This window comes from Streptomyces sp. NPDC006335 (assembly GCF_040612795.1).
GTDB lineage: Bacteria > Actinomycetota > Actinomycetes > Streptomycetales > Streptomycetaceae > Streptomyces.
In genome coordinates, this window is the sequence record NZ_JBEXQX010000003.1 from 515,218 (window position 1) to 572,509 (window position 57,292).

At 71.5% G+C, this 57,292-nt stretch carries 49 protein-coding genes (2 of these 49 running past the window's edge); 29 read left to right on the forward strand and 20 right to left on the reverse strand.

The genetic code is table 11. The features are described 5' to 3' along the window. On the reverse strand, positions 1-418 hold the 5' portion of the coding sequence (gene map / locus ABZ098_RS13045) for a type I methionyl aminopeptidase (protein WP_356590212.1). Its footprint begins 350 nt before the window's first position; 418 of the gene's 768 nt are visible here — the first part of the coding sequence; the start codon lies at positions 416-418; its stop codon lies beyond the left edge, outside the window. A gap of 32 nt (positions 419-450) precedes the next feature. Between map and ABZ098_RS13050 the strand changes: the two genes are divergently transcribed. The 9 genes from ABZ098_RS13050 (at position 451) to ABZ098_RS13090 (ending at position 12,142) form a co-directional block, all read left to right on the forward strand. After that, positions 451-702, forward strand: coding sequence for a helix-turn-helix transcriptional regulator (locus ABZ098_RS13050; protein WP_356590214.1), 252 nt, complete (start codon positions 451-453; stop codon positions 700-702). A 134-nt stretch (positions 703-836) separates the two neighbouring features. Beyond that, a complete protein-coding gene (locus tag ABZ098_RS13055; RefSeq protein ID WP_356590216.1) occupies positions 837-3,002 on the forward strand; it encodes a hypothetical protein in 2,166 nt (721 codons plus the stop codon). A gap of 181 nt (positions 3,003-3,183) precedes the next feature. Beyond that, entirely contained in the window at positions 3,184-4,026 is an 843-nt protein-coding gene (locus ABZ098_RS13060) for a nitrilase-related carbon-nitrogen hydrolase (RefSeq protein WP_356590218.1), read from the forward strand. Then, positions 4,023-5,312, forward strand: a complete 1,290-nt coding sequence (locus ABZ098_RS13065) for an aspartate aminotransferase family protein (protein WP_356590220.1) — start codon at positions 4,023-4,025, stop codon at positions 5,310-5,312. Before ABZ098_RS13060 ends, ABZ098_RS13065 begins: the two co-directional genes overlap by 4 nt. Before the next feature lie 23 nt (positions 5,313-5,335). Next, positions 5,336-6,892 carry a PucR family transcriptional regulator gene (locus tag ABZ098_RS13070; RefSeq protein ID WP_356590222.1) on the forward strand — a complete coding sequence of 519 codons (1,557 nt, stop codon included), beginning with the start codon at positions 5,336-5,338 and terminating at the stop codon, positions 6,890-6,892. A 155-nt stretch (positions 6,893-7,047) separates the two neighbouring features. After that, the gene (locus ABZ098_RS13075; RefSeq protein WP_356590224.1) at positions 7,048-7,890 is read left to right on the forward strand and encodes a nitrilase-related carbon-nitrogen hydrolase; all 843 of its coding nucleotides are present in this window, start codon (positions 7,048-7,050) and stop codon (positions 7,888-7,890) included. A gap of 100 nt (positions 7,891-7,990) precedes the next feature. Further along, a complete protein-coding gene (gene hydA, locus ABZ098_RS13080; RefSeq protein WP_356590226.1) occupies positions 7,991-9,391 on the forward strand; it encodes a dihydropyrimidinase in 1,401 nt (466 codons plus the stop codon). Between the two features lie 11 nt (positions 9,392-9,402). Next, positions 9,403-10,422, forward strand: a complete 1,020-nt coding sequence (locus ABZ098_RS13085; RefSeq protein ID WP_356590228.1) for a TIGR03842 family LLM class F420-dependent oxidoreductase — start codon at positions 9,403-9,405, stop codon at positions 10,420-10,422. Positions 10,423-10,585: 163 nt separating this feature from the next. Further along, on the forward strand, positions 10,586-12,142 hold the full coding sequence (locus ABZ098_RS13090) for an NCS1 family nucleobase:cation symporter-1 (RefSeq protein WP_356590230.1): 1,557 nt from the start codon (positions 10,586-10,588) through the stop codon (positions 12,140-12,142). Positions 12,143-12,197: 55 nt separating this feature from the next. Here ABZ098_RS13090 and ABZ098_RS13095 read toward each other — a convergent pair whose 3' ends face one another. Both ABZ098_RS13095 and ABZ098_RS13100 read right to left on the reverse strand, forming a co-directional pair. Further along, positions 12,198-12,869 carry a hypothetical protein gene (locus tag ABZ098_RS13095; protein ID WP_356590232.1) on the reverse strand — a complete coding sequence of 224 codons (672 nt, stop codon included), beginning with the start codon at positions 12,867-12,869 and terminating at the stop codon, positions 12,198-12,200. A 151-nt stretch (positions 12,870-13,020) separates the two neighbouring features. Beyond that, positions 13,021-14,025, reverse strand: coding sequence for a carboxymuconolactone decarboxylase family protein (locus tag ABZ098_RS13100; protein WP_356590234.1), 1,005 nt, complete (start codon positions 14,023-14,025; stop codon positions 13,021-13,023). A gap of 167 nt (positions 14,026-14,192) precedes the next feature. Between ABZ098_RS13100 and ABZ098_RS13105 the strand changes: the two genes are divergently transcribed. The 9 genes from ABZ098_RS13105 (at position 14,193) to ABZ098_RS13145 (ending at position 27,346) form a co-directional block, all read left to right on the forward strand. Continuing rightward, positions 14,193-15,311 (forward strand): sensor histidine kinase, encoded by a 1,119-nt coding sequence (locus ABZ098_RS13105; RefSeq protein WP_356590236.1) that lies wholly within the window; start codon positions 14,193-14,195, stop codon positions 15,309-15,311. 289 nt (positions 15,312-15,600) lie between these two features. After that, entirely contained in the window at positions 15,601-16,263 is a 663-nt protein-coding gene (locus tag ABZ098_RS13110; RefSeq protein ID WP_356590238.1) for a response regulator transcription factor, read from the forward strand. 42 nt (positions 16,264-16,305) lie between these two features. After that, entirely contained in the window at positions 16,306-17,127 is an 822-nt protein-coding gene (locus ABZ098_RS13115) for a class I SAM-dependent methyltransferase (RefSeq protein ID WP_356590240.1), read from the forward strand. Positions 17,128-17,262: 135 nt separating this feature from the next. Then, the gene (locus ABZ098_RS13120) at positions 17,263-19,092 is read left to right on the forward strand and encodes a gamma-glutamyltransferase (protein ID WP_356590242.1); all 1,830 of its coding nucleotides are present in this window, start codon (positions 17,263-17,265) and stop codon (positions 19,090-19,092) included. A gap of 201 nt (positions 19,093-19,293) precedes the next feature. Then, positions 19,294-20,139, forward strand: a complete 846-nt coding sequence (locus ABZ098_RS13125) for an inositol monophosphatase family protein (protein WP_356590244.1) — start codon at positions 19,294-19,296, stop codon at positions 20,137-20,139. A gap of 287 nt (positions 20,140-20,426) precedes the next feature. Next, positions 20,427-21,839 (forward strand): NAD(P)/FAD-dependent oxidoreductase, encoded by a 1,413-nt coding sequence (locus tag ABZ098_RS13130; RefSeq protein WP_356590246.1) that lies wholly within the window; start codon positions 20,427-20,429, stop codon positions 21,837-21,839. A gap of 41 nt (positions 21,840-21,880) precedes the next feature. Beyond that, entirely contained in the window at positions 21,881-22,390 is a 510-nt protein-coding gene (locus tag ABZ098_RS13135) for an O-acetyl-ADP-ribose deacetylase (RefSeq protein ID WP_356590248.1), read from the forward strand. 189 nt (positions 22,391-22,579) lie between these two features. Further along, positions 22,580-23,230, forward strand: coding sequence for a hypothetical protein (locus ABZ098_RS13140; protein WP_356590250.1), 651 nt, complete (start codon positions 22,580-22,582; stop codon positions 23,228-23,230). A 258-nt stretch (positions 23,231-23,488) separates the two neighbouring features. Then, a complete protein-coding gene (locus tag ABZ098_RS13145) occupies positions 23,489-27,346 on the forward strand; it encodes a glycoside hydrolase family 2 TIM barrel-domain containing protein (RefSeq protein ID WP_356590252.1) in 3,858 nt (1,285 codons plus the stop codon). A 50-nt stretch (positions 27,347-27,396) separates the two neighbouring features. Here ABZ098_RS13145 and ABZ098_RS13150 read toward each other — a convergent pair whose 3' ends face one another. Then, positions 27,397-28,530: an MFS transporter gene (locus ABZ098_RS13150; protein WP_356590530.1), complete on the reverse strand. Its 1,134-nt coding sequence runs from the start codon at positions 28,528-28,530 to the stop codon at positions 27,397-27,399. Between the two features lie 16 nt (positions 28,531-28,546). Then, positions 28,547-28,909 (reverse strand): metalloregulator ArsR/SmtB family transcription factor, encoded by a 363-nt coding sequence (locus ABZ098_RS13155; protein WP_057608409.1) that lies wholly within the window; start codon positions 28,907-28,909, stop codon positions 28,547-28,549. A gap of 57 nt (positions 28,910-28,966) precedes the next feature. On the opposite strand from ABZ098_RS13155, the gene ABZ098_RS13160 reads away from it, so the two are divergent. The 5 genes from ABZ098_RS13160 to ABZ098_RS13180 all read left to right on the forward strand — a co-directional run bounded on the left by ABZ098_RS13160 (position 28,967) and on the right by ABZ098_RS13180 (position 34,277). Further along, positions 28,967-30,940, forward strand: a complete 1,974-nt coding sequence (locus ABZ098_RS13160; RefSeq protein ID WP_356590254.1) for a heavy metal translocating P-type ATPase — start codon at positions 28,967-28,969, stop codon at positions 30,938-30,940. Positions 30,941-31,001: 61 nt separating this feature from the next. Further along, on the forward strand, positions 31,002-32,471 hold the full coding sequence (locus tag ABZ098_RS13165) for an AlkA N-terminal domain-containing protein (RefSeq protein WP_356590532.1): 1,470 nt from the start codon (positions 31,002-31,004) through the stop codon (positions 32,469-32,471). 9 nt (positions 32,472-32,480) lie between these two features. Further along, positions 32,481-32,963, forward strand: a complete 483-nt coding sequence (locus ABZ098_RS13170) for a methylated-DNA--[protein]-cysteine S-methyltransferase (RefSeq protein ID WP_356590256.1) — start codon at positions 32,481-32,483, stop codon at positions 32,961-32,963. A gap of 179 nt (positions 32,964-33,142) precedes the next feature. Beyond that, positions 33,143-33,874 (forward strand): FHA domain-containing protein, encoded by a 732-nt coding sequence (locus ABZ098_RS13175; protein ID WP_356590258.1) that lies wholly within the window; start codon positions 33,143-33,145, stop codon positions 33,872-33,874. Between the two features lie 19 nt (positions 33,875-33,893). Beyond that, positions 33,894-34,277 (forward strand): hypothetical protein, encoded by a 384-nt coding sequence (locus tag ABZ098_RS13180; RefSeq protein WP_356590260.1) that lies wholly within the window; start codon positions 33,894-33,896, stop codon positions 34,275-34,277. Between the two features lie 59 nt (positions 34,278-34,336). On the opposite strand, the gene ABZ098_RS13185 is transcribed toward ABZ098_RS13180, so the two are convergent. The 3 genes from ABZ098_RS13185 to ABZ098_RS13195 all read right to left on the reverse strand — a co-directional run bounded on the left by ABZ098_RS13185 (position 34,337) and on the right by ABZ098_RS13195 (position 36,993). After that, positions 34,337-35,074: a Sir2 family NAD-dependent protein deacetylase gene (locus ABZ098_RS13185; protein ID WP_356590262.1), complete on the reverse strand. Its 738-nt coding sequence runs from the start codon at positions 35,072-35,074 to the stop codon at positions 34,337-34,339. A gap of 81 nt (positions 35,075-35,155) precedes the next feature. Beyond that, positions 35,156-35,650, reverse strand: a complete 495-nt coding sequence (locus tag ABZ098_RS13190) for an NUDIX hydrolase (RefSeq protein WP_356590264.1) — start codon at positions 35,648-35,650, stop codon at positions 35,156-35,158. Positions 35,651-35,922: 272 nt separating this feature from the next. Further along, a complete protein-coding gene (locus ABZ098_RS13195; RefSeq protein ID WP_356590266.1) occupies positions 35,923-36,993 on the reverse strand; it encodes an ADP-ribosylglycohydrolase family protein in 1,071 nt (356 codons plus the stop codon). A gap of 167 nt (positions 36,994-37,160) precedes the next feature. On the opposite strand from ABZ098_RS13195, the gene ABZ098_RS13200 reads away from it, so the two are divergent. Beyond that, entirely contained in the window at positions 37,161-38,279 is a 1,119-nt protein-coding gene (locus ABZ098_RS13200; RefSeq protein WP_356590534.1) for a glycerate kinase, read from the forward strand. A 31-nt stretch (positions 38,280-38,310) separates the two neighbouring features. Here the strand turns inward: ABZ098_RS13200 and ABZ098_RS13205 are convergent, their stop codons facing one another. Further along, the gene (locus ABZ098_RS13205) at positions 38,311-39,507 is read right to left on the reverse strand and encodes a helix-turn-helix domain-containing protein (RefSeq protein ID WP_356590268.1); all 1,197 of its coding nucleotides are present in this window, start codon (positions 39,505-39,507) and stop codon (positions 38,311-38,313) included. 180 nt (positions 39,508-39,687) lie between these two features. On the opposite strand from ABZ098_RS13205, the gene ABZ098_RS13210 reads away from it, so the two are divergent. Genes ABZ098_RS13210 through ABZ098_RS13230 form a run of 5 tightly spaced genes read left to right on the forward strand, consistent with a single transcriptional unit; the run spans position 39,688 to position 44,482 of the window. Beyond that, the gene (locus tag ABZ098_RS13210) at positions 39,688-40,482 is read left to right on the forward strand and encodes an ABC transporter ATP-binding protein (protein WP_356590270.1); all 795 of its coding nucleotides are present in this window, start codon (positions 39,688-39,690) and stop codon (positions 40,480-40,482) included. After that, positions 40,470-41,252 carry an ABC transporter ATP-binding protein gene (locus ABZ098_RS13215; RefSeq protein ID WP_356590272.1) on the forward strand — a complete coding sequence of 261 codons (783 nt, stop codon included), beginning with the start codon at positions 40,470-40,472 and terminating at the stop codon, positions 41,250-41,252. Before ABZ098_RS13210 ends, ABZ098_RS13215 begins: the two co-directional genes overlap by 13 nt. Then, positions 41,249-42,139 carry a branched-chain amino acid ABC transporter permease gene (locus ABZ098_RS13220; protein WP_356590274.1) on the forward strand — a complete coding sequence of 297 codons (891 nt, stop codon included), beginning with the start codon at positions 41,249-41,251 and terminating at the stop codon, positions 42,137-42,139. The genes ABZ098_RS13215 and ABZ098_RS13220 overlap by 4 nt, the downstream gene beginning before the upstream one ends. Continuing rightward, positions 42,132-43,214 carry a branched-chain amino acid ABC transporter permease gene (locus ABZ098_RS13225; RefSeq protein ID WP_356590276.1) on the forward strand — a complete coding sequence of 361 codons (1,083 nt, stop codon included), beginning with the start codon at positions 42,132-42,134 and terminating at the stop codon, positions 43,212-43,214. The genes ABZ098_RS13220 and ABZ098_RS13225 overlap by 8 nt, the downstream gene beginning before the upstream one ends. Further along, complete coding sequence (locus ABZ098_RS13230) at positions 43,211-44,482, forward strand: ABC transporter substrate-binding protein (RefSeq protein WP_356590278.1); 1,272 nt, start codon at positions 43,211-43,213, stop codon at positions 44,480-44,482. The genes ABZ098_RS13225 and ABZ098_RS13230 overlap by 4 nt, the downstream gene beginning before the upstream one ends. A gap of 58 nt (positions 44,483-44,540) precedes the next feature. On the opposite strand, the gene pssA is transcribed toward ABZ098_RS13230, so the two are convergent. The 11 genes from pssA to ABZ098_RS13285 form a co-directional block, all read right to left on the reverse strand. Continuing rightward, complete coding sequence (gene pssA, locus ABZ098_RS13235; protein ID WP_031042070.1) at positions 44,541-45,359, reverse strand: CDP-diacylglycerol--serine O-phosphatidyltransferase; 819 nt, start codon at positions 45,357-45,359, stop codon at positions 44,541-44,543. 22 nt (positions 45,360-45,381) lie between these two features. Next, positions 45,382-46,038, reverse strand: coding sequence for a phosphatidylserine decarboxylase (locus tag ABZ098_RS13240; protein WP_356590536.1), 657 nt, complete (start codon positions 46,036-46,038; stop codon positions 45,382-45,384). A gap of 170 nt (positions 46,039-46,208) precedes the next feature. Then, entirely contained in the window at positions 46,209-47,414 is a 1,206-nt protein-coding gene (locus ABZ098_RS13245; RefSeq protein ID WP_356590280.1) for an acyl-CoA dehydrogenase family protein, read from the reverse strand. A gap of 5 nt (positions 47,415-47,419) precedes the next feature. Then, positions 47,420-47,926, reverse strand: a complete 507-nt coding sequence (locus ABZ098_RS13250) for a MaoC family dehydratase (RefSeq protein ID WP_356590282.1) — start codon at positions 47,924-47,926, stop codon at positions 47,420-47,422. A gap of 2 nt (positions 47,927-47,928) precedes the next feature. Further along, entirely contained in the window at positions 47,929-48,888 is a 960-nt protein-coding gene (locus tag ABZ098_RS13255; RefSeq protein WP_356590284.1) for a CoA ester lyase, read from the reverse strand. Continuing rightward, entirely contained in the window at positions 48,885-50,912 is a 2,028-nt protein-coding gene (locus tag ABZ098_RS13260; RefSeq protein ID WP_356590286.1) for a protein meaA, read from the reverse strand. Before ABZ098_RS13260 ends, ABZ098_RS13255 begins: the two co-directional genes overlap by 4 nt. Positions 50,913-50,929: 17 nt before the next feature. Continuing rightward, complete coding sequence (ccrA, locus tag ABZ098_RS13265) at positions 50,930-52,267, reverse strand: crotonyl-CoA carboxylase/reductase (protein ID WP_356590538.1); 1,338 nt, start codon at positions 52,265-52,267, stop codon at positions 50,930-50,932. Positions 52,268-52,608: 341 nt separating this feature from the next. Further along, the gene (locus ABZ098_RS13270) at positions 52,609-53,409 is read right to left on the reverse strand and encodes a hypothetical protein (RefSeq protein WP_356590288.1); all 801 of its coding nucleotides are present in this window, start codon (positions 53,407-53,409) and stop codon (positions 52,609-52,611) included. Then, a complete protein-coding gene (locus ABZ098_RS13275) occupies positions 53,406-55,475 on the reverse strand; it encodes a polysaccharide deacetylase family protein (protein ID WP_356590290.1) in 2,070 nt (689 codons plus the stop codon). Before ABZ098_RS13275 ends, ABZ098_RS13270 begins: the two co-directional genes overlap by 4 nt. Positions 55,476-55,575: 100 nt before the next feature. After that, positions 55,576-57,072 carry a glycosyltransferase gene (locus tag ABZ098_RS13280; RefSeq protein ID WP_356590292.1) on the reverse strand — a complete coding sequence of 499 codons (1,497 nt, stop codon included), beginning with the start codon at positions 57,070-57,072 and terminating at the stop codon, positions 55,576-55,578. After that, a protein-coding gene (locus ABZ098_RS13285; protein WP_356590294.1) for a nucleotide sugar dehydrogenase crosses the window boundary here: on the reverse strand, positions 57,069-57,292 show its end. It continues 1,054 nt past the right edge of the window; only the last 224 of its 1,278 coding nucleotides appear in the window; the start codon falls outside the window, past its right edge; it ends in the stop codon at positions 57,069-57,071. Before ABZ098_RS13285 ends, ABZ098_RS13280 begins: the two co-directional genes overlap by 4 nt.

The following is a 57,292-nucleotide window of genomic DNA, read 5'->3' on the forward strand; positions in this document are numbered from 1 at the left end:
TCCCGGCCGCCAGCGCCCGCTCCGCCGTCTCGATCAGCCGTACGTCGTCGGGGCGCGGCCTGCCCACGGTGAAACTGACCGCCGAATCACCGGCCCAGCCGCCGAGTTGGGCACCGCAGTCGATCGAGACGAGGTCGCCGTCGCGCAGCCGGTAGCCGGTCGGGATGCCGTGCACGATCGCGTCGTTCACCGAGGCGCAGACGACGGCGGGGAACGGGGTGGTGGCGAAGGTGGGGCGATAGCCGAGGAAGGGCGAGGACGCCCCGGCCTCCCGCAGCACCCCACGCGCCACCTCGTCCAGCTCCAGCAGGGAAACCCCCACGTCAGCGGCCTTTCGTACGGCGGTCAGGGCGCGCCCGACCACCTGTCCCGCCTCGTACATGGCGTCGATCGATGTGTCTGTCTTCAGCTCCACCATGCCAATTACTATACCGGTATTAGAATGGGGGCATGGTGCGCACCCCTCTCACTCCAGAAGAACGCGAACGCGGCGAGCGGCTCGGCCGGTTGCTGCGCGAGGCCCGCGGCGGCCGCAGTATGGCGGAGGTCGCGGCGAGTGCCGGGATCTCCGCGGAGACCCTCCGGAAGATCGAGACCGGGCGGGCCCCGACCCCGGCGTTCTTCACGGTGGCGGCGCTCGCCCGGGCGCTCGGGCTGTCCATGGACGAGTTGGCCGGACTGTGCGAGTTGGCGGGCGTGTGACGGGAGTTCGCTCAGCGGCGTGACGCGCGCCATGAGGCTCCTGCTGCGCCTTTGAAAACTGTCCGTAGCCCGTTCGTAACACTGCTGGTGTTGCCTTACGGACCGGAGTGCTCCGGTCTAACGGGAGTTGAGCGATGGCAGTGGATCAACTCCCGGGTCGGGTGCGGGAGTTCGTGGCCTACCTGGGCGGTGTGCTGGCACGCCTGGACCAGGGCGCCGGCTGGTGCGCGGTGTTCTGGCAGCGCGACCCGGACGGTATGCAGGCCTGCCTCGACGGCCGGGAGGTGCCGCCCTGGGACGTGGTGGAGGCGCTTTTGCAGGATCTCGCCGCGGAGTACGGCTCCGAGGCGGCCCACGCCGAGGCGGAACGGGCCCGCCCCCTGCACGCCGCCGCCCAGGCCGCCCACGACGCCCGCCCCGGCGGCCGGGACGCCCTCGGTGACCGCTTCGACGTCATGCTCCGCGAGCAGCGCTACGCGGCGGAACGGCAGGCCGAACTGGGCCGCCGCCTCGCCACTGTCACCACTCAGGAGGAGGCCGACGCCATCCGCCTCGACCTCGCCTGGGCCCGCGACGACCACGAACGCGCAGTACGGCGCTGCGCCGAACTCCAGTCCCGCATGGCCGAGTTGGACCACCGCATGAGGGACGACCAGGCTCGGGCGATCCGCCGGGAGCGGGACGCGGCCGGCGGGGTGTTCCGGGGGGCGTTCGGCGAGACCGGTGGTTACGGGGGCGGCGGGCATGCCACCGGTGGTGGCGGTCGCTTCGAGGGCGCTGCGGGAGGAGCCGACGGGCAGGCTGCCGAGGGCGGCGGGCGCGAGCCGGGCCGCCATGAGACCGGGGCCGGAGGCGACGAGACCGCGCTGCATAGGCCCGACGCCTACGAGACCGGCGCCCGTGGAACCGACGGCCGAGGCGTGGACTTCCCGGACATGCCCCGGCAGCGGGACGCCCCGTCCGCCACGAACGCCGAAGGGCCCCACCCCGGGCCCGCACCGCAGTGGCCCACCTCCGCCGAAGCGGCCCGCCCGGGACGCGCACCCCACTCGACGGCCCCCGCCTGGGCTGACGTCTCCGGAGAAGTGTCACGCCCTGCCGGCGCCGGCGAGGAAGCCGGTCCGGGACACACCTCGCACCCGATCGTCCCCGCCTGGCTGGACGCCACCCGCACCGCGCCGCACCGTCCTGGCCCGGCGGATACGGCCCGCCCGCGACGCACTCCGCACCCGACGGCCCCCGCCCGGGCTGACGTCTCCGGAGGTCCGGGCCCTGCTGAAGCGGGCCATTCCGGACACGCACCCCACTCGACGGCCCCCGCCTGGGCGGACGTCTCCGGAGGTTCGGGCCCAGTTGAAGCGGGCCACTCCGGACACAGCCCGTACCCCACGGACCCGGACGACCCGACCCGCCCCGGCCCGGACCGACACCGCCGTCCCGAGGCCTCCTCCCCGGCCTACGCCCCGTATCCGCAGGCCCCGGCCCCGGTCGCCCACCCAGATTCCGCGCCCCGGCCCGACAACGACTCCCCGCAGCAGCCGACCCCCACCGCCCCGCCGCCGGAGGGGAAGCGGAGGCGTCGGCGCGGCAGTGCCCGTTTCGCCGGTGCGGCCGAGGAGGGGGGCGCCCCCGTCGTCGTACCCCCGGCCGCCGTGGCCGAGCCGCCCACCGCGCCCGCGGCGAAGGGGCGGACTCCGCGCGGGGCCCGTTTCGCCGGGGCCGCGCAGGTGCCGGAGGCGAGTCCGCGGCAGCGGGAGGAGCCGGTGGACGCGGCGGCGCGGCGGGAGACCGCCGACACGGTCGCGACGCTGGTGCGGCTGCGCTCGGAGGGGCGTACCGGCGAGGCGCACGCCCTGCTCGTCGAGGCCGCCCATTGGCCCGCCGACCGTTTCCCGCTGCTCGCCGCCGAGCTCCAGCACGCCGGGCTCGGCGCCGATTGGGCGACCCTGCTGTGGGAGGCCGCCTCACTGCCCGCCGACCGGCTGGTGGCCGCCGCGGACGCGCTGGTCGCGGCCGGGCGGAGCACGGACGGGGAGCAGATCCTGAGGCAGGGTGTCGCGCGCCCCGCCGAGGAGATCGGCGCGGCCGTGCTCGCCCTGGTCGCCGAGGGCCGCCGCCGTGAGGTCACCGCGCTCCTCGACGCCTACGTCCGCGTCCGCACCCCCGAGGAAGCCGCCCGCAGCGCCGCACCCGGCCCGGAGACCCTCGTACCCCTGCTCCTCACGGCCGCGCGCGGGGTCTCGCAGGAGCGGCACTGGGACCTGGTGCACGCCTTGCGGGTCGCCGGATTCTCCGCCTGACAGGTCCCCCACAACCCTGCTGACCGGGCACGTCGCTCCTCCACTGGAGTGTGAAACGTGATCGACTTCGCGGGTTAACGACGATGGTCTTGGCAAGCCTCTCCAGGAGGCTTACGTTCGTCCCTCTACGTCCCCCTCTACGGGCGTAGAGGCTCTGACGTCCCCGCCGAAGGAGCAGCTCATGGCCAACGTCGTTCGTGCCGCTCTGGTCCAGGCCACCTGGACCGGCGACACCGAGTCCATGGTGGCGAAACACGAGGAGCACGCCCGCGAGGCGGCCCGACAGGGCGCGAAGATCATCGGGTTCCAGGAAGTGTTCAACGCCCCCTACTTCTGCCAGGTCCAGGAGCCCGAGCACTACCGCTGGGCCGAGCCGGTGCCCGACGGCCCCACCACGAGTCGTATGCAGGAACTCGCCCGCGAGACCGGCATGGTGGTCGTGGTGCCGGTGTTCGAGGTCGAGCAGTCCGGCTTCTACTACAACACCGCGGTCGTGATCGACGCCGACGGCAGCATCCTCGGCAAGTACCGCAAGCACCACATCCCCCAGGTCAAGGGCTTCTGGGAGAAGTACTACTTCAAGCCGGGCAACCTCGGCTGGCCGGTGTTCGACACCGCCGTCGGCAAGGTCGGCGTCTACATCTGCTACGACCGCCACTTCCCGGAGGGCTGGCGGCAGTTGGGTCTCAACGGCGCCCAGCTCGTCTACAACCCGTCCGCCACCCACCGTGGCCTGTCCTCCCACCTGTGGCGCCTGGAGCAGCCCGCGGCCGCCGTCGCCAACGAGTACTTCGTCGCCGCCATCAACCGGGTCGGCGTCGAGGAGTACGGCGACAACGACTTCTACGGGACCTCCTACTTCGTCGACCCCCGGGGCCAGTTCGTGGGGGACACGGCGAGCGACAAGGAGGAGGAACTCGTCGTCCGCGACCTGGACTTCGACCTCATCGAGGACGTGCGGCAGCAGTGGGCGTTCTACCGCGACCGCCGCCCCGACGCCTACGAAGGGCTGGTGCAGCCGTGACCAAGGACCTGCTGGGACGCCACCGGGCCGTCCTGCCCGACTGGCTCGCCCTGTACTACGAGGACCCGCTGGAGATCACGCACGGCGAGGGCCGGCACGTCTGGGACTCCGAGGGCAACAGGTACCTCGACTTCTTCGGCGGCATCCTGACGACGATGACCGCCCACGCCCTGCCCGAGATCACCAAGGCGGTGAGCGAGCAGGCCGGGCGGATCATCCACTCCTCGACCCTGTACCTGAACCGGCCGATGGTCGAACTCGCCGAGCGGATCGCCCAGTTGTCCGGCATCCCGGACGCCCGGGTCTTCTTCACCACCTCCGGCACCGAGGCCAACGACACCGCCCTGCTGCTCGCCACGACCTACCGGCGCAGCAACACGATCCTGGCGATGCGCAACAGCTACCACGGCCGCTCCTTCAGCGCGGTCGGCATCACCGGAAACCGCGGCTGGTCGCCGACCTCGCTGTCCCCGCTCCAGACGCTGTACGTCCACGGGGGCGTGCGCACCCGCGGCCCGTACGCCGGCCTCGGCGACGACGACTTCATCGCGGCCTGCGTCGACGATCTGAAGGACCTCCTCGGGCACACCCGCCCGCCCGCCGCCCTGATCGCCGAACCGATCCAGGGCGTCGGCGGCTTCACCTCCCCGCCCGACGGCCTCTACGCCGCCTTCCGCGAGGTGCTCCACGAGCGCGGCATCCTGTGGATCGCCGACGAGGTGCAGACCGGCTGGGGCCGCACCGGCGACCACTTCTGGGGTTGGCAGGCGCACGATCAGAACGGCCCGCCGGACATCCTCACCTTCGCCAAGGGCATCGGCAACGGCATGTCCATCGGCGGGGTCGTCGCCCGCGCCGAGATCATGAACTGCCTGGACTCCAACAGCATTTCGACCTTCGGCGGCACCCAGATCACCATGGCGGCCGGCCTCGCGAACCTCACGTACCTCCTGGAACACGACCTCCAGGGCAACGCCCGGCGCGTCGGCGGACTGCTCATCGAGCGGCTGCGGGGCGTCGCGGCGCAGATTCCGGGCGTACGGGAGGTGCGCGGGCGTGGGCTCATGCTCGGCGTCGAGCTGGTGAAGCCCGGCACCGACGAGGCCGATCCACAGGCCGCGTCCGCCGTGCTGGAAGCCGCCCGCTCCGAGGGGCTGTTGCTCGGCAAGGGCGGCGGACACAACACCAGCGCCCTCAGGATCGCCCCGCCCCTGTCCCTGACCGTCGCGGAGGCCGAAGAGGGCGCCGCGATCCTCGAACACGCTCTGAGGAGCACCATCCAGTAGGTCCACAGCAAGGGAACACCGTCATGAGCACCACCTTGGAGCCTCTGGAGTCCCTGGAGCCGACCCTGTCGGTCCGCCAGGTCCTCATGCTGGAACGGGTCCTCGCCGGGGAGCCCGAGGTGGTGGCCGGTGCCGGCCAGCTCGACCGGGCCGTGCGCTGGGTGCACGTGGCCGAGGCCGCCGACGTCGGCGTGATGCTCAGCGGCGGCGAGATGGTCCTCACCACCGGTGTGCTGCTCGCCGGTGACGACGGCAAGCAGGCCGAGTACATCCAGTCCCTGCACCGCGCGGAGGCCGCGGCCGTGGTCCTCGGACTCGGCCGCGCCTTCCCCGCCCCGCCGGACGTGATGCGCCGGGCCGCCGAGCGGTGCGGGCTGCCGATGGTGGTCCTCCACCGGCCCTTCCCCTTCGCGGAGTTGACCGAGGAGGTCCAAGCGCGGCTCGTGCGACGGAAGTTCGCCGCCGTCAGCATGTCCGAGGCCGTCCGCACCGCCCTCACCGGACTCATCACCGCGGGCGCCCCGCTCCAGCGGATGCTTGACGAGATCGCCCACCACAGCGGCTGCCCCGTCGTCGTCACCAACCTCGCCCACCGGGTCCTCGCCACCGCGGGGGAGCGGTCCGCCGTCGACGACGTGCTGCGCGACTGGGAGCGCATCGCCCGCCAGGCCGGCGGCAGCGAGGGCGACGGCTGGATCCGCGCCGAACTGGCCGGGCGCGGGGAGCGCTGGGGCCAGATCATGCTGTGCGGCTACCGCGGCGACACCGCCACCGGACGCCTCCTCGCCGACCGTGCCGCCGAGTGCCTCGTCCTGCACCGCATGCTCGGCGGCACCTCCGCCCACACCTGGGAGGAGCAGTCCGCGCAGAGCCTGCTCACCGACCTGGTCAGCGGGGTCGTACCGGCCCGGCAGCTGCTGCCCCGGGCGCGGGCGGCCGGACTGCCCGTCAACCGGCGCACCTTCGTGCCGCTCGTCGTGCGGGACGGCGATCCCGCCCAACTCGACCGGGTGCTACGGCTGTTGGGGCTGCCCGGCATCGTCGCCGAACTCGCCGACGGGGCCACCGCCGTCCTGCTGAGCCTGGCCCGCGACCAGGACGCCGCCGTCCTCACGGCCAACTTCGCGGCCCGGCTGACGCGGACGGTCGTGGCCGCCGCGGACCCGAGGACCTCCTGGGACGACGTCCCGGCGGGGCTGCGGGAGGCCCAGCACGTCGCCGACGCCGTCGCGGACTCGGCGCCCGTCCTCGACCTTCCTCCCGTGGTGCGCCTCAGGGACGTCCATCTGCGCGGCCTGATCAGGCTGCTGCGCGACGACCCGCACGTCCAGTCCTTCGCCGAGCGCGAGCTGGACGGACTGCTGTGCGCGGCGGGGGACGATCTGCTGGCCGTGCTGCGCACCTACCTCGCCACCGGCCGCAACAAGTCCCGCACCGCGCAGCTCCACCACGTCTCCCGCCCCGCGCTCTACCGGCGACTGGAAGCCATACAGAGCCGGCTCGGCGTCGACCTCGACGACTTCGAGCAGGCCGCCTCGGTGCACATCGCGCTTCTCGCGCACGACGCGCAACAAAGCTGAAACACGCCACGACCTGGGAAAACGGCGGTGAAACATGGGCTCTCGACAGGGTGACACCGTGGCACGCCCAGGCCCCGCAGACGTGACACGCTGCAACTCAAAGCCCGCTTTCGGACTTCCTAGCCTTCTCGCACACCGAGCGACCGGAGGTCCCGATGAGCAGAGTGATTCGTGCCGCCCTCTTCCAGACCGCGTGGACGGGCGACAAGGAGTCGATGATCCAGGTACACGAGCAGGCGGCCCGGGATGCGGCCGCGCAGGGTGCCCAGGTCCTGTGCTTCCAGGAGCTGTTCTACGGGCCGTACTTCTGCCAGGTCCAGGACAAGGCGTTCTACGAGTACGCCGAGCAGATCCCGGACGGCCCGATCGTCAAGCGCTTCCAGACGCTGGCCAAGGAACTGGGCATCGTCCTGATCCTGCCGATGTACGAGGAGGAGCAGCCCGGCGTCCTCTACAACACCGCGGCCGTGATCGACGCGGACGGCTCGTACCTCGGCAAGTACCGCAAGCACCACATTCCTCAAGTCCCGGGTTTCTGGGAGAAGTTCTACTTCCGCCCCGGCAACCTGGGGTGGCCGGTCTTCGACACCAAGGTCGGGAGGATCGGCGTGTACATCTGCTACGACCGCCACTTCCCGGAGGGCTGGCGGGCGTTGGGTCTCGCGGGCGCCGAGATCGTCTTCAACCCGTCGGCCACCTCGCGCGGCCTGTCCGCCTACCTCTGGCAGCTGGAGCAGCCCGCGGCGGCCGTCGCCAACGAGTACTTCGTCGGCGCGATCAACCGGGTGGGCGTCGAGGAGCTGGGCGACAACGACTTCTACGGGACGACGTACTTCGTCGACCCGGAGGCCCAGTTCGTCGGCGAGGTGGCGAGCGACAAGGAGACCGAACTGGTCGTCCGCGACCTGGACATGGCCAAGCTGCGCGAGGTCCGCGACCGCTGGCAGTTCTACCGCGACCGCCGTCCGGACGCGTACCCGCCGCTGACCGCTCCGTAATCACGACCCGCACACCCGTGCCCCTCAGGGGCGCGGGGAACTGCGCGACCAGCCACATACGACCGGATCTTTTCCGATCACCGTTCGCAGGAGAGGGAGTATGAGCAGCCGCAGCCGTACCGTCATCAGCGGTGGTCTCGTCATCACCGCGTCCGACGAGATCCACGCAGACGTGCTGATCGAGGACGGCCGCATCGCCGCCCTCGCCGTGCCCGGTACCCAGAGCTGGACCGCGGACCGCACGATCGACGCCACCGGGAAGTACGTCATCCCCGGTGGCGTCGACGCCCACACCCACATGGAGCTGCCGTTCGGCGGCACCTTCGCCTCCGACACCTTCGAGACCGGCACCCGGGCCGCCGCCTGGGGCGGTACGACGACCATCGTCGACTTCGCGGTGCAGAGCGTCGGCCACACCCTGCGCGAGGGCCTGGACGCGTGGCACGCCAAGGCCGAGGGCAACTGCGCCATCGACTACGGCTTCCACATGATCGTCTCCGATGTGAACCAGGAGACCCTCAAGGAGATGGACCTGCTGGTGGAGGAGGGGGTCACCTCCTTCAAGCAGTTCATGGCCTACCCAGGTGTCTTCTACTCCGACGACGGCCAGATCCTGCGCGCCATGCAGCGCTCCGCCGAGAACGGCGGCCTGATCATGATGCACGCCGAGAACGGCATCGCGATCGACGTCCTTGTCGAGCAGGCGCTGGCCCGGGGAGAGACCGACCCGCGCTACCACGGCGAGGTGCGCAAGGCACTGCTGGAGGCCGAGGCCACCCACCGTGCCATCAAGCTCGCGCAGGTCGCCGGCGCCCCCCTGTACGTCGTGCACGTCTCGGCCATGGAGGCAGTGGCCGAGCTGGCACGCGCACGCGACGAGGGGCTCAACGTCTTCGGCGAGACCTGCCCGCAGTACCTGTTCCTGTCGACGGACAACCTCGCGGAGCCGGACTTCGAGGGCGCGAAGTACGTGTGCAGCACGCCTTTGAGGCCGCGCGAACACCAGGCCAAGCTGTGGCAGGGGCTCAGGACCAACGACCTCCAGGTCGTCTCCACCGACCACTGCCCCTTCTGCTTCGTGGGCCAGAAGGAGCTCGGCCGCGGCGACTTCTCGAAGATCCCCAACGGCCTTCCCGGCGTCGAGAACCGCATGGACCTGCTCCACCAGGGCGTGGTCGAGGGGCGTATCTCGCGCCGCCGATGGATCGAGATCGCCTGCGCCACCCCGGCCCGGATGTTCGGCATGTACCCGAAGAAGGGCACCATCGCCCCGGGCGCCGACGCCGACGTCGTCATCTACGACCCGCACGCCGAGCAGATCGTCTCCGCCGAGACCCACCACATGAACGTCGACTACTCGGCCTACGAGGGCAAGCGCCTCACCGGCCGGGTCGAGACGGTCCTCTCGCGCGGCGAACTCGTCATCACCGAGCGGGAGTACACCGGACGCGCCGGGCACGGCACGTACACCCCCCGCTCCACCTGTCAGTACCTCAACTAGGAGTGGCGCCCATGGACTTCGGACTCGTCCTGCAGACGGATCCGCCCGCCTCGAAGGTGATCAGCCTGATGAAGCGGGCCGAACGCAACGGCTTCACCTACGGGTGGACGTTCGACTCCGCCGTTCTCTGGCAGGAGCCGTTCGTGATCTACAGCCAGATCCTCGCGAACACCTCGACGTTGACGGTCGGCCCGATGGTCACCAACCCGGGCACCCGCACCTGGGAGGTCACCGCCTCCACTTTCGCCACCCTCAACGACATGTTCGGCAACCGCACGGTCTGCGGCATCGGCCGCGGCGACTCCGCGATGCGCGTCGCGGGCCGTACGCCCAACACACTGGCCCGGATCAGCGAGGCCATGAAGGTCATCAGGGCCCTCGGCTCGGGCCAGGAGGCCGACCTCGGCGGCACGGTCGTCAGGTTCCCGTGGATCAAGGAGGGCGCCGAACTCCCCGTATGGATGGCGGCGTACGGGCCGAAGGCGCTGAAGATGACCGGCGAGGAGGCCGACGGGTTCATCCTCCAGCTGTCGGACCTGTACCTCACCGAGTACATGGTGAAGGCGGTCAAGGACGCGGCCGTCGCAGCTGGTCGGGACCCCTCAGAGGTCAAGATCTGTGTCGCCGCCCCCGCCTACGTCACCGAGGACGACTCGCCGGAGGCACTCGCCCACGCGCGTGAGCAGTGCCGCTGGTTCGGCGGGATGGTCGGCAACCACGTGGCCGACCTGGTGTCGAAGTACGGCTCGGGCGGTGGCCTGGTCCCGCAGGAGCTCACCGACTACATCAAGGCGCGTGAGGGGTACGACTACTCGCACCACGGCCGCGCCGACAACCCCGACACCGCCTTCGTGCCCGACGAGATCGTCGACCGGTTCTGCGTCATCGGACCGGTCGAGAAACACATCGAGAAGCTGCACGCGCTGCGCGAGCTGGGCGTCGACCAGTTCGCCGTCTACGACATGCACGACGCCCAGGAAGCCACCATCGACGCCTACGGCTCCGAGATCATCCCCGCCGTCAACTCCTGACGCGGCTCCGAGAACCGCTCGACCGACCCCCCACTCCTTGTCCCCCCTTCCCGCCGTCCCGGGAAGGGGTGGCGGGGCCGGGAATGGCCTCCCCGCCCGTCCCGGTCCCGCCCGAGGCCCCCGCACGGCCTATCCCGTTCCGTCCTGATCGATTGGCCTGCCCATGACCGAAACAGTCCCCACGGGGTCGCCGATACCGCAGAACGCCGGCACCGGTGGCCGCGTCGAGCTCGCCCCCGAGGCCTTCCCCGCCGACAGCCCCTTCGCCAACGAGGACCTGCGTCCCGTACCGGTCTCCGAGCGCAAGTGGACGACGTACAACTTCGCGGCCCTGTGGATCTCCATGGCGCACTGCATCCCGAGCTGGACCCTGGCCTCCGGCCTGGTCGCGCTCGGCATGGACTGGAAGCAGGCCGTCTTCACCATCGCCCTGGCCAACGTCATCGTGCTGCTGCCGATGCTGGCCACCGGGCACGCCGGACCCAAGTACGGCATCCCCTTCCCGGTCCTCGCCCGTGCCTCCTTCGGGCTGCGCGGCGCCAACATCCCGGCACTCATCAGGGCGGCCGTGGCCTGCGGCTGGTTCGGCATCCAGACCTGGATCGGCGGCAGCGGCATCTTCGCGCTGGGCTCCAAGCTCACCGGCGGCCACTGGGAGAACGCGGCCAGGATCGCGGGCAACCCATGGCCCCTGTGGCTCTGCTTCCTGCTGTTCTGGGCGCTCCAGATCGCGATCATCTACCGCGGCATGGACTTCCTGCGGCACTTCGAGAACTGGGCCGCGCCCTTCGTGATCGCCGGCGCCCTCGTCCTGCTCATCTGGATCGCGGTCAAGGCGGACGGCTTCGGCGCGCTGCTCGACCAGCCCTCCAAACTCGGCTGGGGCGCCGACTTCTGGCCGGTGTTCTTCCCGTCCCTCATGGGCATGATCGGTTTCTGGGCCACTTTGTCCCTGAACATCCCGGACTTCACCCGTTTCGGCGCCAGTCAGAAGGCGCAGACGTGGGGGCAGTCCCTGGGGCTTCCCACGACGATGACCTTGTTCGCGGTCCTCGCCGTGCTGGTCACCTCCGGATCCGAGGCGGTCTACGGCGAGGCCATCTGGGACCCGGTCGCGCTCGCCGCCAAGACCGACAACGCGTTCGGACTGCTCTTCGCGCTGGTCGTCGTCCTCGTCGCCACGGTCTCCGTGAACATCGCGGCGAACGTGGTCTCACCGGCGTACGACCTGTCCAACCTGGCTCCGAAGTTCGTCAACTTCCGCACCGGCGCGCTGATCACGGGTGTCGTCGGCATCCTGATCTTCCCGTGGAAGCTGATCTCCACGCCGGAGTTCTACATCTTCACCTGGCTCGGAGTCGTCGGCGGTCTGCTCGGCACGGTCGCGGGCATCCTCATCGCCGACTACTGGATCGTCCGGCGCACGGTCCTGCACCTCGCGGACCTCTACACGCCCGGCGGCCGCTACTGGTACGCCAACGGCTGGAACTGGCGGGCGATCGTCGCCTTCGTGGTCGGTGGACTGCTCGCCGTCGGCGGCTCGTACTCGGCGGTGGGCGCGGACGGCAAGAAGACCGGGCCGTTCCCGACCGACGGACTGATCCCGTTCCTCAAGCCACTGGCCGACTACGGCTGGGCGGTGGGTCTCGGCGCGTCGCTGCTCCTCTACATCGCGCTGATGCTGCCGAAGGGCAGGGAGCAGGAGGGCATCGCCGCCTGACGGGTGACGTCACGCGCGCGTGGAGGGCGGTCAGACGGGTCCGGGCCTTTTCGGCTCAGGCCTTCTGACCGCTCTGCAGCGCCGCCACCGCCTCCTTGGCGGCCTTGATGGCACCCTTGTTGATCTCGTCCGTGCTGGGCGCCTTCTTCGACTCGAAGTCGCTGCCGTTGTACGTCACGGTCACCAGCGCGTTGGACGCCTGGATCATGACCACGCCCTCACGGGTCTGCTGCTTGTTCTCGGTCGTCAGGTTCACCACCGAGTACCCCGCGTCACCGACCCCGGGCACGCTCCCGCCGCCGCTCTTGTCGGCGATGTTCTCCTTGTACGACTTGGCGGCCGCCTCGTCGGACTCCGTGATCTCGAAGGACACGTCGAGCCAGCGGTAGTCGTACCCCTTGAGCGCGTTCCAGGAGCAGGTGCGGCGCAGGGCCGTGTCCGTCGAGGGGATCTCCTTGCCGGCCGTCTTGGCGCCCGGCACCAGCGACTTGATCGTCGCCGCGCTGATGCTGCCGCAGGGCGCGGGTGCGGCGGCGTACTGCTTCGAGGCGGCGGCCGTGGACGCGCCCGAAGGGGTCTCGCCGGCGGCGGCGGACTGCGGCGCCGACTCCTTCTCGGCGGCCGGCGTCGTGGCCGGACCCGACGTCAGTGCCCAGCCCGCCGCGGCGAGCACGACGACGGGGGAGATGCGCGCGGTGAGCGCGAGCGGCAGGGAAAGAGTTCGCACGGCGCACTTTTCGTGGGGGACGGACGGTGCGGAGGGGTCCGCACTGCGGACGGGACGCCAGTTTCACATGTCTCCTTGTGCGGTGGAAGTGCGAACTCGCTCCGTACCTGTGCCGTCACTGCGCCCCGCCGTCGATGCGTCATGTGTCCGCTTATGTCCGGGCGATGGGCCGGTACAGGGCCGATTCGATGCGGTCCACGGCGAGGAACGCCCCATAGGCCACGAGGTGCACCAGACAGTGGTCGGTGTGCTCCGGCCGCCGCCAGGCCGCCACGTCCTCGTCGGTGATCCGGTACGGCGCGAGCGCGGCCAGCAGCACCAGACGGGCACCGGGACGCTCCCGCCGGTCCGGGAAACCGCTCAGGTCCAGCGGCGGGTGCGACCCGTCCCAGTCCAGCAGGGTCTCCTCCACCAGGTCCTGGTCGTCGGTGCCGAGGAGGCCGGCGCCCGCCATGGCCGCCCGGAGCAGCGCCGCGTACGCGAGTCCGACGGGCGTACCGTCCGCCCACGCGGGGGCCTCGCCGGGATCGGGCAGGTCGAGCAGCGCGAGGGACGCGCCGGGCCGGGCGGATCGGCGCACGGTCCGGGAGAGGGTGCGGCCCGCGAGACTGCGGACGGCCCGGAAGCGCTGGGCGTTGCCCGGCAGCAGGTTCTCGGTGAGCAGCGCGGACACGATCCGGTTGATGAAGTGGAAGGCGAACGCGGTGCCGAGGTAGCCCGGGGCGTGCTCGCGCGGGAACGGGTACGGTTCCGCGCCGAGACCGCCCGGCACGCGCGTGTGCCTGCCCCAGTCCAGCACACGCGCGTGCCCTTCGTCGCCCGGGCGCTCTCCGCGGGCGACGCGTTCGGCGAGCGCGTGGTCGCCGGTGGCGTGCAGCAGCGTGGTGTGCGCGTCCACGCAGAACGGGCAGCGGTTGGCCAGCGAGACCCCGAGCGCCGCGAGCTCCTTGCCGGTGCGGCTGCCGGGGCCGGCGATCAGCGACTCGCGCATCAGCGCCCACGCGGGAGCGAGGAGCTCCGGCGCGGAGGACAGCACCACGAAGGTCACGGGTTCGGCGATGCCGAAGTCGCGGGACAACTGCTCGTAGACCTCGGCGACACGGCCGGTGGCGGCCTTGGGCGGCAGGGGCTCGGTGTAACGGAAGGGTGTGGACATGCACAGCAGCGTGCGCCCCGGCCCCGGCCGAGGTCGTCGTACGGCCGAAGGGAGTTGGGCTTACGTCCGTGAGCGCGGACCGGGACACGGACTACTACGGGGGGAGTAGCGCGGGAGTTGTCCACAGGGCGGACGCCGGTGTCGGTGCGGCGGTCTAGCGTGTGGGTATGAGTGGGCACCCGGTCGGTTCGGCCATCTCCCAGCGGCTCGCCGATCTGGCCCTCGCGGTCGTGGTCGGCGCCCTTGTCGTGGTCGCGGCGGCTCAGGACCCGGACACGACCGCCCTCGACCACGGACTCCTCGTGGTCAGTGCGGCCGCTCTCGCGTTCTATCGCGCGGTCCCGCGGGCGGTGCTGGCCGTGGCCACGGTGAGCGGGGCCGCGTACGTCCTGCACGCCCACCCGGGGCCCCTCGGCGCGCTCTCCGTCTTCGCCGCCGTGCACCTGGCCTCCCAACTGGGGCACCGGGGCTGGGCGGCGGGCGCGAGCGGGATCTTCCTCGGGGCGTACGCGGCGACGGGACCGACGGCCCAGGAGGCGGTCGAGAAGACCCTGCTGCTCGCGGGCTGGTTCGTGTGCGCGGTGGTGACGGGCCTCGCCGGCCGCAACTGGCAGGCCTATCTGCGCCAGACGGAACAGCGTGCCCTGGAGGCCGAGCGCACCCGGGAAGAGGCCGCGCTGCGCCGCGCCGGTGAGGAACGCCTGCGCATAGCGAGGGAGTTGCACGACTCCCTCACCCACAGCATCTCCATCGTCAAGCTCCAGGCGGGCGTGGCCGTCCATCTGGCGCGCAAGCGGGGCGAGGAGGTGCCGCCCGCTCTGCTCGCCATCCAGGAGGCGGGCGGTGAGGCCATGCGCGAGCTGCGCGCCACGCTGGAGGTCCTGCGCACCGACGAGCCGACCGGCACCCCGGCGCTCCTCGTGGAGCGGGCCCGGGCGGCGGGCCTCGCCGTCGAACTGAGCGTGACGGGCGAGGAGCGCGCCCTGCCCGCTCCCCTCGACCGGGCCGTGTACCGGATCGTCCAGGAGTCCCTGACGAACGCGGCCCGCCACGCGGGACCGGCGAAGGTACGGGTCGAACTGGCCTACGGCGAGGCCGACTTGACGATACGGGTGGAGGACGACGGAGCCGCCCGTCCGGACCGCCCGCCTCGACCCGGCCACGGCCTCACCGGCATGCGCGAACGCGTCACGGCACTGGGCGGGACGCTGCACACCGGGCCGCGGGAGGAGGGCGGATTCTCGGTGCGGGCGGAACTGCCTTTGAGAGCGGGGGAGTCGCTGTGAGCGAGGTCGGAGGTCGGTGTCGTCGGTGTGCGCGGAAGGGACTTGAGGCGGGCGGCGACTCTCGGGGATGCGGGATCGGCTGCCGGAGCGGGAGGCGGTTGCTCGCTGTGCGCGGGACCTGTCGTGAGGGCGGGGGCGGCTCTCCGGTGCAGGGCGGGTTCGGTCGCCGGGGTGTGGGCACGGGCGCTCAGGCGTGGGGCGGGTCTTCGGCGGGGCCGATGTCGGTCACGCGGGGAGTCGGTGTGATCGGGGCGAAGAGGTGCTTCGTTTCGCGTGGGGAGGTGAGGGCGTGATCAGGGTGGCGCTCGTCGACGATCAGGCGTTGATGCGGGCCGGGTTCCGGGCCCTGCTGGACGCCGAGGACGGCATCGAGGTGGTCGGGGAGGCGGCCGACGGGGAGCGGGGAGTGGAGCTGGTGCGGGCGCAGATGCCCGACATCGCGCTCATCGACGTCCAGATGCCCGTGATGACGGGCATCGAGGCGACCCGGCTGATCGCCGCGGACCCGGAGCTGGCGGGGGTCCGCGTGGTGATCCTCACCAACTACGGCGTCGACGAGTACGTCTTCGAGGCACTGCGGGCGGGCGCGAGCGGTTTCCTGTTGAAGGACACCGAACCGGCCGACCTCCTCCAGGCCATCGAGGTGGTGGCCCGGGGCGAGGCGCTGCTGTCGCCCGCGGTCACCCGCACCCTGATCGGCGAGTTCGTCTCCCGCCCCCCGGACCGGTCCACCGCACCCGGCCTGGAATGCCTCACCCGCCGCGAACGCGAGGTCACGGCCCTGGCCGCCCGGGGCCTGTCCAACGAGGAGATCGCCGAGCACATGGTGATCAGCCCCCTCACCGCCAAGACGCACATCAGCCGCGCGATGACGAAACTGGGCGCCCGCGACCGGGCCCAACTGGTCGTGTTCGCCTACGAGTCGGGGCTGGTGACGGCACGCTGCCCCTGATATCGCGTTGCCGACCCGGCCGTGGATCAGCACGCTGAGGCGATGACCGAGACACCACCGCGGATGCACGAGGAGATCCTCGCCTACTACGCCCGGGGCAAGGAGGACGCCCGGCTCAGAGAGGGCGGAGCGCCCGCCGGGCGGCTGGAGTTCTGGCGCACCCAGGACGTCCTGCGCAGACTGCTGCCCGCCGCGCCCGCGCGCGTGCTGGACGTCGGCGGCGGCAGCGGGGTGCACGCGGAATGGCTCGTACGGGACGGACACGCCGTCGAACTCGTCGACCCCGTACCGCTCCACGTCGCACAGGCCTCACGGCTGCCCGGGGTGACCGCCCGCCAAGGCGACGCGCGCGAACTGGCCGCCCCCGACGCGTCGTTCGACGTGGTGCTCCTGCTCGGCCCGCTGTACCACCTGCCCGAACGGGCCGACCGGTTGCGGGCGTTGGCCGAGGCGCGACGGGTCCTGCGGCCCGGCGGACTCGTGGTCGCGGCCACCATCAACCGGTACGCGCAACTGCACGACCTGCTGCGCGAGGAGCGCTACTTCGTCCCGGAACACCGCGAACGCACCGACACCGTCCTTGTGGACGGCCGGCATCCGCACCACGACGAGGGCTTCTTCACCGTCGCCCACTTCGCGGCGCCGGACGAGGTGACCGCGGAGTTCACCGCCGCGCGGCTGGCCGTGGAGGGCCGGTACGGCGTCGAGGGCGTCGCCTGGCTGATGGGCGGTGTCGAGGACTGGCTGGACGATCCGGAGCGGCGCGAGACGGTACTGGCCGCGTGCCGGCACATCGAGTCGGAACCGACACTGCTGGGGGCGAGCGGGCATCTGCTCACGGTGGGCAGACGGCCCTCGGCGTGACACGGCGACCGGCCGCTCGGAGGTGACCGGGCGGACGAACACCGCATCTTGGGCCGGTCGGTGCGGAATGAAAGGATCCGTGGACGCGACCGCCTCGGACCGGCCTGGGCGCGCGCCCGACCAGTGAGGTGAGAGATGTCGTTCACCACCCGGCCGACCCTCCAGGGCACCTTCGGCATGGTGTCCTCCACCCATTGGCTGGCCTCGCAGTCGGCGATGGCGGTGCTGGAGGACGGCGGCAACGCGTACGACGCGGCGGTGGCCGGCGCCTTCGTGCTGCACGTCGTCGAGCCGCACCTCAACGGGCCCGCCGGCGAGGTGCCGATCCTGCTCGCGCCCGCCGGAGGAGAGGTGCGGGTGCTGTGCGGCCAGGGCGTCGCACCGGCCGGGGCGACGGTGGCCCACTACAAGGGGCTGGGGCTGGAACTCGTCCCCGGCACCGGACCCCTCGCCGCCGCCGTCCCCGGCGCCTTCGACGCCTGGATGCTGCTGCTCCGCGACCACGGCACCAAGTCCCTCGCCGACGTCCTCAAGTACGCCGTCGGGTACGCCGAGGACGGGCACGCGCCCGTGGAGAACGTCGGCGCGACCGTCGAGAGCGTACGGGAGCTGTTCGAGACGGAGTGGACCTCTTCGGCGGAGGTCTATCTGCCCGGAGGACGGGCTCCCCGGCCCGGTTCGCTGTTCCGTAACCCCGCCCTCGCCGCCACCTGGAAGCGCCTGATCGCCGAGGTGGCGGGCGCCGGCGACCGGGTCGCGCAGATCGAGGCGGCGCGCGAGGTATGGCGTACCGGATTCATCGCCGAGGCCCTCGTACGGCAGGCGCGGCGACCCACCATGGACACCAGCGGCTCGCGGCACACCGGTACGCTCACGGCCGCCGACCTCGCCGGGTGGTCCGCGACCTACGAGGCGCCGGCGACGTACGACTGGAACGGCTGGACCCTGTGCAAGGCCGGCCCCTGGAGCCAGGGCCCGGTCCTGCTCCAGCAACTCGCGCTGCTGCCGCCCGAGCTGCCCCGGTACGGGTCCGCCGAGTACGTCCATCTGCTGGTCGAGGGCTGCAAGCTGGCCATGGCCGACCGGGAGGCCTGGTACGGGGACGCGGCCGAGGTGCCGCTCGGTGAGCTGCTGTCGGAGCGGTACAACGCGGGGCGGCGTGAACTCGTCGGCGACAAGGCCTCGCACGAGCTGCGACCGGGCAGCCCCGGCGGGCGGGGGCCTCGGCTCAGCGCACACGCGCGCGTGGTCGTCACCGACGAACCCGGGTTCAGCCCGATGGGGGTCGGGGAGCCGACGGTCGCGAAGAACCCCACGTCCCCGGTACCGGGCGAGCCCGAGACCGGTCCCGACGGCGCCACCCGGGGCGACACCTGCCACCTCGACGTCGTCGACCGCTGGGGCAACATGGTCGCCGCCACGCCCAGCGGCGGGTGGCTCCAGTCCAACCCGGTCGTGCCTGAACTGGGCTTCCCGCTCGGCACCCGGCTCCAGATGACCTGGCTGGAGGAGGGCCTGCCGAACTCCCTCACCCCCGGCCGCCGGCCCCGCACCACCCTCACGCCCTCGATCGCGCTGCGTGCCGGAGTGCCCGTCCTGGCCTTCGGCACCCCCGGCGGGGACCAGCAGGACCAGTGGCAGCTCCACTTCTTCCTGGCCGTCGCCCTGCGCTCCCCGGTCCGCGGCGGCCTCGACCTCCAGGGCGCGATCGACGCCCCGAACTGGCACAACGACAGCTTCCCCGGGTCGTTCTACCCGCGAGGGATGCGGCCGGGCAGCCTCACGGTGGAGGCGCGGACGGATCCCGGGGTGGTCGAGGAGCTACGGCGACGGGGGCACGACGTGACGGTGGGGGAGCCGTGGTCGGAGGGACGGCTGTGCGCGGTGGCACGCGATCCGGAGACGGGCGTGTTGTCGGCGGCGGCCAACCCGCGGGGGATGCAGGGGTATGCGGTGGGACGGTGACGGAGGGCGACGGGGGCGGCGGCGGGTGAGGCGGCGGGTGAGGCGCCGCGACGGCTCGACGGATCGAGCGATATGCCCTTTATCTACCGATCTGCCCTGAATCGGGCGTGCGTCGCCTCCGCGTCCCGGTGTTCACGGCGATTCCGGCCGCGCTTCACCGGGCGGGTGGGGATTGTCAGTCCCGCGTGCTCTCATGGAGTCATGATCGAAGACACGGAAACCATCGACGAGTTTCTCGACCGGCACGCGGGCGACGTGGAAGAGGCGGTGCGCAAGGCCGCCGCGGCCGAGGTCATGCCGCGCTTCCGGCGGCTCGCCGCGCACGAGGTCGACCAGAAGGCCGGCCCGCACGACCTGGTCACCGACGCCGACCGGCTGGCCGAGCAGTACCTCACCGAGGTGCTGGGCGCCCTCCTGCCCGGCTCCGTCGTGGTCGGCGAGGAGGCGGTCCACGCCAACCCGGTGTCGTACGAGGCTTTGCAGGGCGACACGCCGGTCTGGATCGTCGATCCCGTCGACGGCACCCGCCAGTTCGTGCACGGCGAGCCCGGCTTCTGCATGCTGGTCGCCCTCGCGAGGAGCGGTGTCCTGCTGGCCTCCTGGACCTACGCACCGGCCCGTGACCAACTGGCCACGGCGATCCGCGGCCGGGGAGCGTTCCTCGACGGCGAGCGGCTGCACGCGGGCACTCCCGACCCGGGACGCGACCTCCAAGTGGCCACCTCCCACCCGGACTACACCACGGAGGACCAGAAGCGCGGCCTGCTGGGGCTGTGGACGGACGGCGTCGCGCCGCGCCCGTGCGGCTCGGCCGGCCTGGAGTATCTCGCCGTGGCCCGGGGCGAGTCGGACGCGGTGGCGTTCTCCTGGGAGGCGGCCTGGGACCACGCGGCGGGCCTGCTGCTGGTCGAGGAGGCGGGCGGCGCCCATCTGACCCTCACCGGCGAACCGTTCCGCATCAAGGGCGGCAACACCCTCCCGTTCACCGCTGCCCGCGACGCGGCGACGGCCCGGAGGGTGAGGGGGCTGCTCGCGGGCGAGGCCTGACGCGACGGCCGGCCCGGGCGGAGGCCGGAGTCGTGCACCGGGTCCAGGACATGGTGAGGGGGCAGAGGCCGGGGCCGCCGTGGACCCGCCGTCGTCTTCCCGAGGGCCGCCTCCTCCCCGAGGCCCGCCGTCTCCCCCCCCAGGCCCGCCTCCTCCCCGAGGCCCGCCCAGGCCCCTGCCCCGAGTCCCGTCCGCCCGACTTACCCCCACGCCCCGAGACTGTCGGTCCCCCGGCATATCCTGATCCTCTGGCCATCGGCTGACGAAGGAGTCCGAAGGTGCCGTCGATGCTCGATGCGGTCGTGGTGGGTGCGGGGCCGAACGGACTGACGGCTGCCGTGGAGCTGGCCCGCCGCGGCTTCTCCGTGGCCGTCTTCGAGGCGCGCGGCACCGTGGGCGGGGGCGCCCGCACCGAGGAGCTCACCCTCCCCGGCTTCCGGCACGATCCGTGTGCCGCGGCCCACCCCCTCGGCATCAACTCGCCGGCGTTCCGCGCCCTGCCCCTGGAGCGCTACGGCCTGGAGTGGCTGCACGCCGAGCTGCCCATGGCGCACCCCTTCACCGACGGCACCGCCGCCGTGCTGTCGAGGTCGGTCGCCGAGACGGCAGCCTCGTTCGGACCGCGCGACGCGGGCACGTACCGGAGGCTCGTCGAGCCGTTCCTGCCCAAGTGGGACACCCTGGCCCGCGACTTCATGTCGCTGCCCGCGACCGCGCTGCCCCGCGACCCCGTCACCCTGGCCCGCTTCGGTCTCGTCGGCCTCCCTCCCTCGACGTGGCTGATGCGCCGCTTCCGCGACGAGCGCGCGAAGACCCTGTTCGCCGGACTCGTCGCGCATGTCATGGCCCCGCTCGGCGGCTTCGCCACCGGCGCCATCGGTCTGGTCTTCGCCCTCGCGGCGCACGCGCGGGGCTGGCCCGTCGCCCGCGGCGGCTCCCAGTCCATCTCCGACGCGCTCGCCGCGTACCTCAAGGACCTCGGCGGCACCGTCCACACCGACTACGAGGTCAAGCGGCTCGACGACCTGCCGCCCGCCCGCGCGTACGTCTTCGACACCTCGCCCACCGCCCTGGCCCGCATCGCCGGCTTCGGCACCTACTACGAGGGCTACCGTTACGGCCCGGGTGTCTTCAAGGTCGACTACGCCCTCGACGGCCCCGTGCCGTGGACCGCGAAGGAGGCGCGCGGCGCGGGCACCGTGCAGATCGGCGCCGACAGCGCGGAGATCGGCACCGCCCTGCGCGCCGCCTCCAGGGAGGGCCGGGCACCCGACAGGCCGTTCATGATCACCGTGCAGCCGAGTGTCGTCGACCCGGGCCGGGCCCCGGCCGGAAAGCACGTCTTCTGGGCCTACGGCCACGTCCCCAGCGGCTGGACCGGCGACCTCACCGACGCCATCGAGCGCCAACTGGAGCGCTTCGCCCCGGGTTTCCGCGACCGCGTCCTCGCCCGCGCCACGGCCGGCCCGCCCGAACTGGCCGCCCGCAACGCCAACTACGTCGGCGGCGACATCGCCTCCGGCGCGGTCAGCGGACTCCAGATCATGCTGCGCCCCAAGCTGTCCCTGTCCCCGTACGGCACTCCGCACCCGGCCGTCTTCATCTGCTCGTCGGCGACCCCGCCGGGACCGGGTGTGCACGGCATGTCGGGACACAACGCCGCGAAGGCCGTCTGGCGCAGGCTGCGACAGCAGACCTGAAGGTCCGCGAGCCGGCCGCAGGCGGTGCGAGAGTGGTGGTCATGACCACCATCAGGCTCGTCCAGGGCGACATCACCCGAGAGAGCGCCGACGCCATCGTCAACGCCGCGAACTCCTCCCTCCTCGGCGGAGGAGGAGTCGACGGCGCCATCCACCGCCGGGGCGGCCCCGCGATCCTGGCGGACTGCCGGAAGCTGCGCGCCTCTCACTACGGCAAGGGCCTGCCGACCGGGAAGGCCGTGGCCACCACCGCGGGCGACCTGGACGCGCGCTGGGTGATCCACACCGTCGGCCCCCGCCACAGCGGCGAGGAGGACCGCTCCGAACTGCTCGCCTCCTGCTACCGCGAGTCCCTGCGCGTCGCCGACGAACTGGGCGCCCGTACCGTCGCCTTCCCGGCCGTCTCCGCCGGGATCTACGGCTGGCCGATCGACGACGCCGCCCGGATCGCGGTGGAGACCGTACGGGCGGCGGAGACGGCGGTCGAGGAGGTCCGGTTCGTGCTGTTCGACGAGAAGGCGTACCAGGCGTTCGCGGCGCGGGTCGCCTGAAGCCGGAAGGCCCGTACCCTGACGGCCGAACGCCCCAGGAGTGCTGCAAACGGGGGAGCTCGCCGGAAAAGTACCTGGTCAGGGATGTCCTGAGGCGGTGACCGGCCGGTCGTGGCCCTCGCGATCGGTTGCGGGAGGCCCGGCCGGTTCTCACGGTGGGCCCTACCAAGCACTTCGAAAGGACCCCGCATGCGCCCCCTCGTCTCCCGCGGCCTTCTCCTGCCGTCCCTGGTCTGCGCCGCGCTGATCATCGGCCCGGTCGGCACCGCGGCCGCCGCCGTCGACGCAGGCCACGGCGCCGCGGATCACGGTGTGGCTCGGACGGCCACTGCCCAGGCCACCACCCACAACACCGCCCACACCACCACCGACGACGCGGACACCCTGCCGGACCGCCTCGAAGCGCTGGACCACCTCGACGCGCTGGACCGCCTCCAGGCACTGGACCGCCTCGACACGCTGAACCGGCCGGAGCACGGCGGCCTCCTCCAGCCCCTCCAGCCCCTCCTGGGCACCGTCACCGACCTCCTCTCCCTGAACGCCCGGCACCTCGACGCGAGCGAGGCGGCCGCCCACGCGAAGGCCGTGGAAGCGGCCAACACCGAGGCCCAGGAGAAGCTGGGGCAGCTCAACGGCACGGACCGGTCCGCGGCGGCGGCCGACCCGGTCTCCGACCTGCTGGACTCGCTCCAGTCCACCATCGAGGACCTGCTCAAGTCGCTGACCTCGCTGGATGTCGGCGGTGTGCTGGGCGCGGTGACCGGCCTCCTCGGCTCCGTGATCGGGACCGTCACCGGGCTCCTCGGCGGCGGGCTGCCCACCCTGCCGGCCACCAGCTGACAAGACACGGCGCCCGGGCACCGGGCACCTCGCCCCACGGCACCCCCGGCACCCCCGCGTGAGCGCACGCGGGGGTGCCGTGTGTCGTCATGTCGTGATGTCACCAGGACCCCACAAAGTCCGACAGAGTCATTGCCTAGCACGTCTTCGGGATCTAGGTTGAGTCGCATCCTGTGCCCCAAAGTCCCCAAGAGCACACAGGAATTGACGCTCCCTCAGTACGTACACCGCACTGTCGTCCCGAGGAAGGTTCCACCGATGTCCCACCCGTACCTGCCTGCCCCCATCAGCCGCAGGCGTCTGCTGGAGTCGGGGGCCGCCGTCCTCGGTGCCCTCGCCCTCTCCTCCGGACCGCTCGCCGGCCGCGGCCACGCCGTGGAGGGAGCCCCGGAGTGGAACGGCGCCATCGACCTCTTCCGGGTGGGCACCCAGCCCCCGCACACCACCCTCATGCCGTACGCCAACGTCGGCCAGGCGCTCGCCGCCGACCGCACCCGCTCGCCGTACCGCGTGAGCCTGGACGGCAAGTGGAAGTTCGCCTACGCCGACCGCCCCGACGAGCGCGACACCGACTTCTACCGCACCGACGTGGACGACAGGGAGTGGGACACCATTCCCGTTCCCTCAGTGTGGCAGGTACATGGCTACGACTTCCCGATCTACATCAACATCACCTACCCCTGGTGGGGTCCCAACGGCCTGGGCGAGGAGGCACAGCCGCCCGCCGCCCCGACCCGCTACAACCCCGTCGGCCAGTACCGGCGCACCTTCACCGTGCCGAAGGACTGGTCGGGGCGGCGGACCTTCCTGCACTTCGAGGGCGTCAAGTCGGCCCACTACGTGTGGATCAACGGTGAACTCGTCGGCTACCACGAGGACTCCTACACGCCCGCCGAGTACGACATCACCCCGCACCTCAAACCGGGCACCAACCAGATCGCGGTCGAGGTCTACCGCTACTCCGACGGCGACTGGCTGGAAGACCAGGACATGATCCGGCTGAGCGGCATCTTCCGCTCCGTCTACCTCTACTCCACCCCGGCCGTCCACCTGCGCGACTTCAAGCTGGACACCCCGCTCGGCGACGACTACACCTCCGCCGAGCTCTCGGTCACCGCGAGCGTGCGCGACTACGGCGGCGACAACCAGGGCCGCTACACGGTCGAGACACAGCTCTACGACGCGGGCGGCCACGCGGTCTGGTCACGCCCGCTCCAGCAGGCCGTAGCCCTCGCCGCCGGCGACGAGACGACCGTACAGGCGGCGAAGGCCGTGCCCGCGCCCAAGCTGTGGTCGGCCGAGCACCCGAACCTCTACACCGCCGTCCTGCGGCTGCGCGACCCCGCCGGCAAGGTGATCGAGACGCTCTCGCACCGCGTCGGCCTGCGGGAGTTCGCCCTGAAGGACGGGCTGATGCGCATCAACGGCAAGCCGGTCTCCTTCCGCGGCACCAACCGCCACGAGATGCACCCCGACCGCGGCACCGCGCTCACCCGCGCGGACCTCGTGAAGGACATCACGATCATCAAGCGGCTGAACATCAACTCGGTCCGCACCTCTCACTACCCCAACAACCCGCTGTGGCTCGAACTCGCCGACGAGTACGGCCTGTACCTCGTCGACGAGACCAACCTGGAGACCCACGGCATCCGTGACGAGTACCCCGGCAACCACCCCGACTGGAGCGCGGCCTGCGTGGCCCGCGCCCAGAACATGGTCCACCGCGACAAGAACCACGCCTCGGTGGTGATCTGGTCGCTGGGCAACGAGGCGGGCGGCGGCAGCACCTTCGTCAACATGCGCGACTGGATCAAGTCGTACGACACCACCCGCGTCGTCCAGTACGAGGGGGACGACCGGCCCACCATCAGCGACATCCGCTCGGAGATGTACGACAGCCCCGCGCGCGTGGAACAGCATGCGAAGAACACCGCCGACACCCGGCCGTACGTGATGATCGAGTACTGCCACGCGATGGGGAACTCCAACGGCAACTTCAAGAAGTACTGGGACATCATCCGCCGTTATCCGGTCCTCCAGGGCGGCTGGATCTGGGACTTCGTCGACCAGTCCCTCACCGAGCCCGTCCCGGTGCGCCAGTTGCTCACCGAGAGCGGCCCCGGCGCGCTGAAGGGCGAAGTCCTGCCCGCGAGCGCCAGGTTCGACCGCGACAAGGGCGTCTCCGGTGCCACGGTCTTCGCCCGCGACGCCCGCCTCGACCTCACCGGCTCGCTGACCCTGGAGGCCTGGGTCACCCCGAAGGTGACGGGCTATCACCAGCCGATCATCGCCAAGGGCGACACCCAGTACGCCCTCAAGCAGTCCGGGAGGACACTGGAGTTCTTCATCTACGGCGGCGGCCAGTGGATCACGGCCAGTTGGGCGCTCCCGGACGACTGGACGGGCCGGGAACACCATGTCGCCGGTGTCTTCGACGCGGCCGCGGGCACGCTGACCCTCCACGTGGACGGCCAGGTCAGGGCCACCAAGGCCACCACCCAGAAGCCCAGCAGCAACACCGCGCCGCTCGCGCTGGCCGTCGACGTCGACAACCCCACACGGGAGTTCAGCGGCACGATCAGGAAGGCGCGCGTGTACGCCCGTCCCCTGAGCGCCGCCGAACTGGCCTCCGAGAGCCGGGGCCCCGGCGACGAGGGTGTGCGGTTCTGGTTCGACGCGGCGACCGTGGGGCTCGCGGAGAAGCGGCCCGCCCAGAAGACCTTCTTCGCGTTCGGCGGCGACTGGGGCGACAACCCCAACGACGGCGCCTTCGTCGCGGACGGCATCGTCACCGCCGACCGCGGCCACACGGGCAAGGCCGCCGAGGTCAAGCAGATCTACCAGGCGGTCAACGCGTCCTGGACCGCGGACGGGTCGGTGACCCTCACCAACGAGTACCTGTTCACCAACCTCCGCGAATTCGATGGCAGTTGGACCCTCACCGCCGACGGGAAGGTGGTGCAGCGCGGTCGGCTGACACGGGACCAGCTGAACGTGGCACCGCTGTCGAGCAAAACCATCACCGTCCCGTACAAGCTCCCCGGCACCCCCGCCCCCGGCGCCGAGTACTTCCTCCGACTCTCCTTCACCACCAAGGAGTCCACACCCTGGGCGAAGGCGGGCTTCGAGGTGGCCAAGCAGCAGCTCGCCGTCGACGCGCACAGCCCGGCGGTGACCCCGGTACCGCTCGCGAAGGTCCCGGCCCTGACCCACCGGGACGCCTCCGGCCACGTCACCGTCGACGGCAAGGACTTCTCCGTCACCGTCGACAAGGACAGCGGGACCATCACGTCGTATCGGGCCCACGGCACCCGACTGCTCACCTCGGGCCCCGTCCCGAACTTCTGGCGGGCGCCCACCGACAACGACCACGGCAACGGTCAGCACACCCGCAACCAGACCTGGCGGGACGCCGGTGCGAACCGCAAGGTCACCGACGTCGGCGTGCGGGCGCTGGGGGACCGGGCCGTCGAGATCAAGGTGAGCGGCACCCTGCCGACGACGACCGAGTCGACGTACACCACGACCTACACGGTCTTCGGCAACGGCGAGATCAAGGTGGACAACACGCTGCACCCGGGGGCGAGTTCACTGCCGTACATACCGGAGGTCGGCACGATGTTGTTCCTGCCGCGCCGCCTGGACCGGCTGCACTACTACGGCCGCGGACCCGAGGAGAACCACTGGGACCGCAACAACGGTACGGACGTGGGGCTTTGGTCCGGAACCGTCGCCGAGCAGTGGACCCCCTACATCCGCCCGCAGGAGAACGGCAACAAGACCGACGTCCGCTGGGCGGCCCTGACCGACCGCGACGGCGTGGGACTGCTGGTCTCCGGCGAGCCCCTCCTGGAGGTCAACGCCTCGCACTTCACCCCGGAGGACCTGTCGAACGGAGTGCGCCACGACTACCAGCTCACCCCGCGCGACGCGGTCGTCCTCAGGGTGAACCACCGGCAGATGGGCGTCGGCGGTGACAACAGCTGGGGCGCGCACACCCACGACGAGTACAAGCTGTTCGCCAACCGGGACTACGCGTACACCTACCGGCTGCGGCCCCTGAGGGACGTGACCCGGGCGACGGCGGCCTCGCGGCGGCCGACGGCCACTTCCTAGCGCACGCGTGGGTGGGGCGTCCCCGGTCCCCCCGGTCCGCCGGGAACGCCTCACCCACGCCCGCGCAGCAGACCCACCGCCACCACCGGACCGCACGCGAGCAGCACCGCCAGCACCCCGTACCCGTACGTCAGAGTCGCCGCCGCGGCCACCCCGGCGACCAGCAACGGCCCGCCGGCGTCTCCCAGTTCGCGTCCCAGCTCGGCCGCCCCCATCGTCTGCCCCAGCCGTTCCGGCGGGGTCGAGGCCGCGAGTGCCGCGAAGGCCAGGGGGGTGATCAGCCCGGTACCGACGCCGATCAGCGCGGCAGCCGACAGCACACCCGCGAGCCCCGGCAGCATCGCGCAGCCCAGACCGGCCGCCGCCAGCAGCAACCCGGCGGTCAGCCCAGCGCGCACCGTGAGCCGCCCCGCGTCCAACGCCCGCCCGGCGCGCGGCTGCACGACCGCCGCGCAGGCCGCGAGCACCGACACCGCGGCACCGGTCGCCACCGTGCCGAGTCCCGCCACCGCGCCCGACACGGGCAGGAAGCCCACGCCCACGGAGAGCGCGGCGGTCGCCCCGGCGAGCGCGGCCGTCGGGACCAGGAACGCCCGGTCGGCCAGCCGCCGCGCCAGGTCAAGGACGGTCTGCCGGGCCCGGGGGAGCGGCGGTACGACGGGTACGACGATCAGCGCCCACACCGCCACGGCCGCGCCCAGCACCGCCAGCACCGTGAACAGCAGCCGCAACCCGCCCGCCCACACCAGCACCCCGCCGAGCAGCGGGCCCAGGGTGTAGCCGACCGACTTGTGGAAGCCGTAGCTCCCGAAGGCCCGCCCGTGCTTGGCGGCAGGATTCAGCCGGGCCACCAGCGCGGACGCGGCGGGGGAGAAGGCGGAGGCCGCCGCACCCTGCCCGAGCCGCACGGCCCACAGCCAGCCGGGGCTGTCGGCGAGGGCGTAGAGCGCGGACGCGACGGCGAACGCCACCAGCCCGCCGAGGAGCACCGGGCGGGCCCCGATCCGGTCGGCGATAGTCCCGAACAGCGGCTTGAGCACGACCTCGGCACCGTCGTACAGGGCGAGCAGACCGCCCAGCACGAGCAGCGAGGTGACCGCGTCCCCGGAGTCCGCGCCGAGGTTCGCGGCGATGCCGTGGGCGCCGAAGGCGGTGGTGAAACCGGCCGCGTACAGCGGCCACATCACCTGCCGGGGCGGCTCACTCGGTGGCGTCACTGAGCCCCAGTCGCAGGTGCTCCACGTGATAGACGGCCTGGTCGAGCAGTTCGGCGACATGGTGGTCGTGCAGCGCGTACACCACCGAGCGGCCCCGGCGCTCGCCCACGACCAGGCCCAGGTTGCGCAGCAGCCGCAACTGGTGCGAGCACGCCGACTGCTCCATGCCCACCTCGGCGGCCAACTCGGTCGCCGGGAGCGGCCCTTCGCGCAGCCGCGCGAGGATCAGCAGGCGGGAGGGGGTGGAGAGGGCCTGGAGGGTGGTGGCCACCTTGGCCACGTTCGCCGCGTCCAGACGTACCCGCTCGGCGGTTTCCTGCGCGGTGGTGACGGCTCCATGACCCATGGGCGGTATCTTACCCATCGCACATGAACAGATGAATGAGTCTTCATGTGTTCCTGTATGGTTGCTCGGGTGTCCACGACTCTCACCCCCGTTCGTGTCCCCTCGCCCGCGCACCCGGCACCCCGCCGCACCCGGGTCCTCGCCCTGCCCGAGGCCCGCTGGGCGCTGGCGTCGACCGCCGCGTTCCTGCTCGCGCTCCCGCTGGACCTGGGCGGCCTGCCGTGGTGGGCGTACGGCCCGCTGTACGCGCTCGCCTACGCCGCCGGCGGCTGGGAACCGGCCCTCGAAGGGCTCAGGGCGCTGCGCGAGAAGACCCTGGACGTCGACCTGCTGATGATCGTCGCGGCGCTCGGCGCGGCCGCGATCGGCCAGGTCCTGGACGGCGCCCTGCTGATCGTCATCTTCGCCACGTCCGGCGCCCTGGAGGCCCTGGCCACCGCCCGCACCGCCGACTCCGTACGCGGCCTTCTCGACCTCGCGCCCACGGCGGCGACCCGGGTCACGGAGCACGGCGAGGAGACGGTCCCGACAAGTGAACTCGCCGTAGGAGACGTGCTGTTGATCCGTCCCGGCGAGCGCATCGGCGCCGACGGCCGGGTCGTGGACGGCGCGAGCGAGGCCGACCAGGCCACCATCACCGGCGAACCCCTCCCGGTCCCCAAGGGCCCCGGGGACGAGGTCTTCGCCGGCACCCTCAACGGCACCGGCGCGCTGCGCGTCCGCGTCGAGCGCGACCCCGCCGACTCCGTGATCGCCCGCATCGTGACCCTGGTCGAGGAGGCCTCCCGGACCAAGGCACCGACGCAGCTGTTCATCGAGAAGATCGAGCAGCGGTACGCGGTGGGCATCGTGGTCGCCACGCTCGCCGTGTTCGGCGTGCCGCTGGCCTTCGGCGCCGACCTCACGGACGCGCTGCTGCGCGCGATGACGTTCATGATCGTCGCCTCGCCGTGCGCGGTCGTCCTCGCGACCATGCCGCCCCTGCTGTCCGCCATCGCCAACGCCGGGCGGCACGGCGTCCTGGTCAAGTCGGCGGTCGCGATGGAGCGGCTCGGCGAGGTGGACGCCGTGGCCCTCGACAAGACGGGGACGCTGACGGAAGGCGCCCCGGAGGTCTCGGCCGTACGGCCGCTGCCGGGCTCCGGACTGACCGAGGACGCTCTGCTCGCGCTGGCCGCCGCGGCCGAGCACCCGAGCGAGCATCCGCTCGGGCGGGCCGTGGTGCGGGCGGCCAGGGAGCGGGGGCTGCGGGTCGCGGCCGCCCAGGATTTCGCCGCCGTGCCCGGTAGCGGCGTGACCGCGGTGGTCGAAGGACGGCTGATCGAGGTCGGGCGGCCCGGTGACCCCTCGGACCTCGTCCTTCCGGACACCGGCGCGGACCGCCCCGAGGCCGGCGCCACCGTTGTCCTCGTGACCGGCGACGGCGTCCCCCTCGGGACCCTCGCCCTCACCGACCGTCTCCGCCCCCACGCCCCCGCCGCCACCGCCGCGCTCACCGCCCTGACCGGCACCGCCCCCGTCCTGCTCACCGGCGACAACGCCCGGGCCGCCGCGCGGGTCGCCGAGGCCACCGGCCTGGTGGACGTCCGCGCCGACCTGCTGCCCGAGGCCAAGGTGGACGCCGTACGGGAGCTCCAGGACGCCGGCCGCAAGGTGCTGTTCGTCGGGGACGGCGTCAACGACGCACCGGCGCTCGCCGCCGCCCATTCCGGCATCGCGATGGGCCGGGCGGGCTCCGACCTCGCGCTGGAGACCGCGGACGCGGTCGTCGTACGGGACGAGCTGGCGACCGTGCCGGCGGTCGTACGGCTGTCCCGGACCGCCCGCCGGCTGGTCCTCCAGAACCTGGTGATCGCGGGCACCTTCATCACCGGACTCGTCCTGTGGGACCTCCTCGGCCACCTCCCGCTGCCGCTCGGCGTCGCCGGGCACGAGGGCTCGACGGTCCTCGTCGGCCTCAACGGGCTGCGGCTCCTGCGCGAGTCCGCGTGGCGACCGGGCCAGGTCCCGTCCCAGGGCACGCGAGGTTGATGTCGGATTCTCGCCAGCCGAGCTCTGTCGGGTGGTCGATGCTGGACGCATGCAGACGGGGATGTACACCGAGACCGAGCGCTGTGTGCGCGCCGTGCAGTCCAAGGACGCGCGGTTCGACGGATGGTTCTTCACGGCCGTACTGACGACCCGCATCTACTGCCGGCCGAGCTGCCCGGTCGTCCCGCCCAAGCCCGAGAACATGACCTTCTACCCGAGCGCGGCGGCCTGCCAGCAGGCGGGCTTCCGCGCCTGCAAGCGGTGCCGGCCCGACACCACCCCGGGCTCGCCGGAGTGGAACCAGCGTGCCGACCTCGTGGCCCGCGCGATGCGGCTGATCGCCGACGGCGTGGTCGACCGCGAAGGCGTACCCGGCCTCGCCGCCCGCCTCGGCTACAGCACCCGGCAGGTCGAACGCCAGCTCCTCGCCGAACTGGGCGCCGGCCCGCTCGCCCTCGCCCGCGCCCAGCGCGCCCAGACGGCGAGGATCCTCATCGAGACGACCGCGCTCCCGATGGCGGACATCGCCTTCGCGGCCGGCTTCTCCGCGATCCGCACCTTCAACGACACCGTGCGCGAGGTCTTCGCGCTGGCACCGGGCGACCTGCGCGCCCGCGCCGCGAGGAAGACCGCGCCGGACACCCCCGGCTTCCTGTCCCTGCGCCTGCCGTTCCGCGCCCCCCTCAACCCCGACAACCTCTTCGGGCACCTCGCGGCCACCGCCGTCCCGGGCGTGGAGGAGTGGCGGGACGGCGCGTACCGGCGCACGCTGCGACTGCCGTACGGGCACGGTGTCGTGGCCCTCACGCCCCGCCCCGACCACATCGCCTGCCGGTTGACGCTGAGCGACCTGCGCGACCTGACCGTCGCCATCAGCCGCTGCCGCCGGATGCTCGACCTGGACGCCGACCCGGTCGCGATCGACGACCAGTTGCGCACGGACCCGCTGCTCGCCCCCCTGGTGGACAAGGCACCCGGCCGACGCGTCCCGCGCACGGTCGACGAGGCGGAGTTCGCCGTACGGGCCGTGCTGGGCCAGCAGGTCTCCACCGCGGCGGCCCGCACCCACGCGGCCCGCCTGGTCACGGCCCACGGCGACCCCGTCGACGACCCCGAGGGCGGCCTGACGCACCTGTTCCCGACCCCCGAGGCACTGGCCGCGCTCGACCCCGCCTCGCTCGCGATGCCCCGCACCCGCCGTACGACCTTCACCACCCTGGTGGACCGACTGGCCGACGGCAGCCTGCACCTGGGTGTCGAGAGCGACTGGTCCGAGACCCGCGCCCGCCTCCTCGACCTCCCCGGCTTCGGCCCCTGGACCGTCGACGTCATCGCCATGCGCGCCCTCGGCGACCCGGACGCCTTCCTCCCGACCGACCTCGGAATCCGGCGCGCCGCCCAGGAGTTGGGCCTGCCCTCCACCCCGGCAGCGCTGACGGCCCGCGCGGCGGCCTGGCGGCCCTGGCGGGCCTACGCCGTCCAGTACCTGTGGGCGACCGACAGCCACCCGATCAACTTCCTTCCCGTGTGAGGACGTCCAGTGAAGCAGCACACCGTGATCGACAGTCCCTACGGCCCGCTGACACTCGTCGCCGACGACGGAGTCCTGTGCGGCCTCTACATGACCGACCAGCGCCACCGCCCCTCGCAGGAGACCTTCGGCACCCCGAACGACGGGTGGTCCAAGGAGGCGGAGTACCAGTTGCAGGCCTACTTCGAGGGCGAGTTGAAGGAGTTCACCCTCGAACTGCGCCTGCACGGAACCCCGTTCCAGCGCACGGTCTGGGAACAGCTCCGGCGTATCCCGCACGGCGAGACCCGCACCTACGGTGAACTCGCCGACGCCCTCGGCAATCCCAAGGCCTCCCGCGCGGTCGGCCTCGCCAACGGCAGGAACCCGATCGGCATCATCGTCCCCTGCCACCGCGTGGTCGGCGCCGACGGCAGCCTCACGGGATACGGCGGCGGACTGGAGCGCAAGCAGCGCCTGCTGGACTTCGAACGGGGGGCGTCGCTGTTCTGAACGGTGCCTCGCCGGGCGTCTCTGCGGGTCGCCCGGCACCCCACGCGTCACTCGTCCACCTCGGCACTTCCCTGCCTCGCGGTGTATTCTGGTGCCGAATGGCAGGTTCTGCGCGAGGTTGCTATCGACCTGCCACGGATAAAGATGATTCCTCCGTCCACTCTCACGGGGGTGGGATCATGGCGACTCATACAGATCGCTCCGGTCCCCAGCTCACATTCATTCAGCCATCGCATTTGTATGGATCCCCTCTCCGCCTGTCCGCTGCGAGGTCGGTCATCGGCAGAGATCCCGGCTGTGACATTCGGATAGACGATCCGTATGTGAGCGGCCGGCACGCACTCCTGAGCCGCTCGGGAGCGGACATGGTCCTCGAAGACCTGGGTTCCGCCAACGGCACTTCGGTGAACAACCGCCCCGTGGCCGCCCCGCAGACGCTGCACGACGGTGATGTGCTCACCCTGGGAAGCGTGAGCATGCGCTACGAATGGCCCGGCAGCGCCACGAGATTCGATGTGGGTCAACAGCAAGCTGCCCACATCAACAATGTGGGCAGGGATCAGTACATCGATCAAAGGCAGGAGAGCTTCCTACGGCAGATCGCGGCAGCTCGCACGAGAGCCCGGAGAATCATCCTGTTCGGATTCGTGATCTTCTTGTGCGGCTTCGCTGTTTTCGCCTACGGAATTCTGAGGTTCATGGGCAGTATCGGGGACCCGGTGTCCGACGATCCCAATGAATGGCCCGACCCGGGAGAAATGTTCGGAGCGGAGATCGGTGGCTTTCCGGTGTTCCTTCTCGGCTGGGCAGCCGCCGGCGTCGGCACGGTCATGATGATCACCGGGCTGGTGATGCACGTCATCGCCGCATCCAGGCAACGCTCGTTCGACGCGGCCGTGGGCCGCCGGTGACGCAACGAGGGGACATGCAGTGAGCTTCAACATCGGCAGCCAACAGGGCAACATCAACAACGTCGCTGGTGACCAGACCATCCACGGTGGCCAGCACGGTCAGTTCACGACGGCCACGGATCCGCGTGCCATGCTCGGTCTGCTGCGTGCGGAACTCGACCGCCTGGCTCTCCCGCCCGAGGTCGCGCGCCAGGTGGACACCGAAGTCGCGTCCCTCGACGCCGAACTCGCTTCCCCTTCTCCGGACCGCACCACCATGGCCCAGCGTCTGGTGCAGATCACCCGGCTGGTGACCGCCGCGGGTGCGGCCGTCACTGCCGGCGGGACCCTCGCGGGAGCCCTGTCCTCCCTCGCGGCCTGGCTGGGGCCCATCGGCGACTCCGTCCTCCACGCCATCGGGTAGTTCCCTCGGCACGGGCGCGAGATCTGCCCGGAAGCCTGCCGCCGGTTCGGCGGCATCGATCATGGATTCCCCAACGACCTGATCCTGCGCATGAGTTCGGGCAGCGCCGTGCCGATCGGCTCCCGGATCACCTCGTCGGCGCGGTCGTCGTACGGGGTCGGCTCGGCGTTGACGATGACGAGACGGGCGCCGTGGTCGGCGGCGACGCCCGCGAGGCCCGCCGCCGGCTGGACCTGGAGGGTGGTGCCGACGGCGATGAAGACCTGGCACGCCTTGGTGACGGCGACCGCCTCACCGAGCACGACAGGGTCCAGACGCTCGCCGAACATCACGGTCGCCGACTTGAGGATCCCGCCGCAGTCCAGGCACGGCGGGTCCGCCTCCCCGGCGTCGACCCGGGCGAGCGCCTCCTCCATCGGCCCGCGGGTGTGGCACTTCGTGCACACCACCTGCCGTGCTGTGCCGTGCAGTTCGAGGACCTTGCGGGCGGGCATCCCGGCGAGCTGGTGCAGCCCGTCCACGTTCTGTGTGATCACCCGCACCGGCACCCCGGACCTCTCCAGCTCGGCCACCGCCACGTGCGCCGCGTTGGGCTCGGCGTTCAGCGACTGGTTCGCGCGCCGCATCTGCCACGAGCGGCGCCGGATCTCCGGGTCGCCCATGTAGTAGTCGTACGTCACGAGCTTCTCGGCCTCGGGGTCCTTGCGCCAGAGCCCGTTCGGGCCGCGGTAGTCGGGGATCCCGGAGTCGGTGGAGATACCGGCGCCGCTGAGGAGGGCGACGAGGGGCTTGGTCATGGCATCGAGGGTAGGGCGGGTGATCCGGATCGGGCGAACAGATATACGACCGCCCACCACCGGCCGCTGACCCCGCCCGCGTCAGCCCACCCGGTGGCCGTTCTCCAGCTCCACCGTGCCCGAGCCGTCCGCCAGCGCGTCCAGTGCGGCCACGACCCGGCGGCCGAGGGCTCCCAGCAGGTACTCGGGGAGGTCCTCGCGGGCAACGAGGCGCCAGGACAGGAGTTCCTCCTCCTGGAGGCGGATCGCCTTGAAGTCGTCCTCGGTGAGCACACCGCCGTCGTAGAGGTAGGCGACCAGCGGCGGGCGGCCCGTCCCGCGCACCCAGTCCACCGCCAGCAGCCGCCCGAGTTCGCGATCCAGGCCGATCTCCTCCGCGGTCTCGCGGCGCGCGCCCTGCCGTGGGGTCTCGCCGTCGTCGGACTCGATCGTGCCGCCCGGAAGCGCCCAGCCCTCACGGTAGTTGGGCTCGACCAGGAGGATCCGGCCGTCCGCGTCCCGGAAGAGCGCGGCGGCTCCGGCGATGACACGGGGCAGACCGGCGATGTACGTGGCGAAGTCCTGGGTGGTGGTCATCCTCGAAGGGTAACCAGCTCCCGCGGCCACCCAGGCGTCTCTCAGCAGGCCGGTTGGGGCACGTCAGTGGTCCGTGGCTGGTCGGCGCCCGGGTCGGGGGACGGACGTACCGGTAGCACCGGACGGCTCGCGAGGTGTCACGCCCGAGCACGTCGACGGTGACCGTGCGCCCCTCGCGCACCAGGCCCCGGACGGCGTACGCCCGCCTCGGGAGCGCGAGAGAGTGCGGTCGCCGACTGATCCATTCCCCGAGCGTGGATCGCGCCCCGTGCTCAGATCTCCGTCTCCGCCAACCTGACCGTACGCTCGGCCAGTTCGGTGATGTGGACCCCGTCGAAGCCGAACACCGCGCTGCGCACCCGGTCCTCCAGCGGCTCCTTCCACTGGTCCGGGATCGCGTCCGCCCCGGTGAGCACCCCGGCCACCGAGCCCGCGGTCGCCCCGTTGGAGTCGGTGTCCAGACCGCCCCGCACGGTCAGCGTGATGGTGCGGGTGAAGTCGCCGTCGCCGTACAGCAGCCCGGCGGTCAGGACGGCCGCGTTCGGGACGGTGTGGATCCAGCCGAGCCCGGCGGTCTCCTCCGCGACCGTGGTCAGCGTGTCCTCCCAGGTCATCCGGGTGTCGTGCAGGGACGCCACCCGGCGTACCGTGCGGGCGAGACGACTGCTCGCGGGGATCACCGCGAGCGCCTGGTCCACCGCCTGGCGCACGGTGCCGGCGGTGAACGCGGCCGAGATCAGCGCCGCCGCCCACATCGCCCCGTACACGCCGTTCCCGGTGTGCGAGAGCACCGCGTCCCGGCGGGCCAGGGAGGCGGCCCGGCGCGGGACACCGGGGCAGGTCCAGCCGTAGATGTCGGCGCGGATGAGCGCCCCGATCCACTCCTGGCAGGGGTTGTCGTACGTGGCCGTCAGCGGCGGTTTCAGCCCGTTGGCGAGGTTGCGGTAGGCGGCCCGCTCCGCGGTGAACGTCTGCAGGTACGGCAGCCTCAGCAACCACAGGTCACCCACCTGCTCGGTGCTGAAGCCGAAGCCGTGGGTCTCCAGCAGGTCGAGGCCGAGGATGGCGTAGTCGACGTCGTCGTCCCGGCAACTGCCGTGAATGCGGCCGCGTACGCACTCGCGCCACTCCGGCCGCAGCTCGACGTCGCTCTCGCCGACGGGCTCGGGAAGGTAGTCGGTCAGGGGCAGCGAGGCCGCCTGCCGCAGATAGCGGTCGATCCGGTCCCGCGTCCACAGGTCGCCCTGCTCGACCGGCTTGCCGAGCATGTTGCCCGCGATCCGGCCGAGCCAGCCCCCGTGGATGCGGTCGGCGAGCTCTGGCTCAGTGCCCACAAGGGTCATAGCTCCGGTTTACCCCATTCCGGAGCACCGCACAGAGGGTTCGCGGGGCCTTCTCAGCCTCTGGGCGGTGCATGACGGCGGGGGGCGTCTCCGGTTAAGGTCGCAGCGGCGCGACTGGCCTTGACGTGCGCGAGGCCCGGAGGCAAGGGGAAGACGTGACACAGCGCGTGCTCATCGCCGCGGACAAGTTCAAGGGCTCGCTCACGGCCGTACAGGTCGCCGAGCGGGTGACGGCCGGGCTGCGCCGGGTCGTGCCGGACCTGGAGGTCGAGGCGCTGCCCGTCGCCGACGGCGGCGACGGCACCGTCGCCGCCGCGGTCGCGGCCGGTTTCGAGCGCCGGGAAGTGGCGGTCGCCGGGCCCCTCGGGCAGGAGGTCACCGCCGCGTTCGCGGTCCGCGGGGACACCGCCGTCGTCGAGATGGCCGAGGCCAGCGGCCTCCAGCGGCTGCCCGCGGGGGTCTTCGCCGCGCTCACGGCGTCGACGTACGGCTCCGGGGAGCTCCTGCGCGCCGCGCTCGACGCGGGCGCCCGCACGATCGTCTTCGGTGTCGGCGGCTCCGCCACCACCGACGGCGGCGCCGGCATGCTCTCCGCGCTCGGCGCCCGCTTCCTGGACGCCGACGGCGAGCCCGTGGCCCCCGGCGGAGGAGGCCTCGCCGCCCTGGCCTCGGCCGACCTGTCGGGCCTGGACCCGCGCTTCGCGTCCGTCGAGTTCATCCTGGCCAGCGACGTCGACAACCCGCTGACCGGCCCCAAGGGCGCCCCCGCGGTCTACGGCCCGCAGAAGGGTGCCTCCCCGGACGACGTGCGGGCCCTGGACAGCGCCCTCGCCCACTACGCGAAGGTGCTGGAGGAGGCCCTGGGCGCGAAGGCCGCCGAGTACGCCGCCGCACCGGGCGCGGGCGCGGCCGGCGGAATCGGCTACGGCGCCCTCCTGCTCGGCGCCCGCTTCCGCCCCGGCATCGACGTCATGCTCGACGTCCTCGGCTTCGCGCCCGCGCTGGAATGGGCGGACCTGGTGATCACCGGCGAGGGCTCCCTCGACGAGCAGACCCTGCACGGCAAGGCCCCGGCGGGCGTCGCCGCGGCCGCCCGCGCGAAGGACAAGGAGGTCGTCGCGGTCTGCGGCCGCCTCGCCCTCCCCCCGGAGGCCATCGGCAGGGCCGGCATCCGCCGCGCCTACCCGCTCACCGACGCCGAGCCCGACATCCAGAAGTGCATCGCCGAGGCGGGCCCCATCCTGGAGGACGTGGCGGAACGGATCGGCCGGGACTTCCTGGTCTGAACGGGGTGATGAGGGGCGTCGGCCCCGCTCCTCACCCCCGCACCCCCGACAACCGGTACGCGTCCAGCGCCAGCGTCATCTCGATCAGGTCCCGGGGCCGGGCCAGTGACCGGGACGTGAGCTGTTCCAGCCGCCGCAGCCGGTTGAAGACCGTGTTGCGGTGGCAGTACAGGCGTCCGGCGGCGCGCCCCGCCGAGCCCTCGCACACCAGCCACACGTCGAGGGTCTCCAGGAGGACCGCCCGGTCGGCGGGCTCCAGTTCCAGGAGCGCGCCGAAGACGTCCTGCACCAGCCGGTCGGCCAGCTCCGGCTGGCTCACCACCAGCGCGGTCGGTATCCGCTGGTCGAGGCGTACGACCGCGGTGGCGTCCGGCGGACACGTGCGCAGCGCCAGCTCGGCCAGGCGCCGGGCCCGCCCCAGCTCGGCGAGCCCCGGCACCACCGGACTGATCCCGCCCGGCCCCGAACAGCGCCCCTCCAGCGCCCGCGCCACACCGTCCAGCCCCTGCCCGGGCGCGAGGGCCACGACCGCCACCTCGCCGTCGGCCCGCATCCGCCAGATGAACCGGAACCCGGCACCCCGCACCGGCCGCTCGGCCGCCTCCCGCCGCTCGGCCCGCAGCACCACCACCGCGTACGGCCCGTGCTCCGGCAGATCGAGCCCCGCCGCCGCCCGTGCCGCGAGCCCGGGAGTCGCCTGCCCCTCGAGGAGCGCGTCCAGCAGCGCCTGGAGCTGTTCGTCCGTACGCCGTCTGAGCTCCGCCTCGGTGGCCCGGTACGCCTCCGACGCCGCCTGCGCCTGCGCGTCCACCGCCGACCACACCATCGTCGTCGACCGCATCAGCGCCGCCAGCCGCTCCGGCTCCCGCCCGGCCGCCCCCTCCACGAGCGCGTCCCACACCAGATAGCCGGCGTTGCGGTAGGCGTGCACCAGGAGGTCCAGCGGCAGCCCCTGGTGGGCCCGGCGCCGGCCCGCGTCCTCGGCGTACTCCAGATCGCGGCGCGGCGAGTCCCGCGGCGCGGAGATCGTCTCGATGCCGATCCGTATCGCCTCCTCCGCCTCCCGCCACTGCTGGTCGTGCGCCAGCACCTGCCCGTAGACGGGGGAGTGGTCGGTGAGTTGCCTCAGGTGCTCGTCGACCAGTTCCGGCACCCGTTCCAGCAGAGCCGTGCAGGACTCCGCGAGCAGCTTCCAGTCATGACCGGTCCGCGGCCGTCGCCCTCCCATGGCCGGAGGATGCCACCCCGACCCGCCCGCGCACAGGCCCCTGACACGCGGTGTTGTGCGCACGCACAACGGTGGCACCGGCGCGCTGGGCACCCGCAGCGTTTGTGCCGCGGGCCGTGGACGCACGCCCCGGCCGGTGCTGGGGTGAGCGCCACACCGAGTCGGACAAGGGGGGAGTCCATGACCGGAGCCGGACTGGTCGTCCGAGACCTGTCGGTCGGATACGGCCCCGTGCGCGCCCTGCGCCGGGTGTCCCTGGAGGTGCCCGAGGGCGCCGTGGTGACGGTCCTCGGCGGCAACGGCGCGGGCAAGTCCACCCTGCTGCGCGCGATCAGCCGGACCCTGGCCTTCCACGGCGGGACGGTCACCGAAGGCACGGTCACCCTGGACGGCCGCCGCCTCGACGGCCTCGCACCCGACCGGGTGGTCGCCGCCGGAGTCTGCCAAGTACCCGAGGGAAGAAGGGTGTTCGCACGTATGACGGTCGCCGACAACCTCCGCGCGGGCGCCCTCGGCGGCACCCGCGCGGGACGCACCGCGGCCCTCGACCGCGTCCATGAACTGTTCCCCGTACTCGCCGAACGAGCGGGCCAGCGCGCCGGGCTCCTGTCCGGCGGCGAACAGCAGATGCTCGCCGTCGCCCGCGCCCTGATGGCCGCCCCGCGCGTCCTGCTGCTCGACGAACCCTCCCTCGGGCTCGCCCCGCTCATGGCCCGGCGGATCGCCGACACCGTCCGCGAGATCAACACCCAGGGCACCTCCGTCCTCCTCGTCGAACAGAACGCGGCCCTCGCCCTGCGCCTCGCCACGCACGCGTACGTCCTCGAGGTCGGCGAGGTCACCCTGTCCGGCCCGGCCGCCGAACTGTCCGCCTCCGACGAGGTCCGCCGCCGCTACCTCGGCGTGGTCGACGAGGACGCGGCGGCCGACGCGGACCGGGCGACGGACCGGACCCTCACGAGATGGAAGGGGTGAGCGCCTTGGACTCCCTGGAGGTACGCGGGCTGACCGTCCGCTTCGCCGGACTCACCGCCCTCGACGACGTCGACCTCACCGTGCGCCCCGGCACCGTCCACGCCCTCATCGGGCCCAACGGCGCCGGAAAGTCCACCTGCTTCAACGTCCTCTCCGGTGTCTACCGGGCCACCGCAGGCAGCGTCCGCTTCGGCGCGCACGAGTTGACCGGCATGCCCGCGCACCGCATCGCCGCCCTCGGCGTCGCCCGCATCTTCCAGAACCTCGCGCTGCCGCCCCGGGCCTCCGTCGAGGACTGCCTGCTCCTCGGCAGGCACCGGCTCACCCGCACCGGCTTCCTCGCCGCCGGACTCCGGCTGCCGTCGGCGGCCCGCGAGGACCGGCTCCATCGCGAACGCGTCCGGGAGATCGCCGAGTTCGTCGGCATCGCGGACTGCCTGGACCGACCCGCGGGCTCCCTGCCGTACGGGCAGCAGAAGCTCGCCGAACTCGCCCGCGCGCTGTGCATGGAACCCCGGCTGCTGCTCCTCGACGAGCCGGTCGCGGGCATGACCGCCGACGAACGACGCCGGACAGCCGCCGTGATCGCGGGTGTCCGCGACTCCCTCGGCATCTCGATCGTGCTGGTGGAACACGACATGGGGGTGGTGATGCGGCTCGCGGACGCGGTGACCGTACTGGACTTCGGGCGCCGGATCGCCGACGGCGCCCCCGCCGACGTACAGAACGATCCGGCCGTCGTAGAGGCGTACCTGGGGGCCGCGTCATGAGCACCTTCGCCGAGATCCTGCTGAACGGCCTCTCGCTGGGGTCGGTGTACGCGCTCATCGCACTCGGCTTCGTGGTGATCTTCCGGGCCACCGAGGTCGTCAACTTCGCTCACGCCTCCCTGCTGCTTGCGGGCGGATACGTCACCGCCGTCCTCCACGACGACCTCGGGTTCTGGCCCGCGCTGCTCGTCGGGATCGCGGGTGCCGCCCTCGTCGGGGCCGCCGTGGAGTTCCTGGTGATGCGGCGCTACCGGGGCAGCGACCACAGCGTCCTCGCCATCGTCACCATCGGCGTGGACATCCTGCTCACGACCGAACTGACCCGCCGTATCGGCACGGACGTCCTCGCGCTCGGTGACCCGTGGGGGGACGCCGTGCTGAAGGTCGGGCCGATCTCCCTCGCCCACACCCGGATCGCCGCGTTCGTCGCCGCCGCGCTGCTCATCACCGCGTTCCTGCTGGCGTTCCGGTACACGTCGTGGGGCGTCGCGATGAGGGCGGCGGCCGAGAGCCCGGAGACGGCCGCGCTGATGGGCGTACGGCTGGGACGGGTGTCGCTGGGCGCCTGGGCGGTGGCGGGCGCACTCGCCGCCGTGGCCGCCCTCTTCCTCACCGTCTTCCCGACGCCGGGGTTGGAACGGGCCACCTCCCTGGCCGCGCTCAAAGCCTTCCCGGCCGCCATCCTCGGCGGCCTCGACTCGACGACGGGCGCCCTGGTGGGCGGTCTGCTGGTCGGCGTCACGGAATCCCTCGCGACGGGCTACCAGAGCGATCTGACCTTCCTGGGCCGGGGCCTGGGAGACCTCGCCCCCTACCTCGTGATGGTCACGATCCTGCTCATCCGGCCGGCCGGGCTGTTCGGCACGAAGGAGCTCGCCCGTGTCTGAGGTGCTGGTGAAGCCGTTGCGGATCATCCGCACGCGCGCGTGGCTGTGGGGCGCCGGGGCCGTCGTCCTGCTGGCCCTGCCCTTCTACCTGGACCGCTTCTGGCTCCAGGCGGGCCTGTTCGCCATGGCCGCCGCCATCGGCGCGATCGGCATCAACCTCCTCACCGGAGCGACCGGCCAGCTCTCCATGGGGCACGCCTTCTTCCTCGCCGTCGGCGCCTACGGCTACTGCGTGTTCGCGGCGGACGGCGGCGACGGGCTGACCGGCCTCGGGCTGCCCACCTGGCTCGCCGCCGTGCTCGCGGTGCTCGTCGCGGGCGCCGCGGGCGGCCTGTTCAGCCCGATCTCCGGCCGGCTCAGCGGCGCCTACCTGGGCATCGCCACGCTCGCGCTCGTCTTCATCGGCCAGCACGTGATGTTCAACGCCCACGACCTGACGGGCGGCGCCAACGGCCGTGACGTGCCGCCGCTGAGCCTGTTCGGCCTCACCTTCGACGACCGGGAACTCCTCGTCGCCGCCGTGCCGTTCGGATCGGCGGAGAAGCTCTGGTACGCCGGTCTCGTCCTGCTGGCCGCCGGTGCCCTCTTCGCGCGCGGTGTCCTGCGCGGCCGTCCGGGCCGGGCCATGAACGCGATCCGCGACCACCGCATCGCCGCCGGAGTGCTCGGCGTGCCGGTCGCCCGCCACCGGGCCGCCGTCTTCGTGCTGTCGTCGATGTACGCGGGCCTCGCCGGCGTCCTGCTCGCGCTGGTCTTCCAGCGGACGGTCCCCGACTACTTCGGCATCACGCTCTCGCTCGAGTACCTCGCGATGATCGTCATCGGTGGGCTCGGCTCGGTCTCCGGGGCGGTGGCCGGGGCCGTGTTCGTGTCCCTGCTGCCGCAGCTGCTGACCCGCTACAGCGACGCGCTGCCGCTGGTCTCCGCCCCCGGCACGGGCGGGATCGCACCGGGCGAGGCATCCCGGTACCTCTACGGCGCCGCCGTCGTGCTGGTGGTGCTGTTCCTGCCCGGCGGCCTGGTCGGCACGGCCGTACGGCGTCGAGTCACAACCCACCCAGGGGAGGAACGATGATCAGGACATACGGCGCCAGGGCCGCCGCGGGCGCGCTCGCCGCGCTGCTGGTGCTGGCCGGATGCAGCTCCAAGGCCAAGGACTCCGACGAAGGGGACGGCGACAAGGCGTCCGCGGGCGGCGTGAGGACCGGGGAGGGCGTCTCCGGGAAGACGATCACGCTCGGCGCGCTCACCGACATGACCGGCGTCTACGCCACCCTCGGCAAGAGCGTCACCCAGGCCCAGCAGCTGTACGTGAAGCAGCTCAACGCGGCCGGAGGCGTCTGCGGCTACCAGGTGGACCTCGCGGTCCGCGACCACGGCTACGACCCGCAGAAGGCCGTCTCCGGGTACACCGAGCTGGAGCCGAAGGTGCTGGGCTTCACGCAGTTCATCGGCTCGCCGTTCGTCGCCGCGGTCAAGCAGCGCATCGACGGCCAGGACAAGGCGCTGGTGCTCCCGCAGGCCTGGTCGTCCGCGCTGCTCGGCAGCCCCTACATCCGGGTCATCGGGTCCACCTACGACATCGAGACGATGAACGCGGTCGACTTCCTGATGAAGGAGAAGGGGGTGAAGAAGGGCGACAAGGTCGGTCACGTCTACTTCGAGGGCGACTACGGCGAGAGCGCGCTGGTCGGCTCGAAGCACATCGCGAAGGAGGCCGGGCTGACCGTGGTCGAGCAGAAGATCAAGCCCACCGACAACGACATGACCGCCCAGGTCACCGCCCTCAAGCAGGCCGGGGTCAAGGCGATCGTGATCAGCGCGGGCCCGCGGCAGGCGGCCTCGCTGGTCGGGGTGGCGGCGGCGAGCGGTTTCGCCGTACCGGTCATCGGCAACAACTCGGCCTTCGCCCCGCAGCTCCTGGCCACCCAGGCGGGCCCGGCCCTGATGAAGAACTACTACGTGGCCTCGCCCTCGCTGCCCATCGGCGCGGACACTCCGCAGGCGAAGAAGCTGGTCGCCGACTACCGGGCCGCCTACCCGAAGGACGCCCTGGACAACGGCATCGTCGCCGGCTGGACCGCCGCGTCGGCCTTCGGCGAGGCCCTGAAGAAGGCCTGCTCGGACAAGGACCTCACCCGGGAGGGCGTGGACAAGGCCCTGCTGTCGCTCGACTCCTACGACATCGGCTTCGGCGTCACCCAGGACTTCACCGACCCCAAGTCCCCGTCCTCCCACGAGAGCGTGATCCTCCAGCCGGACAAGAACGTCACGGGCGGCATGAAGGTCGTCCGCGAGGCAGGGGCATCAGAGGTGGCTGAGGCGTACACGCCGGGGGCCTGAGACGCCGAAGGGCCCCGAGCCGAGTGGCTCGGGGCCCTTCACCGTCGTACGAGAACCGCTACGGCAGCTGCGCCGCCCGCGCCTCGCGCCGGTTGCCGCGGAAGTTGTTCACCCGACGGGCCGTGGCGAACAGCGGGATCACCGCGCCCATGACGAGCTGCAGGGCGCAGCCGGTCTGGAGGAGGAGCTGCCCGCTGGGGGCGCCGAAGGCCCAGGCCGCGAGCAGACCCATCGCCAGGACGATCCAGGCGAGCATCGCCCCCGCGAGCCGCCCCCGCGGCTTCGGGTACTCCACCCGGCTCACCATCAGCCACGCGGTGCCCAGGATCGCCAGGAGCGTCGCCACGAAGGGCAGCTCAAGGAGCACGATCGCGACCACCGTCAGCGCGCCGAACGGGGACGGCATGCCCTGGAACATGCCGTTCGCGGGCGTGACACAGGAGAATCTCGCCAGCCTCAGCACCACGGCCAGCAGCACCACCACGGCCCCCACCGCCGCCACCCGCTGCGAGGCGTCGTCGGCGACCATGCCGTAGACGAGCACGAAGTACGCCGGCGCGAGGCCGAAGCTGATCAGGTCGGAGAGGTTGTCCAGCTCGGCGCCCATCGGCGAGGAGCGCAGCTTGCGTGCCACCAGGCCGTCGAACAGGTCGAAGACCGCCGCGCACAGCATCAGGATGACCGCCGTGGCCGCGCTGTTGCGCGCCATGCCGGACTCCTGGCTGTCGGTCAGGTGCGGGATCAGGATGCCGGTGGTGGTGAAGTACACCGCCATGAAGCCGCACGTGGCGTTGCCGAGGGTGAGGGTGTCCGCTATCGAGAGGCGGAGAGAAAGAGGCATCTCCTCCTCGTCGTCGACCTCGTCGGCCTCGGGCACCCAGCCCGCCTGGGTCTCAGGATCAATCACGGTCAATGCGAGTCACCCCAGCCACCGTCTTCTGCCCGACCTCGACCGCGACCTCCACGCCCTCCGGCAGGTAGATGTCGACGCGCGAGCCGAACCGGATCAGTCCGATGCGCTCGCCTTGCTCGACCTTCGTGCCCTGCGGGAGGTAGGGGACGATACGGCGGGCCACCGCGCCGGCGATCTGGATCATCTCGATGTCACCGAGCTCGGTGTCGAAGTGCCAGACGACGCGCTCGTTGTTCTCGCTCTCCTTGTTGAACGCCGGAACGAACCCGCCGGGGATGTGCTCGACCGAGGTCACCGTGCCGGAGAGCGGCGCGCGGTTGACGTGGACGTTGAGCGGGCTCATGAAGATCGCGACGCGGGTGCGACCGTCCTTCCACGGCATGATGCTCTGCACCACACCGTCGGCGGGCGAGATGACCCGGCCCGGGGCGATCTCGCGCTCGGGGTCGCGGAAGAACCACAGCATGCCCGCCGCCAGCGCGGTGGCGGGCACGGCGACGGCCTTGGCGGCGCCCGACTTGCGCGCGCGTACCAGGCTCAGTGCTGCGGTGGCGACGGTCGGGAGGAGCCACGGCGATGCTCCGCGCGCGAGGCGTACGCCTGCCAGGCTGTCGCGAGGTGCAGAGGTTTGGCTGTGGGGCATGGATGACCTTCGTAGCGGATGATGCCGCGCACTAGACGGGGGACGGCGGCTTTCCGGGATCGTACCGGTCGCGGGCCACAACTGGGCAAGCCAGGAAGCCGAGTCGGCGTCTGAACCGACTTGACGGGGTGTGATCTTCTTCTCCAAGAAAACACCCCGTATCCGGACATCTAGCCCTGGAACCGATACTCTTCGAGCAGCCTGCGACCGATGATCATTTTCTGGATCTCGGCGGTACCTTCACCGATCAGCAGCATCGGAGCCTCACGGTAGAGGCGCTCGATCTCGTACTCCTTGGAGAAGCCGTAGCCGCCGTGGATCCGGAAGGCGTCTTCCACGACCTCTTTGCAGTATTCGGAGGCGAGGTACTTCGCCATCCCTGCCTCAAGGTCGTTTCGCTCCCCGGAGTCCTTTTTGCGTGCCGCGTTGACCATCATCGCATGCGCGGCCTCGACCTTGGTAGCCATCTCGGCCAGCTTGAACTGAATCGCCTGGTGCTGGGCGATCGGCTTGCCGAAAGTGTGGCGCTGCTGGGCGTACCGGACGCCCAGTTCGAAGGCACGCTGAGCGACGCCGCAGCCACGCGCCGCCACATTCACGCGGCCCACTTCCACGCCGTCCATCATTTGGTAAAAACCTCGGCCGGTGACCCCGCCGAGCACCCGATCGGCCGGAAGTCGCAGGCCATCCATGATCAGCTCGGTGGTGTCGACACCCTTGTAGCCCATCTTGTCGATCTTCCCGGGGATGGTGAGGCCGGGCCGGACCTCCCCGAAGCCGGGCTCCTTCTCGATCAGGAAGGTCGTCATCGACTTGTGGGGCGCGGTGCCCTCAGGGTGTCCTTCGTCACTTCGGACGAGAACGGCGACCAGAGTTGACGTTCCGCCGTTCGTCAGCCACATCTTCTGGCCGTTCAGGACGTACTCGTCACCGTCCTTGACCGCCTTCGACGTGATGGCGGACACGTCCGAACCCAGGCCCGGCTCCGACATCGAGAAGGCGCCCCGGACGTCGCCGGCCGCCATCCTCGGCAGGAAGTGCTCCTTCTGCTCCTGCGTGCCGTGCTGCTTGAGCATGTACGCCACGATGAAGTGGGTGTTGATGATGCCGGACACCGACATCCAGCCGCGGGCGATCTCCTCCACGCACAGCGCGTACGTCAGGAGGGACTCGCCCAGACCGCCGTACTCCTCGGGGATCATCAGGCCGAACAGGCCCAACTCCTTGAGCCCGTCGACGATCTGCTGCGGGTACTCGTCGCGGTGCTCCAGCTCGGTCGCGACCGGGATGATCTCCTTGTCCACGAAGTCGCGGACGGTGGAGAGGATCTCCTGCTGGATGTCGGTCAGACCGGCGGTCTGGGCGAGGCGTGCCATCGGGCTCAGCCCTCCTGAAGTTCCGGGCGGCCGGGCTGCTCGCCGCCGCGCTCCTTGATGTAGGTCTCGGTGGGCACCATGACCTTGCGGCGGAACACGCAGACCAGCGTGCCGTCCTGCTTGTAGCCCTTGGTCTCGACGTGGACGATCCCGCGGTCGTTCTTCGACTTGGACGGCCACTTGTCGAGCACGGTCGTCTGGCCGTAGATCGTGTCGCCGTGGAAGGTCGGCGCCACGTGCTTCAGCGACTCGATCTCCAGGTTGGCGATCGCCTTGCCGGAGACGTCCGGCACCGACATGCCGAGCAGCAGGGAGTAGATGTAGTTCCCGACCACCACGTTCTTGCCGAAGTCCGTCGTCTTCTCGGCGTAGTTGACGTCCATGTGGAGCGGGTGGTGGTTCATGGTGAGGAGACAGAAGAGGTGGTCGTCGTACTCCGTGACCGTCTTCCCGGGCCAGTGCTTGTAGACCGCCCCGACTTCGAACTCCTCGTAGGTGCGTCCGAACTGCATGCTCAGGCCTCCGGGATCTCGAACTTGGAGGTGCGCTGCATGCCGGCCGCGCGGCCCTTGCCGGAGATGACCAGCGCCATCTTGCGGCTGGCCTCGTCGATCATCTCGTCGCCGAGCATCGCCGAGCCCTTCTTGCCGCCCGCCTCGGACGTGTAGTAGTCGTACGCGTCCAGGATCAGCTCGGCGTGGTCGTAGTCCTCCTGGGAGGGCGAGAAGATCTCGTTGGACGCCTCGACCTGGCCCGGGTGCAGCACCCACTTGCCGTCGAAACCGAGGGCCGCGGCGCGCTGGGCGACCTCGCGGTAGCCGTCGATGTTGCGGATCTGGAGGTAGGGGCCGTCGATCGCCTGGAGGTTGTTGGCGCGGGCGGCCATCAGGATCTTCATCAGGATGTAGTGGTAGGCGTCCGCCGGGTAGCCGGGCGGCTGCTCGCCCACGACCAGCGACTTCATGTTGATCGACGCCATGAAGTCGGCCGGGCCGAAGATGATCGTCTCCACGCGCTGGGACGCGGTCGCGATCTCGTTGACGTTGTTGAGGCCCTGCGCGTTCTCGATCTGCGCCTCGATGCCGATCTTGCCGACCTCGAGGCCCATCGTCTTCTCGATCTGCGTCAGCAGCAGGTCCAGGGCGACGATCTGTTCGGCCGTCTGCACCTTCGGCAGCATGATGCAGTCGAGGTTCTGGCCGGCCCCCTCGACGACCGTGACGACATCGCGGTACGTCCACTCGGTCGTCCAGTCGTTGACGCGCACGACCCTCGTCTTGCCGGTCCAGTCACCCTCGTTGAGGAACTTGACGATGGTGTGCCGCGCCTCGGGCTTGGCGAGCGGGGCGCACGCGTCCTCCAGGTCGAGGAACACCTGGTCCGCCGGGAGGCCCTGCGCCTTCTCCAGGAAGCGGGGGTTGCTTCCCGGTACCGCGAGACACGAGCGGCGGGGACGCAGACGGTTGACGGTCATGCGGGGACCTCCAGGGGGTCGAGCTTGTTCGCTGTGCGGATCTCGTCGACGATCCGGCCGATGATTCCGGTGATGTCGAAGTCCTTCGGGGTGAAGACTGCGGCCACTCCCGCTGCCCGCAGCTGTTCGGCGTCACCATTCGGGATGATGCCACCGGCGATCACCGGTATATCTGTGGCACCGGCCACACGGAGCCGATCCAGGACGTCCGGCACGAGCTGGGCGTGCGAGCCGGACAGGATGGACAGGCCGACCGCGTGCACGTCCTCGGCGAGGGCCGCGTCCACGATCTGCTCCGGGGTGAGCCGGATGCCCTGGTAGACCACCTCGAAGCCCGCGTCACGCGCGCGTACGGCGATCTGCTCGGCCCCGTTGGAGTGCCCGTCCAGACCCGGCTTGCCGACCAGGAAGCGCAGCTTGCCGACGCCGAGGTCCTTGGCGGTCACCTCGACCCGGCGGCGGACGTCGGCCATGGCCGAGCCCTCCTCCGCGGGGACCGCCACCGGCGCCGAGGAGACGCCCGTGGGCGCCCGGAACTCGCCGAACACCTCCCGCAGGGCTCCCGCCCACTCACCGGTCGTCACGCCCGCGCGGGCGCACTCCAGGGTGGCCTCCATGAGGTTGTCCGTGCCCTTGGCGGCCTCCTTCAGCCTCTCCAGCGCCTTGCAGGGGCGCGGGTGGTTGAAGGGCGGCTGGTAGCGGGTGTCGCGCCAGTGCTGGAGCCCCGCGATCACCCGGGCCTCGACGGCCGGGTCCACCGTCTGGATCGCGGTGTCCAGGTCGGCCGTCAGCGGGTTCGGCTCGGTCGTCTCGAAGATGTTGACACCGATGATCTTCTCCTGCCCGGACTCGATCCGGGCCCGGCGCTCGGCGTGCGAGGAGACCAGCTGCGACTTCAGGTAGCCCGACTCGACGGCGGCCATCGCGCCGCCCATCTCCTGGATCCGCTCGATCTCCGCGAAGGACTCCTCGACCAGCTTCGCGACCTTCGCCTCGACGACGTGCGAGCCCTCGAAGATGTCCTCGTACTCCAGCAGGTCGCTCTCGTACGCCAGCACCTGCTGCATGCGCAGCGACCACTGCTGGTCCCAGGGGCGGGGGAGGCCCAGGGCCTCGTTCCAGGCCGGCAGCTGGACGGCACGCGCGCGTGCGTCCTTCGACAGGGTCACGGCCAGCATCTCGAGCACGATCCGCTGGACGTTGTTCTCCGGCTGCGCCTCGGTCAGCCCGAGGGAGTTGACCTGGACGCCGTACCGGAAGCGGCGGTGCTTGGGGTTCTCGATGCCGTAGCGCTCACGCGTGACCTGGTCCCAGATGCGGCCGAAGGCGCGCATCTTGCACATCTCCTCGATGAACCGGACGCCCGCGTTCACGAAGAAGGAGATACGGCCGACGACATCGCCCATGCGCTCCTGCGGCACCTGGCCGGAGTCCCGGACGGCGTCCAGGACCGCGATGGCCGTCGACATCGCGTACGCGATCTCCTGGACCGGCGTGGCGCCCGCCTCCTGCAGGTGGTAGCTGCAGATGTTGATCGGGTTCCACTTCGGGATGTGGGAGACCGTGTACGCGATCATGTCGGTCGTCAGACGGAGGCTCGGCCCCGGCGGGAAGACGTGCGTCCCGCGGGACAGGTACTCCTTGACGATGTCGTTCTGGGTCGTGCCCTGGAGCTGGGTGACGTCCGCACCCTGCTCCTCGGCGACGACCTGGTAGAGCGCCAGCAGCCACATGGCGGTGGCGTTGATCGTCATCGAGGTGTTCATCTGCTCCAGGGGGATGTCCTGGAACAGCCGACGCATGTCACCGAGGTGCGCGATCGGCACGCCGACCCGGCCGACCTCGCCGCGGGCGAGGATGTGGTCGGAGTCGTAGCCGGTCTGCGTCGGCAGGTCGAACGCCACCGACAGACCGGTCTGGCCCTTGGCGAGGTTGCGCCGGTACAGCTCGTTGGACGCCTCGGCCGTGGAGTGACCGGCGTACGTGCGCATGAGCCACGGCCGGTCCTTCTGACGCTCAGTCATCTGTGCTCCCGGACGTCTCAGATGTTGCGGAAGCGGTTGATGGCGTCGATGTGCTGGGCGCGCTTCTCCTCGTCGTGCACGCCCAGGCCCTCCTCGGGGGACAGGCACAGCACGCCGACCTTGCCCTGGTGGAGGTTGCGGTGCACGTCGTAGGCGGCCTGGCCGGTCTCCTCCAGGGAGTAGACCTTCGACAGGGTCGGGTGGATCTTGCCCTTCGCGATGAGCCGGTTGGCCTCCCAGGCCTCGCGGTAGTTGGCGAAGTGCGAGCCGATGATCCGCTTCAGGGACATCCACAGGTAGCGGTTGTCGTACTCGTGCATGTAGCCCGAGGTCGAGGCGCAGGTGGTGATGGTGCCGCCCTTGCGGGTGACGAACACGGAGGCGCCGAAGGTCTCGCGGCCGGGGTGCTCGAAGACGATGTCGATGTCCTCGCCGCCGGTCAGCTCGCGGATGCGCTTGCCGAAGCGCTTCCACTCCTTGGGGTCCTGGGTCTGCTCGTCCTTCCAGAACCTGTAGCCCTCGGCGTTGCGGTCGATGATCGCCTCGGCGCCCATCGAACGGCAGATCTCCGCCTTCTGAGGACTGCTCACGACACAGATCGGGTTGGCGCCACCGGCCAGCGCGAACTGCGTGGCGTACGAGCCGAGTCCGCCGCTCGCGCCCCAGATCAGGACGTTGTCGCCCTGCTTCATGCCGGCGCCGTTGCGGGAGACCAACTGGCGGTAGGCGGTGGAGTTGACCAGCCCGGGGGCGGCCGCCTCCTCCCACGACAGGTGGTCGGGCTTGGGCATGAGCTGGTTGGACTTGACGAGCGCGATCTCGGCGAGACCGCCGAAGTTCGTCTCGAAGCCCCAGATCCGCTGCTCGGGGTCGAGCATCGTGTCGTTGTGGCCGTCCGAGGACTCCATCTCGACGGACAGGCAGTGCGCGACGACCTCGTCGCCGGGCTTCCAGGCGTTGACGCCGGGGCCGGTGCGCAGGACGACACCCGCGAGGTCGGAGCCGATGATGTGGTACGGCAGGTCGTGGCGCTTGGCGAGCTCGTTGGTGCGGCCGTAGCGCTCCAGGAAGCCGAAGGTCGACAGCGGCTCGAAGATCGAGGTCCACACCGAGTTGTAGTTGACACTCGATGCCATGACGGCGACCAGGGCCTCGCCCGGTCCGAGTTCGGGCAGCGGCACGTCGTCGAGGTGGATCGACTTGCGCGGGTCCTTGTCGCGGGTCTCCAGACCCGCGAACATCTCCGTCTCGTCCTTGTGCACGGTGATCGCGCGGTACGACTCGGGGAGCGGCATGGCGGCGAAGTCGGCCGGCGTCGAGTCCGGCGACTGGATCGCGTCCAGGATGTCCTTCACGGTCACGGTGTTGCCTCCGGCGAATGGCGTCTTGAGGGGAGACGCTGAGGGTTACGTCGGTGCCGTCGGTTCGGCGGTCATGCTGTTCGGCAGCGCTTTGTGGCGCGGGAGGTTGCCTGTGACGCAGGCGTCCGGGCGGGCAAATCGATGACTTGCTGGGACAGCCGGCGTACGCATGGTCTCTGCACGCCGGCCGCCCGGACTTCCCTCAACGTAAGACACCGCGTGCCACCGTGCAAGGCACTGAGTGCCAGAGATTGCTCTCAGATGAAATCTTTACGTAACAAATGAGCGATGATCGATCAAAGCTACCGGCGAGTAAGGTGTTCGTCCCGTTTGTGTCATTCCGGCTGTGCCGTGAAGTCACGGAACATGAACTCCGTGTTGTCGCCCCGGATGCCGACACCGCCGGGCTCGTACAGACCTCCCGGTGAGGCGTCGGTCACGTCCAGCACCCGGCGGCCCGCGAGCTCCAGCGTGAGACGCACCCGGCGGTCCGGAAGATCGGTCACCGTGGCGGTGGCAGGGGTCCAGACGTCCGGCGGGATCGTGGCCGACGCCGAGGCGAGGGTCACATAGGTGCCCCCGTTGGCCGGGCCGCCCGGTGTCTTGCGCTTCACCACGACCTGCCCGTCCCGCCGGACCACGCTGACCGCGTAGCACTCCTGCTCGCTGTGGAACCGCAGCCACAGATGGACCCCGTCGTACGGCTGCGCCGGGGTGCGCGGTGTCGTCACCAGCTCCGTCAGCCGCAGCCGCAGGGAAAGGCGGGTGTCACCGAAGTCGCGGCGCCGCGAGGCCAGCCGGAAGACCGCCGAGTCCGTGGCCCGGGCGGACTCGGCGTCGGGGCGCTCACCGTCGGGGCGCCCCGACCAGCCCGCGCCGTCGAGCCCGAACAGCGAGCCGCTGGTCATGGTCCAGTCGGGGGAGTGGTGTGCGCCGGGGGCGTCGGGGTGCCAGTACGCGAACTCGTTGGTGACCAGGCCCCGTTCGGGAAACTCGGGGCGGAACTCCGACGCCGGGCCGGCCCGGCCGGCGGCGCGCAGTGTCAGGCCGCCCGCGAACGCCGACACCAGCAGCACGGCGAGCAGGACCCCGGTGAGGAGCCCTGCCCGCCGACGCCGTACGAGCCGCCGGATCATCCCGTACGTCCTCCGGTGACCGCGCAGCCCTCGAACCCGGGCCACGGCTGGGCCGGCGTCCGCCGGTAGACACCGAGCGCGATGCCCCCGGTGCCGCCCGTGGCGGGGACGGACGCGCGCACCAGTCCGCCACCGACGGTGACCTCCGTCGCCCGTGCCCCGACCGCCACCCGCACGTCCCTCTCCGCGGCTTCCGGCAGCTTGCGGGAGAGCACGGTGCGAGGGTGGCCGCCGGGGCCCGACAGGAGCGTGATCCAGCCGCGGGAGAGCCGGACCGTGAGCTGGTCCGGGGCGCCGCGGCGCACCACGACCGAGCTGTGCAGCCCCTCCTCCGACAGGCCCGTCAGCCGGGTGCCCAGCGTGTAGCCGGACCAGTGCGCGGTGCTGCCCGGCCGGTAGGCGGCGTAGGTCCAGCCGCGCGGGCCGATCGGCTGCACGCCACCGGCACCGATCACCGCCCGCGCGCGGCCGCCGTCCCCGTCGGTCCAGCCGGCGGGGCCGTCGAAGGGCCGGGCGGGGGCCGCAGCGCCGGGCAGCGGTGCGGTCTCCACGTGGCCGAACGCGGGCCAGGACGGACCGGTGTCCCCCCGCGACAGGGCCAGGGCGATCCCGCCGGTGCCGCGCACCCCGCTGCTGTTCGGCACGGTGAACCGATGGCGGCCGTCCACGACCGCCACCGTGCGGGAGCCGTCCACCGTCACCCGGACCTCGTGCGAGGGCCCGGGAGTCAGCGCGTGCTCGGCCAGCACCTGGTTCTGCGCCCGGCCGCCGACCATCTGGGCGGTGCCCCGGGAGACACGCACCCCGACCGTGGAGTCCCCGCCGACCCGCACGAACACCGTGGCGCTGCCGCCTCGCGCGGGCAGGGCGGTCACGCCGGCGGTGACCGAGTAGTGGTCCCAGTCGGCGGCGCCGTGCGGGGCGTAGGCGCCGTACACGTAACGGCCGGCGCCCGGACGGACGCCCTCGCCGGTCAGGGCGCCGGTGCCGCCGAGCGGCTTCCAGCTGATGCCCGTCCAGCGTTCCGGGAAGCGCAGCGGATCGCCCGACGGGGGCACCGGCGTACGGGCCGCCACCTGCGCGAGCAGGGCATCGGCGGTGGTGTCCGCGAAAACCTCCAGCCGCTGGTACTCCTGGTGCACCGCCGATCTGCGGGCCGCCGGCTCGGGACTGAACGTCTTGTCCGTCATGGCCGCGACGAAGGTCCGCTCGATCAGGTCGCGCACGTACGAGGTCTTGTTCGGGTTCGCCGACTCGGAGAAGGGATAGGCGAAGAGGCTGGGCCGGGGCAGGCCGTGTTGTTCGAAGGCGGCCAGCGAACTGGTGAAGTCCGCCCTGACCCTGCGCTGGTAGTGGTCCGTGCTCTCCAGACGGCCGGTGGAGGCGAGGTACCTGCGGTGGGCGAGCAGGGAACCCAGCTCGCCCCGCGGACCGATCCGGGTGCGGCTGTGCAGGTCGTGGGTGTGGTCCTCGAAGTCCCAGCGGCCCGAGCGGGCCATCCGGGCGATCTCCTGCCAGGACAGGTAGTAGGGCCGGTGCAGACCCACCCTGCCGGTGATGAGGAACGACACGGCGTTCATGCGGTGCCGCGCGAGGATGCGGTCCCCGTAGGTCCACAGGCCGTGGGTGCCGTCGTCGAAGGTCAGCATCACCGAGCGCGGCGGCACCGGACCGCCGAGCAGGTAGTCGACGAACTCGTCGGTGCTGAGGGTGTGGTAGCCCGCCGCCCGCAGGGCACTGAGCTGCCGTTCGAACACGGCGGGGTCCACGATGTAGCGGCTGCGGCTGTGCGGCTTGAGGTCGTGGTAGGTGAGGATCACCGGCGCCGCACGCTCCGGAAGACCGGCTCCGACGGCCTTCCAGCGGGCGGCGGTCGCCGCGTCGACCCGCGCGGCGGGCACGCTCACCTGGCGGGTGACGTTGCGCTGGTCGACGTAGACCCGCCAGGCGACCACGAAGGGCACGGTGAGCACCAGCGCGGTCAGGGCGGCCAGGGTGGCGCGCACGGTGCCGCGGCGCAGACGGGCGGTGAGGCGGGACCGCCCCCCGGTCACAGGGCGGTCCACGGCTGCCAGCTCCCCCGGGTCAGCACCAGCAGATACAGGGCGATGACGACGCCCGCGGCCAGCAGCGCGGCCAGCCCCCGTCCGACGGCTCGCAGGGCCTTCATGACAGCCTCCTCGACCAGACGCCGCGCCGGATGGTCAGCAGCGAGTACGGCAGCAGCCAGGACAGCACCACCGACGACAACAGGCTCATCAGCGGCCGGTACCGCCAGCGCGTGGAGCGGGGGTTGTCCGCCTTGAAGGCCAGACCCCACACCACGCCCTTGAGGAGGACGCCCCCCAAGTACAGCCCGGTCAGGAACCACAGCCCGTGGTACGGCGCCCACACCAGGTGGCGTACGGCCATCAGCGGAGCGCACAGCACCCACAGGACGTGCCCGTAGAAGAGCACCGCCGGGCCGAGTCCGCGCCGCCACATGAAGGTGCCGGTGAAGAACAGGTTGCGGATGAAGCTCTTCTTCCAGCGCACCTGTTGACGCATGAAAGGCCTGAACCTGGCCGGCACGGTCGTCCATACCTTCGCGGACTGCACATAGCCGATGCGCCACGGCAGTTCCGGGTGGTCCCGTTCGGTGACGAAAGGAGAATCGGCGTACTGCGCCTTCAGTTTCCGCCCCTTCCATTTCTGGCCCAGGACGTATCCGGTGAGCTGCCGGTCGGTGGCGAACCGGAATTCACCGCCGAGGAAACGGTCGCCGGCCCAGGCGGGCAGGTAGTTGAGAATGGCGTCCCGGCGGAACACGGCGAGCGGCCCGGACACGCACGAGACGGACCCGAAGGTCGCCTCCGCGGCCTTGGCGACCCGGAACTGCCCCTCGTACCAGACGTCCTGCGCCTTGGACAGCACGCTCTCGTCGGCGTTCAGCGCCCGCGCGTGGCCGCTGACCGCGCCCAGCTCCCGGTGCGCCGTCAGCGCGGTCACGCACCGCCGGAGCGCGTCGGGGGCGAGCACGCAGTCGGAGTCGGTGAAGGCGATGACGTCCCCGTCCGCGAGCGCGGCGGCCCGGACCAGGGCGTGCTTCTTGCCCACGTTGCGGTCCAGGTACAGCACCCGCACGGACAGTTCGCGCGCCAGGCGCCGCAGCACCGCCCGGGTGCCGTCGGTGGAGGCGTCGTCGACCACCACGATCTGCAGGTCCGGGTAGTCGCTCCCGGCCATCGACCGCACGCACGCCTCGATGCCGTCCTCCTCGTCCTTCACCGCCACCAGGAAGCTCACCCGGGGCCGGGCGGGCAGCTCGGGGAAGCGGTCCAGGTGACGCGGGCGCCCGCGCAGGGTCCGCCGGGACGGGTCGTCGTAGCGGCTGTAGGCGATGAACAGCATGGAGACCGTCACCGTCAGCACCAGGAAGCCGTACCCGAGGACCAGAGGGGCCTGCACCAGCCGGGGCGCCTCGTGGGCCAGGATCAGCAGCAGCGGCAGCAGCAGGATCACCACGAGCAGGCGGCGCGCGGAGTGCCGTACCCCCGGGTCCATGCGGTCGGTCAGCGCGGTGAGGCGGGCCCGGCCGGGCCGCGGCGCGCCGCGCTGGCCGGGCACGAACGGGGAGGGCTCGGGCCCGCCGGGAGGGGCGGGCCGCTCGGCCTGGACGCTCATACCACCGCCCGGTGCTTGAAGTCCTGAAGCCGGTACGTGGTGTCCAGGACCGGCAGGTCGTCCCCGATCCACGACAGGTCCTGGCGCGGGTGCACGCAGTGGACCAGCACCAGGTCCCAGTCCCGCTCGCCGGGCTCGGGCTCGGACAGCAGCAGCCGCCCGCCCACGGACACCGACGGGATGAGCGGATCGGTGTACGCCACCTCGGCGCCGGCCTCGC

Bases quoted from the DNA above. Each gene is read 5' to 3' on its own strand.
- ABZ098_RS13155 (WP_057608409.1), bottom strand. From the start codon at position 28,909: ATGGGTCATGGAGCCGTCACCACCGCGCAGGAAACCGCCGAGCGGGTA.
- ABZ098_RS13090 (WP_356590230.1), top strand. From the start codon at position 10,586: ATGACCGAAACAGTCCCCACGGGGTCGCCGATACCGCAGAACGCCGGC.
- ABZ098_RS13280 (WP_356590292.1), bottom strand. From the start codon at position 57,072: ATGAGCGTCCAGGCCGAGCGGCCCGCCCCTCCCGGCGGGCCCGAGCCC.
- hydA (WP_356590226.1), top strand. From the start codon at position 7,991: ATGAGCAGCCGCAGCCGTACCGTCATCAGCGGTGGTCTCGTCATCACC.
- ABZ098_RS13050 (WP_356590214.1), top strand. From the start codon at position 451: ATGGTGCGCACCCCTCTCACTCCAGAAGAACGCGAACGCGGCGAGCGG.
- ABZ098_RS13135 (WP_356590248.1), top strand. From the start codon at position 21,881: ATGACCACCATCAGGCTCGTCCAGGGCGACATCACCCGAGAGAGCGCC.
- ABZ098_RS13270 (WP_356590288.1), bottom strand. From the start codon at position 53,409: ATGATCCGGCGGCTCGTACGGCGTCGGCGGGCAGGGCTCCTCACCGGG.
- ABZ098_RS13240 (WP_356590536.1), bottom strand. From the start codon at position 46,038: ATGCCCCACAGCCAAACCTCTGCACCTCGCGACAGCCTGGCAGGCGTA.
- ABZ098_RS13165 (WP_356590532.1), top strand. From the start codon at position 31,002: ATGTACACCGAGACCGAGCGCTGTGTGCGCGCCGTGCAGTCCAAGGAC.
- ABZ098_RS13250 (WP_356590282.1), bottom strand. From the start codon at position 47,926: ATGCAGTTCGGACGCACCTACGAGGAGTTCGAAGTCGGGGCGGTCTAC.
- ABZ098_RS13115 (WP_356590240.1), top strand. From the start codon at position 16,306: ATGACCGAGACACCACCGCGGATGCACGAGGAGATCCTCGCCTACTAC.
- ABZ098_RS13205 (WP_356590268.1), bottom strand. From the start codon at position 39,507: ATGGGAGGGCGACGGCCGCGGACCGGTCATGACTGGAAGCTGCTCGCG.
- ABZ098_RS13160 (WP_356590254.1), top strand. From the start codon at position 28,967: ATGGTTGCTCGGGTGTCCACGACTCTCACCCCCGTTCGTGTCCCCTCG.
- ABZ098_RS13230 (WP_356590278.1), top strand. From the start codon at position 43,211: ATGATCAGGACATACGGCGCCAGGGCCGCCGCGGGCGCGCTCGCCGCG.
- ABZ098_RS13150 (WP_356590530.1), bottom strand. From the start codon at position 28,530: ATGTGGCCGCTGTACGCGGCCGGTTTCACCACCGCCTTCGGCGCCCAC.
- ABZ098_RS13130 (WP_356590246.1), top strand. From the start codon at position 20,427: ATGCTCGATGCGGTCGTGGTGGGTGCGGGGCCGAACGGACTGACGGCT.
- ABZ098_RS13190 (WP_356590264.1), bottom strand. From the start codon at position 35,650: ATGACCACCACCCAGGACTTCGCCACGTACATCGCCGGTCTGCCCCGT.
- ABZ098_RS13210 (WP_356590270.1), top strand. From the start codon at position 39,688: ATGACCGGAGCCGGACTGGTCGTCCGAGACCTGTCGGTCGGATACGGC.
- ABZ098_RS13125 (WP_356590244.1), top strand. From the start codon at position 19,294: ATGATCGAAGACACGGAAACCATCGACGAGTTTCTCGACCGGCACGCG.
- ABZ098_RS13245 (WP_356590280.1), bottom strand. From the start codon at position 47,414: ATGGCACGCCTCGCCCAGACCGCCGGTCTGACCGACATCCAGCAGGAG.
- ABZ098_RS13060 (WP_356590218.1), top strand. From the start codon at position 3,184: ATGGCCAACGTCGTTCGTGCCGCTCTGGTCCAGGCCACCTGGACCGGC.
- ABZ098_RS13055 (WP_356590216.1), top strand. From the start codon at position 837: ATGGCAGTGGATCAACTCCCGGGTCGGGTGCGGGAGTTCGTGGCCTAC.
- ABZ098_RS13105 (WP_356590236.1), top strand. From the start codon at position 14,193: ATGAGTGGGCACCCGGTCGGTTCGGCCATCTCCCAGCGGCTCGCCGAT.
- ABZ098_RS13140 (WP_356590250.1), top strand. From the start codon at position 22,580: ATGCGCCCCCTCGTCTCCCGCGGCCTTCTCCTGCCGTCCCTGGTCTGC.
- ABZ098_RS13075 (WP_356590224.1), top strand. From the start codon at position 7,048: ATGAGCAGAGTGATTCGTGCCGCCCTCTTCCAGACCGCGTGGACGGGC.
- ABZ098_RS13100 (WP_356590234.1), bottom strand. From the start codon at position 14,025: ATGTCCACACCCTTCCGTTACACCGAGCCCCTGCCGCCCAAGGCCGCC.
- ABZ098_RS13085 (WP_356590228.1), top strand. From the start codon at position 9,403: ATGGACTTCGGACTCGTCCTGCAGACGGATCCGCCCGCCTCGAAGGTG.
- ABZ098_RS13145 (WP_356590252.1), top strand. From the start codon at position 23,489: ATGTCCCACCCGTACCTGCCTGCCCCCATCAGCCGCAGGCGTCTGCTG.
- ABZ098_RS13195 (WP_356590266.1), bottom strand. From the start codon at position 36,993: ATGACCCTTGTGGGCACTGAGCCAGAGCTCGCCGACCGCATCCACGGG.
- ABZ098_RS13255 (WP_356590284.1), bottom strand. From the start codon at position 48,888: ATGACCGTCAACCGTCTGCGTCCCCGCCGCTCGTGTCTCGCGGTACCG.
- ABZ098_RS13260 (WP_356590286.1), bottom strand. From the start codon at position 50,912: ATGACTGAGCGTCAGAAGGACCGGCCGTGGCTCATGCGCACGTACGCC.
- ABZ098_RS13185 (WP_356590262.1), bottom strand. From the start codon at position 35,074: ATGACCAAGCCCCTCGTCGCCCTCCTCAGCGGCGCCGGTATCTCCACC.
- ABZ098_RS13120 (WP_356590242.1), top strand. From the start codon at position 17,263: ATGTCGTTCACCACCCGGCCGACCCTCCAGGGCACCTTCGGCATGGTG.
- ABZ098_RS13215 (WP_356590272.1), top strand. From the start codon at position 40,470: ATGGAAGGGGTGAGCGCCTTGGACTCCCTGGAGGTACGCGGGCTGACC.
- ABZ098_RS13175 (WP_356590258.1), top strand. From the start codon at position 33,143: ATGGCGACTCATACAGATCGCTCCGGTCCCCAGCTCACATTCATTCAG.
- ABZ098_RS13220 (WP_356590274.1), top strand. From the start codon at position 41,249: ATGAGCACCTTCGCCGAGATCCTGCTGAACGGCCTCTCGCTGGGGTCG.
- ABZ098_RS13070 (WP_356590222.1), top strand. From the start codon at position 5,336: ATGAGCACCACCTTGGAGCCTCTGGAGTCCCTGGAGCCGACCCTGTCG.